The organism is Bradyrhizobium sp. IC3123 (genome assembly GCF_020193625.1).
In the GTDB taxonomy this organism is placed as follows: domain Bacteria; phylum Pseudomonadota; class Alphaproteobacteria; order Rhizobiales; family Xanthobacteraceae; genus Bradyrhizobium; species Bradyrhizobium yuanmingense.
Map to the genome: position 1 here is coordinate 1 of NZ_JADYVF010000013.1, position 57097 is coordinate 57097.

General features: G+C 60.5%; 51 protein-coding genes and 6 pseudogenes (1 of these 57 cut by a window edge). 34 read left to right on the plus strand and 23 right to left on the minus strand.

Annotated features, from left to right (window positions below; genetic code table 11):
* Positions 1 to 540, plus strand: a pseudogene (locus I6F20_RS30455) (hypothetical protein); the annotation flags it as partial.
* A 540-nt stretch (positions 541 to 1080) separates the two neighbouring features.
* Here I6F20_RS30455 and I6F20_RS30460 read toward each other — a convergent pair.
* A pseudogene (locus I6F20_RS30460) lies at positions 1081 to 1992 on the minus strand (UDP-glucuronic acid decarboxylase family protein).
* Positions 1993 to 2278: 286 nt separating this feature from the next.
* On the opposite strand from I6F20_RS30460, the gene I6F20_RS30465 reads away from it, so the two are divergent.
* Positions 2279 to 4183 (plus strand): polysaccharide biosynthesis protein, encoded by a 1905-nt coding sequence (locus tag I6F20_RS30465; protein WP_109143045.1) that lies wholly within the window; start codon positions 2279 to 2281, stop codon positions 4181 to 4183.
* A gap of 575 nt (positions 4184 to 4758) precedes the next feature.
* Positions 4759 to 5138 (plus strand): annotated as a pseudogene (locus tag I6F20_RS30470) (transposase); the annotation flags it as partial.
* Positions 5139 to 5358: 220 nt separating this feature from the next.
* On the opposite strand, the gene I6F20_RS30475 reads toward I6F20_RS30470, so the two are convergent.
* From I6F20_RS30475 to I6F20_RS30500, 6 genes are all read right to left on the minus strand, one after another.
* Positions 5359 to 6543, minus strand: coding sequence for a glycosyltransferase family 4 protein (locus tag I6F20_RS30475; RefSeq protein ID WP_109143046.1), 1185 nt, complete (start codon positions 6541 to 6543; stop codon positions 5359 to 5361).
* Between the two features lie 17 nt (positions 6544 to 6560).
* Positions 6561 to 7517 (minus strand): GDP-L-fucose synthase, encoded by a 957-nt coding sequence (gene fcl / locus I6F20_RS30480; protein ID WP_109143047.1) that lies wholly within the window; start codon positions 7515 to 7517, stop codon positions 6561 to 6563.
* A complete protein-coding gene (gmd, locus tag I6F20_RS30485) occupies positions 7498 to 8583 on the minus strand; it encodes a GDP-mannose 4,6-dehydratase (RefSeq protein ID WP_109143048.1) in 1086 nt (361 codons plus the stop codon). The genes fcl and gmd overlap by 20 nt, the downstream gene beginning before the upstream one ends.
* Positions 8584 to 8738: 155 nt before the next feature.
* Positions 8739 to 9710, minus strand: coding sequence for a hypothetical protein (locus tag I6F20_RS30490; RefSeq protein WP_225129264.1), 972 nt, complete (start codon positions 9708 to 9710; stop codon positions 8739 to 8741).
* The gene (locus tag I6F20_RS30495) at positions 9658 to 10605 is read right to left on the minus strand and encodes a hypothetical protein (protein WP_225129265.1); all 948 of its coding nucleotides are present in this window, start codon (positions 10603 to 10605) and stop codon (positions 9658 to 9660) included. The genes I6F20_RS30490 and I6F20_RS30495 overlap by 53 nt, the downstream gene beginning before the upstream one ends.
* Before the next feature lie 188 nt (positions 10606 to 10793).
* Positions 10794 to 11150 (minus strand): hypothetical protein, encoded by a 357-nt coding sequence (locus I6F20_RS30500; RefSeq protein WP_146207701.1) that lies wholly within the window; start codon positions 11148 to 11150, stop codon positions 10794 to 10796.
* 431 nt (positions 11151 to 11581) lie between these two features.
* Here I6F20_RS30500 and I6F20_RS30505 point away from each other — a divergent pair, with 431 nt between their 5' ends.
* The 17 genes and pseudogenes from I6F20_RS30505 (at position 11582) to I6F20_RS30585 (ending at position 27119) form a co-directional block, all read left to right on the plus strand.
* Positions 11582 to 12295, plus strand: coding sequence for a winged helix-turn-helix transcriptional regulator (locus I6F20_RS30505; RefSeq protein ID WP_225129267.1), 714 nt, complete (start codon positions 11582 to 11584; stop codon positions 12293 to 12295).
* Positions 12292 to 12807 (plus strand): transcription termination/antitermination protein NusG, encoded by a 516-nt coding sequence (gene nusG, locus I6F20_RS30510; RefSeq protein ID WP_225129268.1) that lies wholly within the window; start codon positions 12292 to 12294, stop codon positions 12805 to 12807. The genes I6F20_RS30505 and nusG overlap by 4 nt, the downstream gene beginning before the upstream one ends.
* Positions 12808 to 12925: 118 nt before the next feature.
* A pseudogene (locus I6F20_RS30515) lies at positions 12926 to 13039 on the plus strand (NAD-dependent epimerase/dehydratase family protein); the annotation flags it as partial.
* A gap of 293 nt (positions 13040 to 13332) precedes the next feature.
* Positions 13333 to 14196: an ABC transporter permease gene (locus I6F20_RS30520; RefSeq protein WP_109143055.1), complete on the plus strand. Its 864-nt coding sequence runs from the start codon at positions 13333 to 13335 to the stop codon at positions 14194 to 14196.
* A 5-nt stretch (positions 14197 to 14201) separates the two neighbouring features.
* On the plus strand, positions 14202 to 15548 hold the full coding sequence (locus I6F20_RS30525) for an ABC transporter ATP-binding protein (RefSeq protein ID WP_192893137.1): 1347 nt from the start codon (positions 14202 to 14204) through the stop codon (positions 15546 to 15548).
* A 21-nt stretch (positions 15549 to 15569) separates the two neighbouring features.
* The gene (gene rfbC / locus I6F20_RS30530; protein ID WP_109143057.1) at positions 15570 to 16115 is read left to right on the plus strand and encodes a dTDP-4-dehydrorhamnose 3,5-epimerase; all 546 of its coding nucleotides are present in this window, start codon (positions 15570 to 15572) and stop codon (positions 16113 to 16115) included.
* A gap of 5 nt (positions 16116 to 16120) precedes the next feature.
* Positions 16121 to 17263: a DegT/DnrJ/EryC1/StrS family aminotransferase gene (locus tag I6F20_RS30535; RefSeq protein ID WP_109143058.1), complete on the plus strand. Its 1143-nt coding sequence runs from the start codon at positions 16121 to 16123 to the stop codon at positions 17261 to 17263.
* A gap of 7 nt (positions 17264 to 17270) precedes the next feature.
* Positions 17271 to 18014: a formyltransferase family protein gene (locus I6F20_RS30540; RefSeq protein WP_109143059.1), complete on the plus strand. Its 744-nt coding sequence runs from the start codon at positions 17271 to 17273 to the stop codon at positions 18012 to 18014.
* Entirely contained in the window at positions 18011 to 18760 is a 750-nt protein-coding gene (locus I6F20_RS30545) for a cephalosporin hydroxylase family protein (RefSeq protein WP_109143060.1), read from the plus strand. Before I6F20_RS30540 ends, I6F20_RS30545 begins: the two co-directional genes overlap by 4 nt.
* Before the next feature lie 16 nt (positions 18761 to 18776).
* Complete coding sequence (locus tag I6F20_RS30550) at positions 18777 to 19727, plus strand: glycosyltransferase family 2 protein (protein ID WP_225129270.1); 951 nt, start codon at positions 18777 to 18779, stop codon at positions 19725 to 19727.
* Between the two features lie 6 nt (positions 19728 to 19733).
* Complete coding sequence (locus I6F20_RS30555; protein WP_109143062.1) at positions 19734 to 20822, plus strand: glycosyltransferase family 2 protein; 1089 nt, start codon at positions 19734 to 19736, stop codon at positions 20820 to 20822.
* Between the two features lie 11 nt (positions 20823 to 20833).
* A complete protein-coding gene (rfbF, locus tag I6F20_RS30560) occupies positions 20834 to 21607 on the plus strand; it encodes a glucose-1-phosphate cytidylyltransferase (RefSeq protein ID WP_109143063.1) in 774 nt (257 codons plus the stop codon).
* Between the two features lie 5 nt (positions 21608 to 21612).
* Positions 21613 to 22878 (plus strand): class I SAM-dependent methyltransferase, encoded by a 1266-nt coding sequence (locus I6F20_RS30565; RefSeq protein ID WP_109143064.1) that lies wholly within the window; start codon positions 21613 to 21615, stop codon positions 22876 to 22878.
* Positions 22871 to 23875: a glycosyltransferase family 2 protein gene (locus tag I6F20_RS30570; protein ID WP_109143065.1), complete on the plus strand. Its 1005-nt coding sequence runs from the start codon at positions 22871 to 22873 to the stop codon at positions 23873 to 23875. The genes I6F20_RS30565 and I6F20_RS30570 overlap by 8 nt, the downstream gene beginning before the upstream one ends.
* A gap of 102 nt (positions 23876 to 23977) precedes the next feature.
* The gene (locus tag I6F20_RS30575) at positions 23978 to 25546 is read left to right on the plus strand and encodes a glycosyltransferase family 4 protein (RefSeq protein WP_109143066.1); all 1569 of its coding nucleotides are present in this window, start codon (positions 23978 to 23980) and stop codon (positions 25544 to 25546) included.
* A complete protein-coding gene (locus tag I6F20_RS30580; RefSeq protein WP_109143067.1) occupies positions 25543 to 26244 on the plus strand; it encodes a nucleotidyltransferase family protein in 702 nt (233 codons plus the stop codon). Before I6F20_RS30575 ends, I6F20_RS30580 begins: the two co-directional genes overlap by 4 nt.
* Positions 26241 to 27119 (plus strand): NAD-dependent epimerase/dehydratase family protein, encoded by an 879-nt coding sequence (locus I6F20_RS30585; RefSeq protein ID WP_109143068.1) that lies wholly within the window; start codon positions 26241 to 26243, stop codon positions 27117 to 27119. Before I6F20_RS30580 ends, I6F20_RS30585 begins: the two co-directional genes overlap by 4 nt.
* Here I6F20_RS30585 and I6F20_RS30590 read toward each other — a convergent pair.
* Positions 27102 to 28355 carry a polysaccharide biosynthesis protein gene (locus I6F20_RS30590; RefSeq protein ID WP_225129272.1) on the minus strand — a complete coding sequence of 418 codons (1254 nt, stop codon included), beginning with the start codon at positions 28353 to 28355 and terminating at the stop codon, positions 27102 to 27104. The two genes, I6F20_RS30585 and I6F20_RS30590, sit on opposite strands and share 18 nt — an antisense overlap.
* A gap of 135 nt (positions 28356 to 28490) precedes the next feature.
* Between I6F20_RS30590 and rfbG the strand changes: the two genes are divergently transcribed.
* The 7 genes and pseudogenes from rfbG to I6F20_RS30625 all read left to right on the plus strand — a co-directional run bounded on the left by rfbG (position 28491) and on the right by I6F20_RS30625 (position 35285).
* A complete protein-coding gene (rfbG, locus tag I6F20_RS30595; protein ID WP_225129274.1) occupies positions 28491 to 29588 on the plus strand; it encodes a CDP-glucose 4,6-dehydratase in 1098 nt (365 codons plus the stop codon).
* Positions 29575 to 30516: an NAD-dependent epimerase/dehydratase family protein gene (locus tag I6F20_RS30600; protein ID WP_225129276.1), complete on the plus strand. Its 942-nt coding sequence runs from the start codon at positions 29575 to 29577 to the stop codon at positions 30514 to 30516. The genes rfbG and I6F20_RS30600 overlap by 14 nt, the downstream gene beginning before the upstream one ends.
* Positions 30461 to 31438: an alpha-1,2-fucosyltransferase gene (locus I6F20_RS30605; RefSeq protein ID WP_109143071.1), complete on the plus strand. Its 978-nt coding sequence runs from the start codon at positions 30461 to 30463 to the stop codon at positions 31436 to 31438. The genes I6F20_RS30600 and I6F20_RS30605 overlap by 56 nt, the downstream gene beginning before the upstream one ends.
* A gap of 42 nt (positions 31439 to 31480) precedes the next feature.
* Positions 31481 to 32272 (plus strand): class I SAM-dependent methyltransferase, encoded by a 792-nt coding sequence (locus I6F20_RS30610; RefSeq protein WP_146207704.1) that lies wholly within the window; start codon positions 31481 to 31483, stop codon positions 32270 to 32272.
* 64 nt (positions 32273 to 32336) lie between these two features.
* Positions 32337 to 33221, plus strand: coding sequence for a glycosyltransferase family 2 protein (locus tag I6F20_RS30615; protein WP_158284379.1), 885 nt, complete (start codon positions 32337 to 32339; stop codon positions 33219 to 33221).
* 296 nt (positions 33222 to 33517) lie between these two features.
* Positions 33518 to 33943, plus strand: a pseudogene (cpsB, locus tag I6F20_RS30620) (mannose-1-phosphate guanylyltransferase/mannose-6-phosphate isomerase); the annotation flags it as partial.
* A 208-nt stretch (positions 33944 to 34151) separates the two neighbouring features.
* Positions 34152 to 35285 (plus strand): acyltransferase family protein, encoded by a 1134-nt coding sequence (locus I6F20_RS30625; RefSeq protein ID WP_109143074.1) that lies wholly within the window; start codon positions 34152 to 34154, stop codon positions 35283 to 35285.
* Positions 35286 to 35505: 220 nt separating this feature from the next.
* On the opposite strand, the gene I6F20_RS30630 is transcribed toward I6F20_RS30625, so the two are convergent.
* The 3 genes and pseudogenes from I6F20_RS30630 to I6F20_RS30640 all read right to left on the minus strand — a co-directional run bounded on the left by I6F20_RS30630 (position 35506) and on the right by I6F20_RS30640 (position 37958).
* The gene (locus I6F20_RS30630) at positions 35506 to 36021 is read right to left on the minus strand and encodes a hypothetical protein (RefSeq protein WP_225129278.1); all 516 of its coding nucleotides are present in this window, start codon (positions 36019 to 36021) and stop codon (positions 35506 to 35508) included.
* The gene (locus I6F20_RS30635; RefSeq protein WP_225129280.1) at positions 36018 to 37193 is read right to left on the minus strand and encodes an ERF family protein; all 1176 of its coding nucleotides are present in this window, start codon (positions 37191 to 37193) and stop codon (positions 36018 to 36020) included. The genes I6F20_RS30630 and I6F20_RS30635 overlap by 4 nt, the downstream gene beginning before the upstream one ends.
* A pseudogene (locus I6F20_RS30640) lies at positions 37177 to 37958 on the minus strand (YqaJ viral recombinase family protein). Before I6F20_RS30640 ends, I6F20_RS30635 begins: the two are co-directional and overlap by 17 nt.
* Positions 37959 to 38427: 469 nt before the next feature.
* Here I6F20_RS30640 and I6F20_RS30645 point away from each other — a divergent pair.
* The gene (locus I6F20_RS30645) at positions 38428 to 38982 is read left to right on the plus strand and encodes a D-glycero-alpha-D-manno-heptose-1,7-bisphosphate 7-phosphatase (RefSeq protein ID WP_109143078.1); all 555 of its coding nucleotides are present in this window, start codon (positions 38428 to 38430) and stop codon (positions 38980 to 38982) included.
* An 815-nt stretch (positions 38983 to 39797) separates the two neighbouring features.
* On the plus strand, positions 39798 to 40007 hold the full coding sequence (locus I6F20_RS30650; protein ID WP_225129282.1) for a hypothetical protein: 210 nt from the start codon (positions 39798 to 39800) through the stop codon (positions 40005 to 40007).
* Between the two features lie 725 nt (positions 40008 to 40732).
* Here the strand turns inward: I6F20_RS30650 and I6F20_RS30655 are convergent.
* Positions 40733 to 41344, minus strand: a complete 612-nt coding sequence (locus I6F20_RS30655) for a helix-turn-helix domain-containing transcriptional regulator (RefSeq protein ID WP_225129284.1) — start codon at positions 41342 to 41344, stop codon at positions 40733 to 40735.
* A gap of 87 nt (positions 41345 to 41431) precedes the next feature.
* Here I6F20_RS30655 and I6F20_RS30660 point away from each other — a divergent pair, with 87 nt between their 5' ends.
* Entirely contained in the window at positions 41432 to 42217 is a 786-nt protein-coding gene (locus I6F20_RS30660; RefSeq protein WP_109143082.1) for an outer membrane protein, read from the plus strand.
* 653 nt (positions 42218 to 42870) lie between these two features.
* On the opposite strand, the gene I6F20_RS30665 is transcribed toward I6F20_RS30660, so the two are convergent.
* The 7 genes from I6F20_RS30665 to I6F20_RS30695 form a co-directional block, all read right to left on the minus strand.
* A complete protein-coding gene (locus I6F20_RS30665) occupies positions 42871 to 43077 on the minus strand; it encodes a hypothetical protein (RefSeq protein WP_109143083.1) in 207 nt (68 codons plus the stop codon).
* A 443-nt stretch (positions 43078 to 43520) separates the two neighbouring features.
* Positions 43521 to 43700 (minus strand): hypothetical protein, encoded by a 180-nt coding sequence (locus I6F20_RS30670; protein ID WP_109143084.1) that lies wholly within the window; start codon positions 43698 to 43700, stop codon positions 43521 to 43523.
* Positions 43701 to 43779: 79 nt separating this feature from the next.
* Positions 43780 to 45435 (minus strand): recombinase family protein, encoded by a 1656-nt coding sequence (locus I6F20_RS30675; RefSeq protein ID WP_225129286.1) that lies wholly within the window; start codon positions 45433 to 45435, stop codon positions 43780 to 43782.
* A 248-nt stretch (positions 45436 to 45683) separates the two neighbouring features.
* Positions 45684 to 46127: a hypothetical protein gene (locus I6F20_RS30680; protein ID WP_225129288.1), complete on the minus strand. Its 444-nt coding sequence runs from the start codon at positions 46125 to 46127 to the stop codon at positions 45684 to 45686.
* A gap of 132 nt (positions 46128 to 46259) precedes the next feature.
* Positions 46260 to 47414 carry an ERF family protein gene (locus tag I6F20_RS30685; protein ID WP_225129290.1) on the minus strand — a complete coding sequence of 385 codons (1155 nt, stop codon included), beginning with the start codon at positions 47412 to 47414 and terminating at the stop codon, positions 46260 to 46262.
* Positions 47398 to 48258, minus strand: a complete 861-nt coding sequence (locus I6F20_RS30690; protein WP_109145707.1) for a YqaJ viral recombinase family protein — start codon at positions 48256 to 48258, stop codon at positions 47398 to 47400. The genes I6F20_RS30685 and I6F20_RS30690 overlap by 17 nt, the downstream gene beginning before the upstream one ends.
* Before the next feature lie 699 nt (positions 48259 to 48957).
* Complete coding sequence (locus I6F20_RS30695; RefSeq protein WP_146207705.1) at positions 48958 to 49251, minus strand: hypothetical protein; 294 nt, start codon at positions 49249 to 49251, stop codon at positions 48958 to 48960.
* Positions 49252 to 49801: 550 nt separating this feature from the next.
* Between I6F20_RS30695 and I6F20_RS30700 the strand changes: the two genes are divergently transcribed.
* The 3 genes from I6F20_RS30700 to I6F20_RS30710 all read left to right on the plus strand — a co-directional run bounded on the left by I6F20_RS30700 (position 49802) and on the right by I6F20_RS30710 (position 52972).
* Positions 49802 to 51010 carry a GAF domain-containing sensor histidine kinase gene (locus tag I6F20_RS30700; RefSeq protein ID WP_225129292.1) on the plus strand — a complete coding sequence of 403 codons (1209 nt, stop codon included), beginning with the start codon at positions 49802 to 49804 and terminating at the stop codon, positions 51008 to 51010.
* A 325-nt stretch (positions 51011 to 51335) separates the two neighbouring features.
* Positions 51336 to 52091: a histidine phosphatase family protein gene (locus I6F20_RS30705; RefSeq protein ID WP_225129294.1), complete on the plus strand. Its 756-nt coding sequence runs from the start codon at positions 51336 to 51338 to the stop codon at positions 52089 to 52091.
* On the plus strand, positions 52088 to 52972 hold the full coding sequence (locus tag I6F20_RS30710; RefSeq protein WP_225129296.1) for an NAD(P)H-hydrate dehydratase: 885 nt from the start codon (positions 52088 to 52090) through the stop codon (positions 52970 to 52972). Before I6F20_RS30705 ends, I6F20_RS30710 begins: the two co-directional genes overlap by 4 nt.
* 59 nt (positions 52973 to 53031) lie before the next feature.
* Here I6F20_RS30710 and I6F20_RS30715 read toward each other — a convergent pair whose 3' ends face one another.
* Positions 53032 to 54135, minus strand: a complete 1104-nt coding sequence (locus I6F20_RS30715) for a DNA topoisomerase IB (protein ID WP_109143089.1) — start codon at positions 54133 to 54135, stop codon at positions 53032 to 53034.
* A 258-nt stretch (positions 54136 to 54393) separates the two neighbouring features.
* On the opposite strand from I6F20_RS30715, the gene rnhB reads away from it, so the two are divergent.
* Positions 54394 to 55188: a ribonuclease HII gene (gene rnhB, locus I6F20_RS30720; protein ID WP_225129298.1), complete on the plus strand. Its 795-nt coding sequence runs from the start codon at positions 54394 to 54396 to the stop codon at positions 55186 to 55188.
* 59 nt (positions 55189 to 55247) lie between these two features.
* Here the strand turns inward: rnhB and ligD are convergent, their stop codons facing one another.
* The 3 genes in view from ligD to I6F20_RS30735 are tightly spaced (at most 12 nt apart) and all read right to left on the minus strand, a layout consistent with a single transcriptional unit that may run on beyond the window.
* Positions 55248 to 56195: a non-homologous end-joining DNA ligase gene (ligD, locus tag I6F20_RS30725; RefSeq protein WP_109143091.1), complete on the minus strand. Its 948-nt coding sequence runs from the start codon at positions 56193 to 56195 to the stop codon at positions 55248 to 55250.
* A gap of 12 nt (positions 56196 to 56207) precedes the next feature.
* The gene (locus tag I6F20_RS30730; RefSeq protein ID WP_225129299.1) at positions 56208 to 56771 is read right to left on the minus strand and encodes an MOSC domain-containing protein; all 564 of its coding nucleotides are present in this window, start codon (positions 56769 to 56771) and stop codon (positions 56208 to 56210) included.
* Positions 56771 to 57097, minus strand: the final stretch of a protein-coding gene (locus tag I6F20_RS30735) for a DNA polymerase/3'-5' exonuclease PolX (RefSeq protein ID WP_109143093.1). Its footprint extends 1353 nt past the window's final position; only the last 327 of its 1680 coding nucleotides appear in the window; its start codon lies off the right edge, out of view; it ends in the stop codon at positions 56771 to 56773. The genes I6F20_RS30730 and I6F20_RS30735 overlap by 1 nt, the downstream gene beginning before the upstream one ends.

The following is a 57097-nucleotide window of genomic DNA, read 5'->3' on the forward strand; positions in this document are numbered from 1 at the left end:
GTGGCGGGCGGAGTAGGGCCCAGGCTCACGTTTTCGGGCGCGCCGGTCGCGGTCGATATGTGGACAGGCTGGGCGCCGATCGGGGCAGAGCAGAGCGGTACTGGCTATGATGTGGCCTGGAAGAATGAGAGCACAGGCCAATACAACATCTGGAGCACCGACTCGAATGGCAGTTATGTCGCTAACCTTCTCAGTTTCGTTTCCGGGAGGAGCGCGGCGCTACAATCGTATGAGACCACGTTCCATCAGGATTTAAATAGCGATGGTGTTGTTGCGATAGCTGCTGGCAGTTCATCAATTGCAATGGCCGCAGACGACACCTTTGTGTTCCATTCTATCTTCGCCGAATCCAACAACTTTGAGTACGTTCCTACGGCGCTCCTAGGTTTGAATGCAGACAGCAATGGTGCAAGGGCCTCGCTCGGCCCATCCAATCCCGTGCTAGAAGCCGTGACGCAGATCGACGCAAATGTCGCCGATCTGCTTTCGGGCCACTTCAATCATCTGGCAGGTTTCGCGGCGCACGATCTGCTCGCCTGACGTATGCGAGCGAGGATAAAACGCAGGCATCGAGCCTGGCAGACGAGAGTGTCGAGAAGCTGCGTCGCCTGGCGAGGGATGCAGGCGTGGTCCAGATTTTGATATCTGAAGGTCTCTCGCAGATGCTGATCGATGTGTCTCTTTACCCGGTGCACTTGCGGCGCTAATTGCGGCGCAAAACAAGACCGCGCTCGCATTATTCGGACAAGCTTCTGCGGGAGCTTGAGGCGAAGAAGGCAGAGAAGCGGCAGCCGACTCCGCTACAAATCAAAATTGAGGAATTCCGAAAAATGCAAGGACGACGGTAACTGACGCGTCGTAACTGAATGTTACGAAGGGGATTCCGAGCCCATCTTGGTCTCGCGCCAGTTGGCGTGGAAGAAGGCGCCGGTTGCGTCGGGCAGGGACGCCCATCCGCCTGGCCAAGCCGCTACCGTTGAAGGGAATAAATCGCCCGCCCCCATGCTGCTTCGCCGGCCTGGGGCAGTTGCTGATACCGCTTTCAGACGCGTGGAAGATGGCACCCCGGCAACTTGCCCGTCACTCGGCTAAGTTCACCCCTTCCTTGAAATAAGCGATCGTCTTCTGCACCCCTTCGTCCAGTGCGACTTTCGGCTGCCAGTCCAGCAGCGCTTTGCCGTCGAAAGATCCGGCCGGCGGTGTCGCGGATCGTCTTGCGGCAGCGGCTTGAAGATGAGTTTGGAGCATGAATTGGTGAACTTGATCACCTTCTCGGCCGAATTCCGAGTTGCGGCCGAGATTGACGGCCCCCCGTGCACCCGTCAGGAGACAACATACCCGAATGGTCGCCTCGACGAGATCGTCGACATAACAAAACGACTGGTTTGGCCACCGTCGGCGAAGATGGTGATGGGATCGACCTTGAGCGCCTGCACGATGAACGACGAAACGATGCGGCCGTCGCTCGGCTGCATTCGCGGACCGTATGTGTTGAAGATGCGGCCAACAACCTTGATCGGCAACCGATGCTGGCGCCAATAGTCGAAGAACAGGGTTTCGGCGCAGCGCTCGCCTTCATCGTAGCAGGAACGGAGATCGGATTGACGTTGCCCCAATATTTTTGAGTCTGCGGATGGATCAGCGGCTCTCCATAAACTTCGCTCGTAAAAGCCTGGAAGATCCGCGCCTTGAGACGCTTGGCTAGATCCCATCATGTTGATGGCGCCGTGGACGCTGGTCTTAGTCGTTTGTACGGGATCGCGCTGGTAATGGATCGGCGAGGCCGGGCAGGCGAGATTGAAGTCGCGTCGACCTCGACATAGTGCGGAAAGGTTACGTCGCGCCTGACCGCTCGAACCACGGGTTCTGCAAGAGATGAGCGATGTTGCGCCGGCTGCCGGTGAAGCTTGTCGACCGAGAGGACCTCCGCCCCTTCGGCAAGCGGCCGTTCACACGAGTGGGAACCTATTAAGCCGGCCCGCCGGTCACCAGGATTCGGCCGTTGTGGTAACGCTCAAGGGCATCGGCTCCAGTCGCTTGGGTTCGGCTGACTAGGGCTCGAGCGCGACTTCTATTGGCGGCGCGGCTGATAGCCAATCCTTAATGTTATAGGTATTCTTATACCGTGGTCGCAATTTGCGCAAAGACCGGTCGCTGCATTGTCCGCTGTCCCGAGGCGTTGGCGCTTCCCGTCATTTTTTCTCGATAGAAAAGCGATGCTGCGCACGGTAAGACCCCCTAGGCGGGTTCGCGGCAGCGCCAAGGCAGGACTTCCACTGTGACGCCAATTTCCAGTCTCACCTATCGCAATTATCTGATTGCGCTGCATGACGCTATTGCGACAGCTCTGGCGGTCCTTGTCAGCTTCTGTCTTCGTTTCGAAGGCGATCTTCTATTCGAGCGATTACCTCTGCTACTTCGCCTGCTGCCGTTCTTTGTCGGGTTCAGCGTCGTCGTTTGCTACGTTTTCAATCTAACCACCACGAAATGGCGGTTCATATCTCTGCCTGACGCGCTCAACATTCTGCGCGTCGCGTCTGTTCTCACGGCCGCATTGGTTGTGGCCGACTACATTTTTGTATCTCCGAACGTCTTTGGTGCATTTTTCTTAGGAAAGATTACTATCGTTCTGTACTGGTTCTTTGAAGTATTCTTCCTTAGCGCATCGCGGTTTGCCTATCGGTATTTCAGATATAGCCGCACTCTTCGTCATGTTCGCGAGCAGAATGCGCCTCCAACGCTCATTGTCGGTAGGGCTGCCGACATGGAGGTCCTTTTGCGCGCGATCGAGAACGGCTTGGTCAAGGGAATTTTCCCGATAGGGCTCATTTCGCCTTCGCGAGCGGACCGAGGGCAGCTGGTTCGCAATATTCCCGTGCTTGGCGGCTTGGACGATTTCGAAAACGTCATTCGCGATTTTGCCAATCGCAAGCGACCGATAGCGCGGCTTGTGATGGGGCCGTCGAGCTTTGAGCCCGATGCGCATCCTGAGTCAATCCTTGTGCGGGCCAGAAATCTGGGCATGGTCGTAAGCCAACTACCCTCGCTGGAGAGCGGGGAGACGCCGAAGCTGAAGCCGGTCGCCGTAGAAGATCTCCTGTTGCGGCCGATCCATACCATCGACCATCGGCGGCTCGAAGATCTGGTCGAGGGAAAGGCGGTGGTGGTCACCGGAGGAGCGGGATCGATCGGCTCCGAAATCTGTGATCGTGTACTTCGTCACGGCGCGGCCAGACTACTCGTGATCGATAACTCTGAGCCCGCGTTGTACCGTTTGATGGAGACGATCTCCGTCACTAATCCGGCTGCGAAGCTGGAAGCCAGGATCGCGGACGTGCGAGACCGAAACCGGATCTTTCGGTTGTTGGCGGAATTCAAACCTCAAATCGTGTTTCACGCTGCGGCGCTTAAACACGTTCCCATTCTTGAGCAGGACTGGGGCGAGGGCGTGAAGACGAACGTGTTCGGCTCGATCAACGTTGCCGATGCGGCCGTCTTGTGCGGCGCTGATGCGATGGTCATGATTTCAACCGATAAGGCTATCGAGCCGGTCTCGATGCTTGGCCTCACTAAGCGGTTCGCAGAGATGTATTGCCAAGCCCTTGATTCCGAGATTGGAACGGGCCTCACGGCGGACCGGACGCGACTGATTTCCGTCCGCTTCGGTAACGTCCTTGCCTCTAATGGTTCCGTCGTTCCAAAATTCAAGGCGCAGATCGAGGCAGGCGGCCCGGTCACGGTTACGCATCCTGATATGGTTCGCTATTTCATGACGATCAGAGAAGCTTGCGAACTGGTCATGACCGCGGCGTCTCACGCGTTGTGGGCAGATCAACGAGACGTGTCCGTTTATGTTCTCGACATGGGCCGCCCGGTGAAGATTGTGGATCTAGCAGAGCGCATGATCAAACTTTCCGGCCTCGAGCCGGGCCGTGACATCGATATTACTTTCATCGGCATTCGGCCGGGCGAAAGGCTGAACGAAATCCTGTTCGCGAGCGAAGAGCCAAAGGTCGATATCGGAGTTGCCGGCGTAATGGCCGCGAAGCCCAACGAAGCTTCGATGTGGAAGATGAGGAGCTGGGTAAAAGCACTGAAAGAGGCCAGTGAGAAAGTGGACAGAGAGGCAATTCAAGCGATTCTGCAGGAGGCCGTGCCGGAGTTCCGGAACGATGCGGCTTAGGCAGACGATCTTCTTTTTCTTCTTTTTTTGTGAGCGACGCAAAAGCCCGCTCAGCGCTATGCGGCCGCGCAAGCACCACCACCATGATTTCGATCGCGACGGACCTCTGTTCGCCGCGGTCGGGCTTTGAGCAAGGAAGACGCGCTGCTGCAGCGAGCGCTTGCGGCCCCCAGCGGCAGCGTACCCAGCTTTAATCTCGTAAATCCGATCTGTGCTGCAACGAACCGGTCGCGTCATCGTTCTCCAGACACGGGCCTGGCCAAGGGCAAGAACGCGTGGGCGACGGGACAAGTCTAATCTTGTTGCACGACTCACTTCATGCTTTTCTCAAGCGGTCGTTAGCTGGGGGAGTCGAATGAGCCCTTTGGTTCGAGCAACTGCCTTAGCAGGCTGTCTGGCCTCGCTTTTTGGTTGCGCCACTCCAAACCAAACGCCCTCGCAGTCCTCCAATCTATCAGGAGCGCCGTGGGCACGCGATCTTATGAACCACCGCCGCATCGGGAGCAGCCCTCTGGCCTGCCGCTAAGTATTTCCTCGAGACGGAGTTAGAGTCCGGCCCGAAGAAGGACGGACAGATGAAGCGAGCACGGTTCACGAAAGAGCAGATTATTGCGGTGCTGAAGGAGCATGAGGGGGGCGAAGACGGCCGATTGGGCTCGCAAGCACGGGGTCTCCGAGGCGACGATCTACAATTGGAAGGCCAAATTCGGCGGCATGGAGTTTCCGAGGCGAAGCGGTTGCGGGCCCTGGAGGAGGAGAACGGGAAGCTGAAGAAGCTTCTGGCCGAGCAGATGCTCGTTGCAGCCGCACTTCGCGAGCTCCTTTCAAAAAAATGGTAGGGCCCGCCGCCAAGCGCGCTGCTGTCGCGCATCTGCAGGCCGTCATGAGCCTGTCGGAACGGCGGGCCTGCTCGATCGTGGGTGCGGATCGGAAGATGATCCGCTATCGCTCCAGCGATTTCGATTCGACGTTGGTTGATGCCGAGCCGCATTGTAACTAGTTCGCGGACTTCGCCGCGCCGCGTGGCGGTCAGTCGCAGGGGAATGTGAATGGCCAGACGGCTGGGATGGACCGGATTGGCCGCGCTGCGGATCATCCCTGCCTTGGGTGCAGGGGCGACGATGGCGGCGACCTCGTCCCGACAGCACGTTCATGGCTGTTTGCTGCGCGGCACTTCAACGTGCGGGTGGAGAGAAGGCCGCGGACAGCGCGGCTCGCTTTTCGTTACTGAGCTTGTTGTACAGCTCGACGATGGATCGGCCGACGATGCGCGCCGAGAGCTTGTCGTCGACCAGTTTCCGCGCGGCAGCGCCAAAGCGTGCGCGCAACTCCCGCGACTGCGCAAGCGTCAGGATAGCGCTGGCGAGCGCCGGCGGATCTTCGATTGGGACCAATAGCCCGGTCTGATTGGCGATGCAGATCTCGCGGCAGCCGGCCGCATCGGTGGCAACCAGCGGCCGGCCACAAGCCGCCGCTTCCATCAGTGCGACCGGCAGGCCCTCGCGATGCGAGGGCAGCACTGCGATATGCGCCGTGCGCCACAGCGTGGCGATATTATCGACATAGCCGAGCCGGGCAACGCCGGGACGCCTGATCCAGGATTCGACCTCGTCGGGCGACACGGACGCCGGATTCGCCGGATCCGGATCGCCCCTGATAATCAGATTGATATTGTGCCCCTGAGTCCGCAACAGATCATGGGCCGCGACCAGCGCGCGGATGCCCTTGTCGACCAGGAGTCGTCCGACAAAGCCGATGGTGATCGGGCCATCAGGCTCGGGCAGCGGCTGCAGCCTGTCAGCATCGACGCCGGAGCCCGGGATCAGCGTGATCCGCTCGGGCCTCGCGCCAAGTGCCAGCAGTGCGTCGCGGTCATCAGGATTTTCCACCAGAATGTTGCTGTGCCTGCGGTTGAGTAGCCACGGCAAAAGCAAGACCATGCCCTGTTTCAACAGGCGCGCTAGAAGACCCGGCGAGGTGAAGATGTAGCCGAGCCCGGTGATGGCATTCACGATCGGAAAATCGCGGTCGAGTGCGGCAAGCGAGCCCAACACGCAGCATTGCAGAGCGGAGTGATGCACGACCGCAGGACCGATCGCGTTCTCGATCTTGCGGATCGCAAGCACCGCACGCATGGCCGCAAGCGGCGACAGGCCGCCGCGCTTGAAGGGAATCGGGTGGAGCACAAAGCCTTCCGCCTCGATCGCGGCCCGGCCTTCGTTCACATTGCTCGCGACATGGACCTCGAAACCTGCGTCGCGGGCGGCGCGCGCCATCGGTAGGCGGCTGAGCAGGAAGGCCCAATCCTCGACCACGACATAGAGGAGGCGCGACGGTCGATTGATCGCGCCTGAGGTCATCGGATGAGGGCCGTCGGTCACTCCGTCGCCTGCTTGTTCTCGCTGAGATAGGCGCGGTAGGCCAGCGCAATGCCGTCCTCCAGCGAAGTACGGGCGCGCCAGCCGAGTGCGGCGAGGCGGCTAACGTCGAGCAGCTTGCGGGGCGTGCCGTCGGGACGCGAGGTGTCGTAGCTGATCGCGCCCGTATAGCCGACGGTGCGCGCCACGACATTCGCAAATTCGGCAATCGAGATGTCCTCGCCGGTGCCAATATTGACCAAGTCGCTCGACGAATGCACTTTCATCAGGTGCACGCAGGCATCTGCCATATCGTCGACATATAGGAACTCCCGCCGCGGCGTACCGGTGCCCCAGACCACCACGTTTGCAGCTCCGGACAGCTTCGCCTCATGGAACCGACGAATCAGCGCGGCCACCACGTGACTGTATTCGGGATGGTAATTGTCGCCGGGGCCATAGAGGTTGGTTGGCATCACGCTGATGAAATCACAGCCATACTGGCTGCGATAGGCTTCCGCCATCTTGATTCCGGCGATCTTGGCGATCGCATAAGGCTCGTTAGTCGGCTCCAGCGGACCGGTCAGCATGGTATCTTCGCGCAAGGGCTGCGGTGCGAGCTTTGGATAGATGCAGGACGAGCCGAGGAACATCAGCTTCTCGGAGCTGTTCATCTGGGCAGCCTGGATCACGTTCGCCGCGATCGCGATATTGTCGTAGATGAACTCGGCGCGCAGCGTGTTGTTGGCAACGATGCCACCAACCTTGGCTGCGGCGAGGAAGGTCACCTGGGGCCGCGCGCGCGCGAACCAGTCGAACACTTGGGCCTGGTTGCAGAGATCGACCTCGCGCCGGTCCACGGTGACGAGCTTGACCTCTTCCCGTACCAGCCGGCGTACAATCGCACTGCCGACCATGCCGCGATGGCCGGCCACGAAGACCGTCTTGCCCTTCAGCTCAAACGGCGTGCTTGCCATTGGCGACCTCCAGCCGGGCCTCGCTAAGATCGCCCGCCACCATTTCCTTCACCAGCTGAGCAAAACTCGTCTTCGGCTTCCAGCCGAGCTTGGCCCGCGCCTTGCTGGAGTCGCCGATCAGGAGATCGACCTCGGTGGGGCGGAAATAGATGGGATCGATCCGCACCACGGTCTTGCCGGTCTTACTTTCGACGCCGGTCTCCTCGACGCCTTCGCCGCGCCATTCAACGTTGCGGCCGACCTCGGCAAAAGCAAGCTCCACGAACTCTCGCACCGAGCGCGTCTCGCCGGTCGACAGCACGAAGTCGTCAGGGCTATCCGCCTGCAAGATCGCGTGCATGCCCTCGACATAGTCCCGCGCATGGCCCCAGTCGCGCTTGGCCTCGAGATTGCCGAGATAGAGCGTCTCCTCCAGCCCCATCTCGATGCGGGCGACCCCGCGCGTGATCTTGCGGGTCACAAAGGTCTCGCCGCGGATCGGGCTCTCATGGTTGAACAGGATGCCGTTGCTGGCAAACATCCCATAGGCCTCGCGGTAGTTCACCGTTATCCAGTAGCCATAGAGCTTTGCCACGCCGTAGGGCGAGCGCGGATAGAACGGCGTGGTCTCCTTCTGCGGGATCTCCTGCACCAGGCCATAAAGCTCGGAGGTCGAGGCCTGGTAGAAGCGGGTCTCTTTCTCCATGCTGAGGATGCGGATGGCTTCCAACAGGCGCAGCACGCCGATCGCGTCCGCATTGGCGGTGTATTCGGGGCTCTCGAAGCTGACGCCGACGTGGCTTTGCGCAGCGAGATTGTAGATCTCGGTCGGGCGGATCTGCTGCACCAGGCGGATCAGGTTGGTCGAATCCGTCATGTCACCATAGTGCATCAAAAACGGCACGTTGCCGACATGGGGGTCCTGGTAGAGATGATCGACGCGGGCGGTGTTGAAGGAGGACGAGCGTCGCTTGATGCCATGCACGGCGTAGCCGAGGCCGAGTAGATATTCAGCGAGGTACGCGCCGTCCTGACCGGTCACGCCGGTAATTAGCGCCACGCGCCGCTTGTTGTCCTGTGCCTGCATCTCTTCTCCACCAAACGCGGTCGCCACTCGTCTCCGGCGTCAGCCAAGATCACGTCGGCCGTGCCCCCGCTCATAGTCCGGCACTGGCCCGAAAACCCCTGTTCATTGACACGGGAAGCGAGGAGCGCAATGAGCCGCCTCAACGGCGCATGGCCTTAGCATCTCGGCTTTTCAAAGTCTAATGGCAAGACGGGCCGAAAACGGAACGAAAAGTCCCGGCTCGCAACAGTCGCCTGTGCGGTCGGCGTGGCAGCGACGACAACGTTCCGCATGCCGTCGTCGGCGAAGTGGAAGCTGTCCTGCAAAGACTGTCCCAGGAATTGCAGCGACGCCGCATTCGCGCCGTTGCTCAGCGAAAGGGTGCCGGAAGCGCCGTCGAAGCTCGAATGCAGTGTATTGAAGTCGAAGCCACGCAGATCAACCTGGTCGGAGCCGGCAAGTGTGGTGTCGCCGCCAAAGCCCAGGAGCTGCCCGCTAAAAGTGGAGGGTGCGTCGAGCGTCAGCGCTTCTCCATTGAACGTGGTCTGCATTGCAGAAGCTGCGGGCGCCGTTGCGGGCATGCCGATCGTGCCGTCGCCGTTGAAGCCCTGCTGGAAGGTGGTTTCGTACGACTCGGCCGCGGTGCTCGTCGCTGCCGCGAAGCTGAGCGGGTTGGTGATGTAGTGTCCAGTGCTGTCGGTGCTCCAGATGTTGAACTGGCCGGTGCCGGCGTTCTTCCAGGCCACATCGTAACCGCCAAAAGTCTGCACTGCGCCGATCGGCGCCCAGCCGGCCCACATTCCGGCAGTGACGGGCGCTCCGCTGAAATAAAGCTCTGGGCCGGTGCCGCCGACTGGATTGAGAAAATAGTTCGGTCCGGCTTGAACCAAGCTGGTTGATCCGTCGGTCTGGATGACCACGGTCGGGATGCCGATCGTTCCGTCGCCATTGAAGTCCTGCTGGAACGTGGTTTCGTACGATTCGAGCGCGGTGCTCGTTGCGCTGGCGAAACTGAGCAGGTTGGTGATGTAGTGCCCGCTGCTATCGGTGCTCCAGATGTTGAACTGGCCGGTACCGGTGTTTTTCCAGGCCACATCATACCCGCCTGACGCCTGCACCGCGCCGATCGGCGCCCAGCCAGCCCACATTCCGGCCGTGACCGGCGCGCCTGCAAAGTAGAGCTCCGGCCCGCTGCCGCCAGAGCTCGGGACCGGTCCAGCTGCCGGCGGCCTCGAGAAAATAGTTCCCTCCGGATTGGACCAACCTCGTAGTGAGGTCCGTTTCAAGGATGACAACTTGGATCCCGATCGCGCCATCGCCATTCAGATCCTGATGGAATGTGCTCTCGTAGGATTCCAGCGCGGGATTGCTCCCGGAAACGAAGCTCAAGAGATTTGTGCTGTAGTGGGCGCTGGCGTCGGTGCTCCAGATGTTGAACTGGCCGCTGCTGGCGTTCTTCCGTGCAATGTCGTAGCCGCTGACCGTCTGTGAGCCCATCCCGCCCTCATCCTGGCGGTGACGGGCGCACTGCCATATGGAGTTCGGGGCCGGTTCCGCCGCCGACCGGATTGAGAAAGTAGTTTGACCCGTTCTGGACAAGGCTTGTGTTCCGTCGGTCTGGATCACCACGGTTTCTTGCGCGGCCAGGTGGAATCCCAGCGTGTCCAGCTGCTTGAGGTCGATTGCGGTCAGCTGCTGCAGCGTGCCGGACGAGTAATATTCGTTGAAGGGATCAGTCGCGCCCTGAACGCCGCTGTTCAGAAAGTCGCTGGGATCCGAGTTCTGGCCATAGTCCGCGATCTTGGTATTGCCGCCATCCAGGGAAAAATAGGAGGCGCTCGCGGGGATGTTGTCGGTGAGCAGCCTGGCGCCCTGGCTCGTGAAGCGGTAGAGACCGAAAACGTCCGGCTGGGGCCCATAGGGCACGCGGCCCATCGCATGGGTCAGCTCGTGCAGCGCCACCCCGACCAGGAGATTCGGATCGATGTCGGTCGCGAAGGTCGCGGTGCCGTCGTCGGTTGTGGTGTCGTTGGCGCCAACCAATCCCCAGAGCTAGAGCTGTGCATTCCAGACCGCGACGCTCGACTGGCCCTGGATGGTCGATCCTGTCGGCAACGCGTTCAAATGGGGTGTCGCCGGGCGAGGCATTGTTGACGAGATCGGCTCTCACCGTCGAATAGGTGGCCCATTGGCCGCTATCGGGCCGGCTGCCGCGCCGCCGCCTGTCCCAGTTAGTCGATGTTGAAGTTCAACGTGACCTTGTCGGAGATCGCGGAGCTCAGAATCGCGGCCGCCTGCTCGATGCCGGCGCGGAAGCTCGCAGGCGCGGCCATCGCGGCCGCGTCGAAAATGAGATTGATGATCAGACCGCCGGAGGTTTCGGCGACCACGGAGCCAGGACCGCCAGGGCCGGAGGCGCTGACTGCCGCCTGGGCTTCGTACGTCTCGGCGGGAAGGACGACGGGTGTCGGCGGCGCGCCGGACGACTGCCCCTGTTGCAACAGCAACTGAAACGCCGATCCGCTGGAAAAGCTGTCCGACGGATCCGAAGCGTCTAGCGGATCGTGGAGGGTGGAACTCAAGCTCATCGCGGATTTCCAGAACCGGCAGACATGTCCAGCGCGCTGGCTTTGACCGATGCAACGAAGGATCACGCAACAAACGATTCGCGCACGGAATCCTGTGCGCGATTTCGTAGGACGGGCGTCGAGCCTTGATTTTGCGTTGTACCAGCCCCGCAGTGGAATCGAGATGCGACCTTGGATCGCAACTGCCGGCGGCGCGTCAACCCGTTCGTCTACGGCCGATGCTTTTCAGTTGCCGTAATCATTTGGCGTCAAAGCAAATGGTATCATGGGGCAGCTGACGCAATGATGAAGCTCGAAGCTTGTCGCCGTCGACGGCATCTTGCCCTGCTATATGCGCTCCGGTCGCGCCGCTCCCGATATCCTCCCGCCAACCCCATCTTATCTCGGAGAAAAAAGGTATTTGATTTCAATACATTATATGTGTTCACGTCTTGAACGTTCCGCTTGACGTTCACGGCTTGAACGCAGTAATAGCCTTCGCTGCGGCTGGAGACTTGAGAGGTGAGCGCTTGCTAAACGCAGACCATGAGAACGAGCGAATCGTTCTTGGCCTGTTGAGTTCGGTGGAAAGCGATGGTGCGCGCTCGCAGCGCCACATCGCCACCGAGCTCGGCATCGCGCTCGGCTTGGTCAACGCCTACCTCAAACGCTGCATCAAGAAGGGGCTGGTCAAGGTGAGTGATGCGCCCGCGCGCCGCTACGCTTATTACCTGACGCCGCAGGGCTTCGCCGAGAAATCCCGCCTCACGGTTCAATATCTGTCCAACTCATTTTCCTTCTTCCGGCTGGCCAAGAGCGATTGCGCGCGCGTGCTCGACGAGGCCAAGGCGAGAGGCTTTTCCCGCGTGGTGCTTGCGGGCCAATCGGACCTGGCCGAAGTTGCGATCCTCTGTACGGTCGAGGCGGGCGTTGCGGTCGTGGCGGTCGTCGATCCCGCAACCGAGGTTGCACGCTTTGTCGGCGTCAATGTTTTCAGGTCCTATGACGAGGTGAAGGAGGCGTTCGACGCCGTCATCGTCACCGACGTCGCGCACGCCGGCGCGTTCTATGACGCGGCCGCCGCGGTGTGCGGCGCGGAGCGGGTGCTCGCGCCGGGTCTGCTGGGCTTGCGCGAGCGAAACGGAAAAGCGGAAGGTGCACCATGAGCGAGGCGGTCGAGGCGCGCTGGTATGTGGTGCAGACCCAGGTGAACGGCGAGGCCAAGGCCGCGCAGAACCTGTCGCGCCAGGGCTACGAGATCTATCTGCCGCGCTATCTGAAGCGCCGGCGCCATGCGCGCAAAGTCGATTTCGTCGCAAGAGCGCTGTTTCCGCGTTACATGTTCGTGGCCATCGACATGGCGACGCAGCGTTGGCGCGCGATCCAGTCGACCCAGGGCGTGTCGCATCTCGTCTGCAACGGCGAAGAGCCGGCCGCGGTGCCGAGGGGCGTGCTCGGTGCGTTGAGGGCGCGCGAGGACGAGCGCGGCTTTGTGAGCATGGAAGCCAAGCCGGCGTTCGCGCGTGGTGACAAGGTGCGGGTGCGTGCAGGCGCCTTCATGGACAATGCCGGGCTATTCGACGGAATGGGGGACCATGACCGGGTCGCCATTCTGCTCGATATGCTCGGCCGCAAGGTCCGCGTTCACCTCGACGTGGATCTGGTCGCCACCGCCTAAGTGCGAGTACTCGCGCGGCGCGGTCTTGAGGGCGCCGTGCTTCGTGTCTGCTCCTTTCGGGAGCCTCCGGGTGGAGAGCGTTTCACCCGGAGTGCGGTAGCATGGAAATTTTCGGCGAATGACGATTCTGGTAACGGGCGGCGCAGGCTACATCGGCAGCCACATCGTGCTTGGATTGGTCGATCGAAACGAGCGCGTGACCGTGCTCAACAACCTGTCGTCGGGCTTCCGGGACGAGGCGTGCCGGCGATCCGGCCGCCATCGTCGCTGACAGTCGGCGGCTGCAGCGAGTGTTGTCGTGGGCGCCCGCCTATGACGACCGTGAGTCCATCGTAAAGCACGCGCTCGCTTGGGAGCGGAAGCTCAACCTCCAATGAAAGCCATGACAGCCAAAATCATCATCTCGCACGGTCGCGTATCGACCGCACATCGTCTTGTGTGTCGCGGAATCGACTGCTTTTGTTTGGCCGGCGAGAGAGACCAACATTCGGCCTCACAACCTGACGGCGCGACGCGGAGCCGAGTATGACGATTGTTCTGACGCCTGTTGAAGATGAGATTGGCGGTATCAAAGATACCGACGTCAGCCTGCGCTCGCTGGAGATCAGTGCAGCCGAAGATTTGTGGCTTGGGCTCTTCAGGCGCGAGCTGTGGGGCCGGCTCGGCTGGCTCGATGTGAAAAGGCGTTATCGACGGACGACGATTGGTCCGTTTTGGACATCGATTACGCTTGCAATCTATACGTTCAGCGTCGGCTTCGTCGGCGCGGCGCTCTGGCACCAGGACATCTTTGAGTACTTGCCGTTTCTGGTCAGCGGCATGGTCGTTTGGATGCTGGTTTCATCCATTGCGATGGAATCGTGCAACATGTTCATTGCCGGACAGGCGCTGTTCCGCAACATCAGGTTCCAGTACTCGATCCTCGCCTATGCGCTGGTCTGGCGAAATTTTCTTGTGCTCTTGCACAACTTCGTTGTCTATTTCCTGGTCGTCGTGGCGCTGAAGCCGTCACTTCTCAGTTTCACACTCCTGCTGGTATTCCCGGGACTTGCGCTCGTCATCTTGAACGGCGTTTGGATATCGCTGTTTCTTGGGCTGGTCTGCCTGCGATTTCGCGACGTGCCACAATTGGTCTCCAGTGCCATACAGATTTCGATGTTGATCACGCCGTTGTTCTGGCCGGCCGACACGTTGACGGGAGTGCGACGTATCCTGTTTGTGGAATCGAATCCTCTCTATCACGTGATCGATGTGGTTCGCGGGCCGCTGGTCGGCAGGGTGCCGGGCGCGATCAGCTATGTGGTCATGATCGTCATGTGCATCGGCGGATGGTGGCTGACATATGCCATGTTCAAGCGCTTCCGCAGGCGCATCGCCTATTGGAGTTGAGCAAAGTGGCGACCGTCATTCTTGAAAATGTGAATGCGCATTTCCCGATTTATGGGGCTCAGCAGCAGAGCCTGCGCAAGGCGCTGTTCCAGCGTGCCACCGGCGGTTCGATCGAGCGCGAGGGCAAGAACAATGATCGCATCACCGTCAAAGCCCTGAGCGACATCTCGCTCGCGCTGCGCGACGGTGATCGTGTCGGCTTGGTCGGCCACAACGGAGCCGGCAAGTCGACGCTCCTCAAGCTGATGGCCGGCATCTATCCGCCGGTCTCCGGCACCGTCAGGGTCGAGGGACGCGTGACGCCGCTGTTTGACGCTATGCCCGGGCTCGACGGCGAGGACACCGGCTATGAGAATATCATCACGTCCGGAATGCTAATCGGGATGACGCGGCGGGAAATTGAGGCGAAAATTCCCGAGATCGAGGAATTCTGCGAACTCGGCGAGTATCTAAGCCTCCCGGTGCGCACCTACTCGACGGGCATGACAATGCGCCTGGGCTTTGCGCTAGTGACGTCGCTCGACCCCGGTGTGATCCTGATGGACGAAGGTTTCGGCACCGGCGACCTCCGCTTCGCCGAGCGCGCGGAGGCGCGAATGAAGGAGTTCATCGGACGAAGCCCCATCATGGTCCTGGCAAGTCACTCGGACAAGATCATCAGGACGATGTGCAACAAGGCTGTCCTGATGGAGTCCGGCCGGATCGTTGCGTTCGGTCCTGCGGACGAGATCTGTGACCAGTATTACGAGAGCGTCCATGCGGCGGCCGCGGCGGCCGAGCGTGCGAGGCAGATGGAACGGGCGGCGGCCGTCGCCGAGGCAGCCGCGGCAAATGATGGTGAAGCCGCCCAGGATTCCGAGGGCGGGTCCGCCGGCGAGCGTCGCGGGATGTTTCCCAGGTCTTCGTTGAATTTCCCCCTGGAAGCGCTGAGACCGGGCGATGATGTCGCGAAACTTCATGGCGCGCGATTGCTGGTGGGTGATCTCGACGGACTCGAAACCATCGACAGGAACGAACTGATCAGCATCGAAATGAAATTCGAAGTGCTGAAGCCTGGCCACACGATGATGCCGAACTTTCACGTGTTCCTGGGTGATCAGTATGTGTTCGTGAGTTCTCCGTCGCAGAATTCCGAGCTGGAGCCCGGTATCTACACCACCCGGATGTCAATCCCGCAAGGATTTCTCAATGTGGGGTTCTTCGTCGTCGGCGTAGCGCTCACCTCGGTCAATCCGCAGCGGATCCATTTCTATCTCCAGCAAGCACTGCGCTTCAGCATTACGGAGCGAGTGTTCGATGGAATCCCTGGGCCTGTCAGACCATCGATGACTTGGGACGTCGCCCGTGCGTGAGCGGCGGAGCGGAGCAGTCCGGTGATTTTCCACGCGCTTAAGTTTGCCGGTGCGTATCGTATCGAGCCGCAGTGGATCACCGATCAGCGTGGCAGCTTCGCGCGGCGGTTCTGCGCCGAGACCTTTGGTGCGCGCGGACTTGAAACCGACTTCATCCAGAGATCGATCTCCTCAAACAGACGTGCAGGAACCCTGCGCGGCATGCACTTCCAGGCCGCTCCGCATCTTGAGACCAAGCTCGTGCGATGCACGCGCGGGGCGATATTCGACGTGATGGTCGATTTGCGGCGGGAGTCGGCGACTTTCGGTCAATGGTACGGTGAAACCCTGACCGCCGACAACGGCATCATTCTCTATATTCCGAAGGGCTTCGCGCACGGCTTCCAGGCCTTGGTCGACGCCAGCGATGTCGACTACGAGATCACACCGGCTTACGTACCTGGTGCCGAAAGGGGCTTCCGCTTCGATGATCCCGCGTTGGCCATCGACTGGCCGCTCGCGGACTTTATCATCTCGGAACGGGACCGCGCGCTGCCGCCATCGTTTCTCGAAGCATCACTTGGGTGAATTGCATGCCAGATCGAACTCCGACGGCTTCGTCGACACCGTCTCGCATACTCTATACCAAGCCGTCCATTACGGAGCTCGAGACGCGCTATGCGGCGGATGCCGCGGCCAACGGCTGGGGCGCACGCTGCTACGACTATATCAATCGCTTCGAGGCTGCCTTCAGGGATCATCTCGGAGTGTCCCACGCAATAGCCACGTCAAGCTGCACCGGCGCGCTGCACATGGGAATGGCGGCGCTCGGTATTGGTCCGGGTGACGAGGTCATCATGGCCGATACCAACTGGATCGCCTCGGCGGCGCCAATCACCCACCTCGGGGCGACCCCCGTCTTTGTCGATATTCGTTCCGACAGTTGGTGCATCGACCCCGATCTGGTGGAGGCCGCGGTCACACCGCGGACTAAGGCTATCCTTGCCGTTCACCTGTACGGCAATCTGTGCGACATGGACCGCTTGTTGGCGATCGGCGAACGGCATGGCATTCCGGTGATCGAGGATGCCGCGGAGGCGATCGGTTCCGAGTATTTCGGCAGACGTGCCGGAAGCATGGGGCGCTTCGGGGCCTTCTCGTTTCATGGAACCAAGACCGTCACCACGGGCGAGGGCGGGATGTTCGTGACCAACGATCCATCCCTTTACGAGCGCGTACTGACGCTCTCGAACCACGGCCGATCGCGAACGCAGCACAAGCAGTTCTGGCCGGACGAGGTGGGCTTCAAATACAAGATGTCTAACCTCCAGGCGGCTCTCGGCTGTGCGCAAATGGATCGAGTTGCCGATCTGATCGGCCGCAAGCGGCAGATCTTCCACTACTACCGCGACCGCTTGCGTGATCTGCCGGGGGTGCGAATGAACCCGGAACCAAGCAACATCGTCAACGGTGCCTGGATGCCCACGGTTGTCTTCGACGAAGCAACTGGCGTGTCGCGCGAAAAGCTCGCGGCCGCGTTCGCAGCCGACAATATCGATGCCCGGGTTTTTTTCTATCCGCTATCGGGATTGTCGATGTTCGAGGCCGTGCCGGGCAACCGGCTGGCGTGGTCGATTCCCGAACGCGCGATCAATCTGCCCAGCTATCACGATATGACGCAGGAAGAGCAAGATCGCGTGATCGCCGTCGTGCGCCGATTTCTGTCGGACAATTGACACTGCAATGAAGCTTCTCCTGTTTGCGGACGGTCACATCGGCTTCGAAGTCGCTCGCTGGCTGCTTGGAAATTATCCGGACGATCTCGGCCTGGTGGTGAGTACGGCCGACAATGAGATCGCCGCGATGGCGGGTTGCGCGGGTGTGCCGTCGCTCGTCTTTCAGTCGTCCAGCCAGATCTCGGATTTCGCCGCGAGCGAGCGCCTTTCTTTCGACCTCGGCATTCTGGCGTGGTGGCCGAAGATCATCCGGCCGCCACTGCTCGGCCTTCCTCGCCGCGGGTTCGTCAACACCCATCCGAGTCTGCTGCCCTACGGCCGCGGCAAACACTACAATTTCTGGTCGATTGTCGATCGGGTGCCCTTTGGGGTGACCCTGCATATGGTCGACGAAGGGGTCGATACCGGCGATATCGTCGCCCAGGCCGAGCTTCCCTATGACTGGGAGGATACCGGCGAATCGCTCTACCAACGGGCGAGGGAGGCCATGCTAAAGCTGTTTCAAGAGGCGTATCCGAGACTTCGGAGCCTCGACTTCGAGACCCGGCCGCAGCATCCCGGAGCCGGGACCTTTCACCGCGCCTCCGAACTCGAGCCGGCCAGTGCGATCGACATCGAGAGGACGTATTTGGCGCGCGATCTGCTGAATTTGCTGCGTGCACGCACCTTTTCAGGCTATCCCGCCTGTTCGTTCTCGGATGGCGATGACGTGTATGAGGTTCGCGTTGAGATCAAGAGGAAGCCGCGATGAGTGAGTATGAGAAATTCAAGCGCGAATGCGCGACCGAGATCGCGCAGATGGGCGATGATGGCGAACTCGCTCTTGCCACGCGCGCCTGGATGGATCGCGCCAATCGCGCGAAATACTCCTACCATTTCGAGTGGATGGGCCGTCCAATAATCCAATATCCTCAGGATATACTCGCTGTTCAGGAGATCATCTGGTCGGTGAAGCCTGACCTCATCATCGAGACCGGCATCGCGCACGGAGGATCGCTGATCTTCTCCGCTTCAATGCTGGAATTGAACGCGATTTCCGGCGGCGCGAAGGATGCCGAAGTGCTGGGAATCGATATCGACATCCGCGCCCACAACCGCGCCGCGGTCGAAGCGCATCCGATGGCCCGGCGGATCTCCATGATCGAGGGGTCCAGTGTCGCTCCGGAGGTGGTTGCCGCGGTCAGGGCCAAGGCTGCCGGCAAACGCAGCGTTCTCGTCATGCTGGACAGCAACCATACCCACGATCACGTCCTCGCGGAGCTGGACGCCTTCGCCCATCTGGCGACCGTCGGGAGCTATTGCATCGTGTTCGACACCGTGATCGAGGATATGCCCGCTGACGCTTTCACAGATCGACCCTGGAGCCGGGGCAACAATGCCAAGACTGCCGTATGCGAGTTCCTCGAGCGGCACCCGGAATTCGAGATCGACAAGAGCATCCAGCACAAGCTGTTGGTCACGGTGGCCCCGGACGGTTACCTCAAGCGTCTCAAGTAAGGGTTCGGGTAGCCAAATGACTGAGCCGCTCGTCACCATCGGAATACCGACGTTCGACCGACCGGAGGGGTTGCGGCGGACGCTTGGCAACCTTTGCGCGCAGACCTATCGTCACATCGAAATCGTCGTTTCTGACAACGCGTCTCCAGGCTCGGCTGTTCGAGACGTCGCCGACGAGTTCGCCGCAAACGATGCGCGGGTCAGCTACCAACGGCATCCGGAAAATATCGGAGCCATGCGCAATTTTTCGTCCCTGGTGCTCAGGGCGCGCGGCGAGTTCTTCATGTGGGCCGCGGATGATGATCGCTGGGAGCCGTTCTTTGTCGAGCGCTGCGTCCAACGGCTCGTGGCAGATCCCGGGCTCGCGGTGTGCCAGATGGAAGCCCAATACGAAGTCGACGGGAAGATCTTGTTTCCGTTCTTTTTCGAGGGCTCGCCGTTCAACAGCTATTCCTCACGCTCGCCAGTCGACCGGGTGAAACATCTGCTCCGTCACGTCTACGGCAATCTGGTCTACGGCGTCTTCAGGCGGGAAGCTCTGTTCCACGATGGGAAGCCGGTTACCGAGTGGATTGGCCGGACGCTCAACGAGATCCCGATGCAGATCCTGCTGGCATCGTGGGGAAATATCCGGGTTATTCCGGAAATTGGCCTCTACAAGTCGGCGCCGCGAACCGTTTGCGAGCAGGCGCAATGGGAGCAGGTCGGCGGTCGGCTGCCCTATTGGCGGGGCTGGCGGAATTATCTTACGGATTGTCGGTCGCTGCACCAGTATCACAAGATGGTCATGCATGAGAATTTCGCGGCAATTGACGCCCTCGGGCTCGATTCCCGGACGGCCGGACGGCTACGCACCTTCGCCGCATATTGTCTCTTCAAGCATGAATGTCTCCTCGCATTGCGGTGGAAGCCTGTCGGCCCGGAAGCACCGCGGCCCACCGCAGCGAAGCCAGTAGCACAGAATTGATCCTAGATGAGCGACCGCGTACCCCGTGTTTCGGTTGGTCTGCCGACCTACAATCGCCCCGAACTTCTCGCGCTGGTGCTCGATATCTTTCAGCGGCAGACATTCGCCGATTTCGAACTCATCATTTCCGACAACGCCTCCACCAACCCCGAGGTGAGGCAAGTATGCGAGCGCTACGCCAGCGAGGATCCGCGCTTCCGGTACGTACGTCAGCCGGTCAACCGGGGCGCCGAGAGTAATTTCTGGTTCGTCTATGACCAGGCGCGAGCGCCTTTGTTTCTCTGGGCGGCCGATGACGATTTGTGGCCGACCGACTTCCTGGAAAGAGGTGTCGCCGCGCTTGATCGGAATCCGCGTGCCTCGGCCTGGTTTTGCCAGGTCGTCAACATCAACATGAACGGCGACGTCGTCAGGGCCTATCCGAGCTTCAAACGTTTCCAGTCGAGCGCGTTCAAATTCCTCGATCTGGCGCGATTTCTCTGGGAGCCCGAAATCATGGGCAAGGCCAACCTGATCTATTCCATCTTCCGGCGGCAGGAACTGGCGCGGGTGATCGATCTGTTTCGTGATCGTCCGTCGACTTGGGGGAACGACATGAACCTGGTCTATGCCTATTTGTGTCGCTCCAACCTGGTCGTCGACGATGAACTTGTGCTGCAGAAGCGCGTCCCTACGGACATCGTCGATTCAGTGGTCAGCCCGCGCTCGCAGATCTATCCACGCGATGAGCGATCGACCTATTTCGAGAACTATCGCCGGGCAGCGGAGGGCAGCTACTATTGGCCGCTGACGGTGGCCGTACTGGCCGTGAGATCCCCGTACGACTATGTCGCATCCGGCAGAGCCGCATGGGACTACGAACATTCGGAGTTCAAGCGCGACCTCGATGAACGGATGAACGATTTCGAGAAGTGGAAGACGACAAAATCGCAAGAGATCCAGACGTGGAAGGCGCACGCTTCCGGTTTTATCGCGCGGAATGCCGCCAGAACCGGCGCGCTGTTCGCGCGAAAACTTGCGCGAGCCTCCCGACTTCTCACGCGGAATCTCGCACGTATTAGAGCACGAATCCCTGGATTAGGGGGCGGCAGGTAGGGAGTAATGAAATGAAAGCAGTCATACTCGCAGGCGGCATGGGTACGCGCATATCCGAGGAATCATTGGTGCGGCCGAAGCCCATGATCGAAATCGGCGGCCGTCCGATCCTCTGGCACATCATGAAGCTCTATGCGTATCATGGGATCACGGATTTTGTGATCTGCCTCGGCTATAAGGGGTACATGATCAAGGAATACTTCATGAATTTCGTGCTGCATCATTCCGATGTCACCATCGATGCCAAGAAGAACAGTGTCACCTACCATCAGAGCAGCGTCGAGCCTTGGCGGATCACCCTGGTGGATACGGGCGAGACCACGCTGACGGGCGGCCGGCTCAAGCGGGTGCGCAATTATCTCGATCCGCAGGAGCCGTTCTGCTTCACTTACGGCGATGGCCTGTCCGATATCGATATTGCCGCCAGCATCAAGTTTCACCGCAGCCACGGCAAACAGGCAACCGTGACGGCGGTGCGACCGCCGGGCCGGTATGGCGCGCTGGAAATCGATGACACGTCGGTAAAATCCTTCGTCGAGAAGCCGCCCGGCGACAACGCCTATATCAACGGAGGCTTTTTCGTGCTCAACCCGGCGGTGATCGACCGGATCGACGGTGACAAGACCTCCTGGGAATCGACGCCGCTGGAGGCGCTCGCCCGCGATGCGCAACTCGCCGCCTATCGGCACTACGGTTTCTGGCAGCCGATGGACACGCTGCGCGACAAGATGATGCTCGAGGAACTCTGGCAGTCCGGTCGCGCACCCTGGCGGCATTGGGGCTAGGCGCGATGGCCATTGGCTCTCCGATGTGCCGGTCCTGCGGCGCGCCGCTCACGGCCGTGCTGGTCGATCTCGGCATGACGCCGATTTCGAATGCGTTTGTCCGTGCCGAACATGCCTCGCTCAGCGAGCGGTTCTATCCGCTCAAGAGCTTTGTCTGCGACCATTGCTGGCTGGTGCAGCTGGAGGATTTCGAGACGCCGGAGACGCACTTCCATGCGGACTACGTCTATTTCTCGTCCTTCTCGGATAGCTGGCTCGCCCATGCGAGGATGTTTGCGGAAAAGGCCGCGGCGCGGCTTGGTCTCGGTGCCCGCTCGCGGGTCGTGGAGGTCGGCAGCAACGACGGCTATTTGCTGCAATATTTCGTTCAGCGCGGCATCCCCTGCCTCGGGGTCGACCCGGCGGCCAACTGCGCCAAGGCAGCCTGGGAGCTGCGGCGTGTACCGACCGAGGTCGCCTTCTTCGGGTCAAAGGCGGCAACGCGGCTGCGCGAGCAGGGCGGCACTGCCAATCTGATCATTGCCAACAATGTGCTCGCGCATGTGCCCGACATCAACGATTTCGTTGCCGGCTTCAAGATACTGCTCGGCGAGCGGGGCGTTGCGACCTTCGAATTTCCGCATGTTTTGGAAATGATCCGCAATGTCGAATTCGATACCATCTATCACGAGCATTATTCCTATTTGTCGTTGCTGGCCCTGGAGCCGCTGTTCGCTCGCCACGGTTTGCGGGTGATCGATGTCGAACGCCTTTCGACTCATGGCGGCTCGCTCCGACTCCATGTTGCGCATGACGACCGCACCGACGTTCTTGATAGCGTCAAGCAGCTCAGGCGCGAGGAGGCCCAAGCCGGCCTGGACCGGCTCGCGACCTACGAGACTTTCGGGCATCGGGTCCGGCAATTGAAACGATCGCTGCTGCGCCTTCTGATCGAGCTCATAGAGGCCGGGAAATCGGTCGCCGCCTACGGCGCGCCTGCAAAAGGCAATACGCTGCTCAATTACTGCGGAATCGGCCGCGACTTCATCTCGTTCACGGCGGATCGCAACGTGCACAAGCAGGGCTTGCTGCTGCCGGGCACCAGGATTCCAGTCCTCGCCCCGGATGAGATCGCGCGCAGGCGACCCGACTATGTTCTCATCTTGCCCTGGAACTTGCGGCAGGAGATCGTGCAGCAGATCAGCCAGATTCCCGATTGGACAGGCCAGTTCATCATTCCGGTGCCTGAGCCCGTCATTCTGGACAGCCGTGGGAATTCAGACAATGACTGAACAGGATCGCGCCCCCACCGTCAGCGTCGTGCTGTCGGTGCGGAACGGCGGCGTTGATTTGCCCAAGGCGCTTGAAACGATCCTCACGCAGTCGTTTACCGATTTCGAACTGATCGCGATCAACAACGGCTCGACCGACGGCACGCGCGAGTTCCTCGACCAGATCGCTGATCCCAGGGTTCGCGTGTATCATCAGGAGGACCAGGGCCTCGCTGCGGCTCTCAATCGCGGCATTTCGCTCGCACGGGGACGCTACATCGCGCGGCAGGATCACGATGACTGGGCGCTGCCGACCCGCATTGCGCAGCAGGTGGCGTTCCTCGATGCCAATCCCGATCACGCGCTGGTCGGAACCAGGGCCGAGGTCTGGGTCGGCAACAATCCGACCGGCCGGTTTCACGACCACCCCACCGAAGACGGGGACCTGCGCTTTGCGCTGCTGTTCAACAATTACTTCGTCCATTCCTCGGTTATGATGCGCAAGACGGCGCTCGACCAGGTTGGCGCCTACACCACCGACCGCTCGCGCCAGCCGCCCGAGGATTACGAGCTCTGGTCCCGCATCGCCCGACAGTTTCGTGTCGCTAACCTTCCGGAGCGCTTGACGATCTATCGCGAGGTGCCGACCAGCATGTCGCGCGACGGCGTCAACCCTTTCATGGAGAAGTTGATCCTGATATCGGCTGAAAACCTTGCGGCTGCGTCGACCGGCGTGCCGGAGCCTCAGCCCGTTCATCGCGACATTGCGTGTCTGGCTCATGGCCAGCCAGACAAGATGTCACGAGACGCCGATATCGAAGCCATGTGTGCTGCAATTGTCATGGCTGGAAAATCAATCTTCGGCGATCGCAGCTTTGATCCGAATAGCGATCCCGTCGCGTTCTGGTGCCGGAACCTGCGACATCACTTCGCCATTCGTCGCTATAGGCTCAAGGGTGCGCAGACCGTCGCGCGCAGCGTGAGAACGGCGTTGCGTCGGTTTGGCCTTTCGATTTGAGGTTGCTTGCGTTCGAGCGACAAATCGTCGTTGCGCATAATGAAGGAACATTGATTGCGCCTCCTGCTTTGCTGTGAATCCTATCCGCCACACCGAGGCGGCGTGCAGGAGGTCATGCGGCAGATCGCCGAACGCATGGCCGCACGGGGCCATGACGTCACGGTGGCCACAAGTATGCATCCGGACAGGCGATCGAAGGTCGTCAACGGCGTCAGGATTCGCGCGTTCGTCGCCGGCGGAAAGTCCGTCTATGGCCTAAGCGGCGAGATCGAGGCGTATCGCGAGTTCGTCAGGACGTTCCCCATGGACGCGATCCTGATCATGGCCGCGCAGCAATGGAGCTTTGATGCGCTGTGGCCCGTGTTGGACGACATTAAGGCGCGCAAGGTGTTCATTCCTTGCGGCTTTTCGGGTCTTTACGAGCCCGATTTCGCGGACTATTTCAGAGCGCTTCCGGACATCCTCAGGAAGTTCGATCATCTCGTCTTCAACGCCGAAAGATATCGCGACATCGATTTCGTCCGAAGGATCGGCCTGACCAATTTCACGGTGCTGCCCAACGGTATCAGCGAGGCCGATTTCGAGCGGGAAGCAGATCCCGAGTTTCGGCAGCGGATGGCGATACCGGAAGATGCGTTCCTCTTCCTGACCGTCGGCAATCCGATCGAGGCCAAGGGCCATCGCGACGTCGTCGAGGCGTTCCTGCACCTGGATACAGGCGGACGATCGGCGGTTTTGCTGTCGATCGCGGGATGGCCCGCCATTGAGTCCGGATATCTTCGGCACGTGAAGGCCGCCGTTCGCTTTGCCATGACCCTTGCTGCGCGTGCGGTCGCCGTGATCAGGCGCGAAGGCTGGTCCGGGTTGCAACGGCTAGTCCGGCGGGCGCTGGAAAGATTGCGCCACGCTATCGTCATCCGTCTGGTCAACTCGCGGCTGGGTTATGTCGCCCGCTTTGTCGATGCTGCCGTCCGGCGCGTCAGTCATATCGCGCAGGTCGAAGGATGGCCTGGCATCAAGCGACTTGTTCTGCGCAAGCTTGGCAGGCGCGCGCCCGTCGGCGTGGCCCCTTGTTCCGATATGCAGCCCAAAATGCAACCTGACGGCACGCACACAGCCGCCATGGGCGCGCCGCCGCCACCTGCGCCCCTCGCGAGCATCGAGAGCATCGCCAAGAGGGCCTCCGCGCAGCCGCTCAAGCGTGCGATCCTGACCGATCTGACGCGCTTGGAGTTGATTCAGGCCTACATGGCTGCCGATCTCTTCGTGTTCGCTTCGCGAATCGAATATTCACCGCTGGTGCTGTACGAAGCGGCCGCGGCCGGAACGCCATTCCTGACGGTTCCAGTCGGCAATGCCGACGAGATCGTACGCTGGACTGGGAGCGGGTTACTTTGTGAAGCCACCAAGGATACTCTCGGTTATACGCGCGTCGATCCGCGAAACCTCGCCAAGGCGATGGCAGATTGCATGCGCAAACCGGACGTGCTTGCCCGCTTGGGGACGACGGGACGGGAGCGGTGGCGCAAGCACTTCACCTGGCAGGTCGTTGCCGGGTACTATGAGGACATTCTTTCGGGCAAGCCGCCCGATGTCCGTATCACTGACCTGCAGTCCCCGGATCAGCCATCGCTGGATCCGCCGGGGCAGCCAATCTCGAGCGTAGCATGAAACACGCAGTTATCCTGGCCGGCGGTCGGGGCACCCGCCTCCGGCCGTATACCCTGACGCTTCCGAAGCCGCTGGTCCCGCTGGTGGACACGCCGATCGTGGAGATCGTGATTCGCAAACTGGCGAATGCCGGCTACGATGGCGCGACGCTTGCAATCAATCACATGGGCGATCTGATCAAGGCCTATTTCGGAACCGGCGAGCGATGGGGGCTGAAGCTTCGCTATTCGCTGGAAAATGAGCCTTTGGGTACGATCGCGCCGCTCCGACTGATCAGTGATCTTCCGGACAATTTTCTAGTCATCAACGCCGACGTGTTGAGCGATCTGAACCTGTCGACATTTCTTGCAGATCACGTCGCATCCGGCGCGATCTTCACCATCGGCGCCTCCCGTCGAGACCAGGTCCTGGACTATGGCGTTCTTGGCGTCGAGGGTGAACGCCTGGTGGAATTCAGGGAGAAACCGAAGCTGCCCCAACTCGTCAGCATGGGCATCTATGGCGTCAACCGGCGCGTGCTTGATCATATCCCGCCGACCGGCCCCTTCGGGTTCGATCAACTGATGCTCAAACTCATCGTGACCGGCGAGCCCGTCAATGTCAAAAGACATGACGGCTACTGGCTCGATATCGGCCGACCGGACGACTACGAACGCGCCACCATCGAGTTCGAAAAGGACCGGAAGCGCTTCCTATGACCGACCGTGTGCTGGTGACGGGCGGCAGCGGCTTCGTCGGCCGCAGCCTCGTTCGGTTCCTGAAAGACGCGGGCGTCGACGTATTGGCACCGGGACGCGAGATCCTTGATGTGGCGGCCGGATCTTTTCCCGACGTCTCGGTTGATTGGGTCATTCACCTCGCGGGCCGAACCTATGTGCCGGCGTCATGGAGCGAGCCGGCGGATTTTTACCGTGTCAACGCGCTCGGGACGGTCAACGTTCTGGAATATTGCCGTCGAACTCAGGCCAAGCTGATCCATGTGAGCGGCTATTGCTACGGCATTCCGGAAAGCCTGCCGATATCGGAAACCGCGCCGTTGAAGCCGAACAATCCATATGCATTATCGAAGTGCGCTGCCGAAGAAGCCTGCCGTTTCTTTTTCGAATGCCTGCAGATGCCCGTGATGATCGTGCGTCCTTTCAATATTTACGGCCCGGGACAATCGGCGAGTTTTCTCATTCCGCACATTGTGGAGCAGGCGATCGATCCGGACGTCGCCGCCATCGTGGTGGAGGACGATACGCCGAGGCGAGACTATGTTCATCTCGACGACGTCATCGGCGCGATCGAAAGCCTACGCAGGAGCCCCAAACTCGGGGGCACCTTCAATATCGGCTCGGGGGAATCCTATTCGGTTGCGGAAGTGGCGGAGATGGTGCGCAGCGCCGCCAATGTCAGCAAGCCCTTCGTCAGTCGCGGCAACCGGCGTGTCAACGACATACCGGACGTGATCGCCGATATCACCGCGATTCGGGATGCAGCCGGTTGGTCGCCGTCGATCACGCTCCGGGACGGGCTCCGTGACGTGGTTACTCACGCGAAAGCTCGTGGCGGTTCAGGTGCGGTCGTCTAGGCTGCGACCGGTTTCGATGTGTTTGAAGCCGGGTACGACCGACGCGACGTGGCGCGCGATCTCCGATTTCTCCAACTTCATGCTGGCGTCCGCTGCGATCTCGTCGAGAAACGCTAGGGCCGGCTCAAGGGGAACCGGGGCGGGCACATATCGCAACGCGCTCAGCGCCGCGAATTTGGTCGGTGCCGGCGTCTCGTCGACCGCCACGAATTCTTCATACGACTTCTCACCGCTGGTATCGAGCGGCGTCAGCAGAACGGGATAGGAGCCGCGTTTCAGCTCGGCCTCCGTTGCAGCGCATGCTTCCGCTTCGTGCTCGTAGAACGCAGGCTGCAAACCGAGTTCCTGGAGTAAGGACACGGCGATGTCGACCAGCGGCCGCAAATGCTCGTTCGGATCGAGGCGGGGAAAGGTGATGTGTCCAGCTTCGGCGGCGCCGGCGGTCAACAGACAAATCTCTGCCGCTTCCCTAGGGCTGACAAAGTAACGGCGTACCTCGCGAGGCACGGCCAACGGTTGGCGGCGAGCCAGTCGGTAGAGAAAGCCCTGCAGCAGGCTGCCGTTGGAAAAGGCGACATTGGCAAACCGCGTCGAGGTGACCGAGGAGCTATTGGCGCCGATCGAAAACAGCACGTGCTCCATGAGACGCTTGCTGGCGCCCATCAGGCTTGTCGGATTTGCTGCCTTGTCGGTGGACACCGCAAAATAGCGCTTTCCGTGGCCGTACTTCTGCAGCCATTTGGTGAAACGATGCATCTTGATCACGTTTGTATCGAGCATCTGAATGACGGATGGAACGTCCTTCTCGGAGCGAACATGCTTGTGGGCGGCAAAGTGCAGAACGAGATCGTAAGCCGGCTCCGACTGCAGCAGCCGCTCGGTCGCGGCGCTGCCATAGTCGATCGGCAGCAGGCGGAATTCGCCGCTGACCAGCGACTGCGGGCGCGAGCGGAAGTCGCGGACCAGTTCGACAAGGCCGTTTTCGGCAAGGTCGATGACATGAACGGCGGCAGGGCCGTAAGGGAACAGCAGCTCGAGCGTGGCACTGCCGATGCTTCCGGCGCCGCCGGTGACCAGGATGCGTCGGTCGGCGATCGCCGCCCTCAGCTGGGCATCGCGCGCTTTGACGTCCTCGGCAAAAAGCGAGGTCGTCCGACCTGTCGTCAGACGGCTCAGAGCGGGATCAAAGAACAGGGATCCCATGTCCATCAAACCGTTGCCTGAGAAGGCTTTCATAGCATATCCCATTCTTGCTAAAGGGGGGCAGGTCGGAATCCCGGCTCGGGCAATCTCCCATTCGCAACTTTTTCGTCATCCCGTGCTCTCTTTAAGGTGATCGGTGTCCATTCTGCAAGGTCGTAAATGAGTGCCATGAGCCCTGAATCCCCTCTGCTTGACTTCGAGCTCGTATTGCGGGGAGCGCGTGTATTCGTGACCGGACACAGCGGCTTCACCGGCGGCTGGCTCGTCAGCTGGCTGAAGCGCATCGGCTGCGATGTCGCGGGGCTTGCGCTTGAACCTGCGACCGAGCCCAGCCTGTTCGTGGCGGCAAACATCGCAGACGGGATCTCTTCGACCATCGGCGATATCCGCGATTTCGCCACGGTGCGCGACGCGATTGCACGGCATCGGCCGCAGGTCGTCATTCACCTCGCGGCGCAGCCGCTGGTCTCGAAATCCTTTGCGGACCCGATCGAGGCTTTCGCCACCAACGCGCTCGGCACCGCGCATGTGCTAGAGGCGGCGCGACTCACGCCGGACGTCAAGTGCGTCGTTTGCATCACCACCGACAAGGTCTATCGCGACCAGGACTGGGTGTGGGGCTATCGCGAGCAGGATCCGCTCGGCGGCAAGGATCCCTACAGCGCCTCCAAGGCCTGCGCCGAGCTGGTTGCAGCCTCCTACCGCGCGACGCTGGCCGAGCGCGGCAATGGCGTGCTCATCGCTAACGCCCGCGGCGGCAATATCATCGGCGGCGGCGATTGGTCGGCCAACCGGATCGTTCCGGACTTCGTTCGCGCCGTGACGAAGCGCCAGCCGATCTCGCTGCGCAACCCGGAGGCGGTGCGTCCGTGGCAGCATGTGATGGCGCTGGTCCATGGCTATCTGGTGCTCGCGGCTCGGCTGTTGGGCGGCGACCGCTTGGCCGCGGACAACTGGAACTTCGGTCCGAGCGATGAGGCCGCCCGGACAGTTCGGGATTTGGTCGAACAGCTCAGTGCTAGCTGGACAGCGCCGGAAATTGCCTACGCGCCCGGCAGTTTCCCCGAAACACGCTTCCTCCATCTCGACAGCACCAAGGCTCGAAGCCTGCTGGGTTGGGCGCCCCCTTTATCCTTTAAGGATACGATCGAACTCACCGCTGGCTGGTATCGCGATTTTACAGCCAATCCAGCAGACGCTGCGCAAATCACCGATCGGCAAATCGAACACTATCGTAACGCCTTGAGGAATCATGCCGACCGTTAACGTCCTCGTCACTGGCGCCTCGGGCTTTATTGGGGCTCATCTCGTCGCTCGCCTGCTGTCGGAAGGCAGGCGCGTCACGGTTTTGGCGAGATCATCGAGCGCGCTGCCGCCGGAATGGGACGACCGGATCAGCGTCATTGCCTGCGACGATTTCACCGAGAGGGGCTTGCGGCGGCTGCTTCATGCGCCCTTCGACACGGTCTTCCATCTTGCGGCTTATGGTGTCCGACCGAACCACCGCGACATCGATGAGATGATTCGTATCAATGTGGAGCTACCGGCGACCCTAGTACGGCTTTGTACGGAATGGCGTGCGCGGATGATCATGGCGGGCACCTTTTCGGAGTATCGAAGTCCATCGACCCAGGAACCGCTTACGGAAGATTCGCCCCTAGAGCAGGGCAAGCTCTATGGTTCATCGAAGGCGGCCGGCGGACTCATGGCAAGCGCGATCGCCAAAAGCAACGGCACCGATTTCCGGCTGTTACGTCTCTTCAAGGTCTATGGTGCGGGTGAAGCACCTCATAGGCTTCTGCCGGCGCTCGTTAGCGGCCTGACGAAACGCGAGCGGGTTGCCATATCGGCCGGCACGCAGATCCTCGACTTCGTGTACATTGACGACGTTATCGAGGCCATGCTTCGGGCCGATTCGCATTGTCGCGACAAAGGTGGCATCGCGACCTGGAACGTTTCTACTGGTCGCGCCCATTCGGTGCGAGATTTCGCCGAGCGCGTCGCGGCGGCGATGGGCGCGGATGCGTCCCTGCTTGGTTTCGGTGCAATCAACATGCGTAGGGACGACGAGCCTTGGCTCGTCGGCTCGCCAGATTTGCTTCGTTCGGAACTCGGCTGGCAGCCTTCGGTCGGGCTTGATGAAGGCGTACGTGCTGCGGTCGCCGTGCTTTGCCGCGCCCAGTCAGCGGAATAGGTGCCAAGTGATTAGTGTATCTCTCATCGGCGGGCTGGGTAACCAGATGTTCCAATATGCGGCCGGCAAGGCGCTTGCGGAGCGTCATGGCGTCCCTCTTGCCCTCGACCTTAGCGGATTCCGCAATTATGCGCTCCGCTCGTTTCTGCTGGACCGCCTGCTTGTGCCGGAGGCTGTCGCCTCGTCGGCGCAAGCCGAAATTATGCCGCAGCCCGATAAAAATTTTACGCGCGTCAAATGGAAGGGGCGGATCGATCGGCTGCTCGGGCGGGCCGGCCTGCCGAAGCTTGCGCCGTTGCCGCATGAATATCGCGAGCCGCATTTCCACTACGACTCTGCGTTCGAGGCGCTCGGGCCGCAGACCTCGCTGTTCGGCTATTTCCAGAGCGAGCGCTATTTTGGCTCGATCACGAAGAGCTTGCGTGGCTGGTATTCTCCCCGCGAGCCGTTCGGCGGCGCAGCCGCCGACGTGCTTTCGCGCATCGAAGCCAGCCGGCTGCCGATATCGGTGCATGTCCGGCGCGGCGATTATCTCAATCCTGGTACGGCCGAATTCCACGGCATTCTGGGGGAGCCCTACTACAGCGAGGCGCTCGGCCGCCTCGAAGGAGAGATCGGCGGGGGGACGGAGCTTTTCGTATTCTCCGATGATCCTGTCGCGGCGGAACAGATCCTGAATTTCGTACCGAAATCGCGCGTCGTTCACGTCCGCGGCGATCCGGAGCGGCCCTGGGAAGACATGGCGCTGATGGCACGTTGCCGGCATCATATCATAGCAAACAGCTCCTTCAGTTGGTGGGGCGCCTGGCTCAACGACGCGCAGGACAAGGTCGTCATTGCGCCGCGGGCGTGGTTCGCGCCAAATGAATTGAGGAAAGTCAATACGGCTGATCTTTACCCGGTCGGCTGGATATTGGTCTGATCATTTGCGAGGGAAGCCAGCAAACTCTACAAGGAGATTATCGTGCAACTGACAGCTCGCTCGATCATCCGCAGCCTGGGTCGGAAAGACAAGAAAGCGGCCAATGCAACAGCGGAGCTGGAGCCCGCGTTGCGGGCTTCTGTTCCGGGTCGGACTGCAACAACTGAAATCGCGCCCTCCTGGCCCGATCCGGTCCGCAATTCCACGGCGTCCGAATTCGAGGTCGATCTCTGGACGCTCTCGAGCTTTCTTTTGGAGAAGATCGTACCAGTGGTTGGCACGCACCCGTACCCTCTAAATGAATTGCTGCTCATGACGGCCGCGGCATGCCGCCTCAAACCGTCGGTGGTGTTCGACTGGGGAACACACATCGGGGTCTCCGCCCGGATCTTCTATGAATGCGATCAGGCTTTCGAGCTGGGCTATGAAATTCATTCCATCGATCTGCCGCCTGATGTCGCGCATGTCGAGCATCCCGGTCAGGAACACGGCCGCCTGGTCCGAGGCATCGACAAGGTTCATCTGCATCGCGGCAACGGCGTAAAGGTGGCGCTCGATCAGTGGGAGAGGCTCGGCCGGCCGCGGCGACCCCTGTTCTTCGTCGACGGCGATCACGCCTATGAATCCGTTCGTGACGAGCTCAACGAGATATTTTCGGCCGTACCTGATGCGAGCGCGCTGGCGCATGACACATTCTTTCAATCCGCCGAATCGAACTACAATATCGGGCCAGCACGCGCCGTCGAGGAGATCATGGAAAGATTCCCCTCGCGCTTCCGCGTCATCAAATCAGGCCTCGGGCTGCCGGGCATGACGCTGTTGGCCACGATGTGATGCCAGCGCAAAAACTGCTGCGATCGCCTGCCTAAATATGAGCAGCCTGGATCGGCCGCCTCTCGTGTCCGTCATCATGTCGATGTGCAACAGCGCCGCGACCGTGGGGGCGGCCGTGCGCTCGGTGCTACAGCAGACGCTTGCGGATTTCGAGCTGATCGTGATCGACAACGGTTCCTCCGATCAGAGCGGCGCCATCGTCGCCGGCTTCAACGATCCGCGCATTCGGTTGGTCCGTGAGGCGAGCAGGTCGTGCCTTGCGGTCCGACTGAATCAGGCGGTCACACTCAGCCGCGGCGAGTTCATTGCTCGGATGGACGCTGACGATATCTGCTTCCCGGATCGTCTGTCCCGGCAGGCTGCGAGGTTGCGCGAGGATCCCAGGCTCGATCTTATCAGCTGCGGCGCCGTGGTCTTCACCAGCGCGGGTGAGCTCGTCGGCGAGTTGCCGGTCGGTCGTGTTCATCAGGACATCGTGGCGCGGCCTTTTGCCGGCTTTCCGTTTCCGCACCCTACCTGGTGCGGGCGCGCGACCTGGTTCAGAGACAACCCATACGATTCCAGCATTGGCTATGCGGAAGACCAGGATCTCCTGCTACGCAGCTTCCGACACTCCAGGCTAGGCGCCGTCGATGCCGTGCTGCTCGCCTATCGCCAGGATCATCTCATGCTGAGCAAACTGATTACCGGCCGTCTGACCTTAATGGGATCGCTCTGGCGCCATGGGCTTGCGACCCGCGAAGTCCTGCCGGTGCTCGCAGGAATGACAAACCACATCGTTAAGGCGGCGGTCGATATTGCGACCGTAAGCACCGGCCTGAACCGATCCATGCAACTTCGTCGGTTGAGGCCGATTTCGCCGGCGATTGCGCCTCAGTGGCGTGAGCTGCGACAGGTGCTCCTGGTGCCCACGAACCTCGCCGGAAATCCCGGTCCATGCGCGGCATAGCGGGTCGACCTACGTCGGCGCGCGATCAGTCCTCTACGGCGTGAGCTACCTCGATATGGCCTGACGCTTTCTCTGCGCTGAAGTCCAGACCAGCCGCGGTGATCGGGTTCGAATCGATGCCGCAAGGGTCCGGGAACTTCAGGCGAGGCAGCACCGGACCGTTAAGTCGAGGCTTCCGACCTTACGCGCGACGTTGGTTTGACTAGCGACAACGCCAAGCTCCCGCTTGCCGACTTTTTCATCATCACGGTCCCGAATCCGATCGATGCTGCCAACAGGCCCGATTTGAACGCCATGTTCGAGTGGCGACCCCGGACGCCGCGCTGGTTTCGCGGCAGAGGGACGCCAACGGCCTGAAGCGGCTTGTGGCAAAACTCAAGAGCGTGGCGCCGCGCGTCACCGTCGATCATCTCAAGGTGCACCGGCCCTGAAGCAGCTACCAGTCGGTCGACAACGAGCACGCCATCAGGTCAAGCGCATCATCGTCGAGCCGGGCCAGCGGCTGTCGCTGCAGAAGCACTATCATCGCTCCGGGCACTGGATCGTGGTGTGGGCGCTGCGCGTGTCACCGTCAACGAGCAAAACCGTGCACGAGAACGAATCGATCTATACCCCGATGGGCGCCGCGCATCGTTCCTTGCAAGATCATGCTGGAACTGATCGAGGTCCAGACCGGCAGCTATCTCGGCGAGGACGACAGCATCCGCATCGAGGACGACTACGCCGCTCGGGAAGTGGGATTCGCGGGTCGTTATCTTGGAATACCGTTCGCTGGCCCAAAGCCGACGAAATCGAATCAAGGAGGCGAAGAAAGTGCTTTGAACCTCCATCGCGCTTTGGGTCTTTTGTCCGGCTTGCTCCTTTTGGAAACCCGCAGCATACTTTTCCGAATGTTGCTGTTATGCTGCGCTTGGTTTCCAAAGAGGCTGCATGTCCGATAGATTGCCGCAACCCGCGGTTCGCGATGGATTTCTCGACTGCCTGAAGGGTTTTGCGATCCTCACCGTAGTGGCCGGTCATACGTTCCAAGGCGCGACGCCGGATTTTGACGACTACTGGCCGTTCAAATTCATCTACGCATTCCACATGCCCATGTTCATGTTCGCGTCGGGCATGACGGCAGCGTTTTTCTTCAAGCGGCAAGTCCTCGAACGGCACGGCACCGCGCAAATCGATGTTTCCGTCTTTGGCCTTGACCTCTGGAAGAAGGCGCAGCGTCTTCTCATTCCGTTCTTCACCTGGGCTGTTGTCAGCTACGCGCTGAATCCTTCGGGTGACTTTGTCTCCTACATGGTCAAGGTCATCCAATATCCGGACAATGGGCTGTGGTTTCTGCCGGCTCTTTTCCAATGCAGCATTGGCTTGACGGCGGCAGGCCTGCTCGTGGTTGCGTTCCGTCGCTTGTGTCCGGAAAACTGGTCCATCTCCTGGGACGACCATAGGACCCAGGCTCTTGCCTTCATCGTTGCAACTGTCCTTGTGAACTACGCCAGCCGTTGTCTTCCCAGCGGGCTTGGTCTTTATCTTGCGCGGCTGCACTTTCCCTACGTTGCCGCCGGCCTCGTTTACCAGATCGGGCTTTCGCGCGGTTTGCGGGCTGTTCTTCGTCCGCTTCCCTACGTGATTTTCCTGGCGCTTGTTCCCTTCTGGCACCGCACCGACGTGTCATCGCTCGTCGCTTATTTCCCGCCTTCCTGGGGGCATCCGCGGTCGATCAATAGCATCTACCTCATGATCGTCGCCATGGCCGGTACTCTGGCATTCGTCGATCTTGCAGGAATTATCTATCACCGCTTGCCAGCCTTCCTGGAGCGCTCGCTGGTGTTTCTTGGCCAGCGATCCCTGGATATCTATGCCATCCATTTTCATTTTCTCGGAACGTGGCCTCCGATCATCGCTCCGACATTGTACAGCCTGGCGGTCTCGACGGTGCTGAGACTGAATTCATGGACCGCCTGGATCTTCTTTGGCCAGCGGCAAAGCCTATTGTCGCAAGGTTCGCGTCTTGCCGATCATGCTCCCGTCGCGGTTGATGCGAGGCCGATTGGGCGTGCTGCGCCGTGAAGAAAGCCGACCGGCGGTCAGCATGCTCCATCGCCAAGAGCCGCGACCTCTCATGTCCGTGATGAATACCTGCTTGTCTGCTCCCGCGCGAGTCCATGCAAGTCCACTTACCAAGAGCTGTTCGCGGAGGTCAATCCGCGTCGCGGACCATTGGGCCGAGCAGCATTGGCAATGTCTGGTGTTTGCGAACGCCGTATGTTGTTCATCTCCCTCAGCAACATCAGTCGAGACGAAGCTGTGCTCCGTTCAGGAGCGATTCAAACAGGGCGAGGACCTCTCGCGCCTGAACGTAGACCTCCATGCTGATAGCGTGTTGATCGAAGCCGTACGATCGGAGACGCGCCTCGATATCGAGCGCCGCGGAAGCATCCAGTTGCCAGTCCAGGGCATTACCGATGGTGTAGATTTCGGCTACATCCTGGAAATCCGGGGCAATGCCTGCCACATCAATGCGGCGAAGGGTCATCTCGATTGCCTTTTGGCGATAGGTGCTCAGGAGCCTATGCCGCAGAATCCGGTAGCGTTGCATCTCCCAGGAGAGTTCTGCGATGTCGATCGCGAGCAGCCACTCGATGGCAGATCGAGGATCGAGGTCGCGGAAGATGACGGCTTGAAGAGCCAGGTAGTGGTCGATGTTCTCTCCAGGCAGAAGTTGCGGCGTAGGACACAGCGCCGCGAACTGAGGGGGCAAGAGGCTGGCCGACTGTGGTTGAGGAAGGTTGACAGGACCATTCATTGACCTAGCGCCTCTGAAAGCGGGCGCGGAGGCGGCGCAGCAACTGGTGCTCCGTTCGCCAGATGGACGGGACTGCCATCCCAAAGCTGCTTTTCGATCGGCAACGGCGAAATTTGCAGGTTGGTCCACCAGGCTCTTTCGTCTCCGTGTCGGTGTAGGGACTGATGATGCCATCGGCAAAGTGGCACCGTGAACTCGTCGCTGACTTTGCGACCCAAGGTGCGCGGCTGAGCGAACTTCAGGTGATGAGCATCAGCAGGTGTCTTCTGACAGACCAGACAGCCCTGGCTGCGAATAAAAGCGAGGTGATCCTTGCTCCGTCGCCGAGGCGGCTCCTTCGGGAAGGCAAGACCGGTCTGCTCTCCGGGACAGGCAGGTGCGTCAGTGTCGCCGGAGATCTGCGAAGGATGTTCCTCAAGTGGAAGTCGTCCAGCCTCTGACATAGGATGCTGATTTGCCAAATTGATATTGGGAAGGGCGGCTCGCTCGAACCTCTTCTGGTAGGCGGCCTCAAGCAAGCGACCGTCTGCCTCCAGGAGGGTGTTCTTGAGCGGGAGGCTGATCTTGGCCCAGGCAAGCAGCTCCTCGCCGCCCTCCTGAAGAGCAAGCTCGCCCAAGAGCCGATCGAGAAGTTCCGCGGAGCGTTCGGGAGCCAACATCGGCGGCCGGTTCAGGACGCGTCCAGGTGGCTTTCCTTTCGGTCCTGGCAGGGTCTCAGGGTCGCGCGCCGCCGGAGACCCCGTCATGACATCAGGCGCATCCAAATCGTCCTCCCCGGCGATCCCGACCAAGGCGAACAGGGCATACCGGCGGGCATATGTCAGTGCTGCGCCCATCCGGTGCGGTGCTTCAACATCCTTTGAGGCGCAGACCGGAAGGTCTGAGGAGATCCATTCTCCGGAGGCGTGGGCGAGCAGGGTGGTGAGATGGATCTGACCGGTGATCTGCTCGATCCGGGTGGTCTGCATGGTCGCGATTTCCTGCTGACTTAACGTCTTGCGGACGATATCCAGGCCGGAGGCCAGGGAAGCATACCGGAAGCTTCGATCATCCTTACGCGGGAAGGGCGACCGGATCACGGCGGTCAGGGTCTTCTCGGGGTTCGTCAGCTCGGCCTGGGCCCGCGCCAGGGCGGCGGCGATAGTCCCAATGCGCTCACTGGACCGATGCATGGGGTCCCTCCGCCGGCTGGGCTTCGAAGCTGACCGCGCCGGACTTAGAGCGCTTGGCCTTGATGCCGTGACGGGTCGCTTCCTTGGCGTCCTCCGGCATGAGGATCTTCAACTCGGCCTTGGCTGACTCATGTTGTCCGTGCGCGTCTCGGGTTCTTAAGTAAGTGGCCGCCAGCTCTGCCCATTGGTTGGAGGTGGACATGTCGACCACTCTGACAGCCTCCAGCCGCGGGCGGGCGTCTCGATGTTGAACAGAGCGGGCGGCTCCCCGCTCTGGACGCAGCGCCAGAACTTCTTCTCGGCGGTCAGCAGAAGATGTTGATACAGCGGATCGGCGTGGACTTTGATCTCCACCCACTTGCCGCCGCCGGTGATGATCGAGAGGACTGCGTTGCGGCTGGCTGTGACCCACATGTTGTGCTGCAGCTGGGCCATGTGCTTCTCGGCTGCAGCTTCCTCGGTAAAGGCCCAGGGCAGCATGAACTTGGCTTCGAAGACCGCGCCGGTCTGCTCGACGGTCCCGTCCAGCGTTGCCGCCATCCATTTGTGCACGGGGTGACGGACGCGCTTTTGGATGTCTTTGACGGTGTGACCGCTTGCGCGCTGATACCAGGCGCGGTTCAGGACCTCTGTCACGGTGCCGAGCTGAACGATCAAGTTGTCTGAGAGGTCCTCAGGCTCTGCTTCGCCGCGCTTTTCGCGCCAAAGGCGGATGAGGCTCTCTTGGTCATCCCCCATGATGATGCGGGCGTCTGAACCGCCGATGAATTGGCGTCAGTCGTTCGGGTTGAACCTAATGATATGATTTGGCGCATCTGCACCATTCGTTTGAACCGTTGTCACCAGTATCTCCTACGCAAGAACAAGCGGCTGTACCTGCCGCACTGCCTGAAGCCCCGCGTCCGCGAGGCGAGATACCGGCGCTATAATCGGCGTTGCCGCCCGGCCGACTCAGTAACGCTCCAATTGCACGAGAATGCCAGTCCTTTCAGCAGCAACATTGTTGCTTCCTTTAGGGGCAAGAATGGCTCTCGTTCTCACGCGTTTGGGGCGGGTGACGGGAGGCGGAGCAGCATCAAAGCGACAAAACGAAGCCAATCTACGCTTCAACAGCGAACAGCTGAATGCAAGGCGCGGGGCGCAGAGGAGCGTCTTGTCCGCCCGGGACTTGTTGAAATGGAGCAGTGATTGTCGGAAGATCGGCAGTATTGCTCCAGACGTGGGTGAATGAGCTTTGAAACGTCCAGCAGTTTTCTTTGATCGTGATGGCGTCCTCAACGAGGACGACGGCTATGCGTTTGATCCGGATAAGATCCGGTGGGTCGAAGGAGCCCAACAAGCCGTGAAAGCAGTCAATGAGGCAGGGTACTTTGCCTTTGTCGTAACGAACCAATCAGGAGTTGCGAGAGGCCTTTACGAGGAGCGGCATGTTCGCAACCTGCACGAATGGATGTCGCGTGAGCTTGCTGTTGTTGGTGCGCATATCGATGCGTTCGAGTTCTGCCCACATCACCCCGATGGACTGATTGAGAGATACCGTGTCCTCTGCAACTGTCGCAAGCCGCAACCGGGGATGATTAGAGCCCTGCTTGAACGGTACCCAGTGGATCTCGATGCAAGCTTCATGGTCGGGGACAAGCAGAGCGACCTCGCCGCAGCGGGGGCGGCTGGCATCGCGGCCTATCTGTTTGATGGGCCTAACCTCCATACCTTTATCGCGCCGCTGTTGACGGCTTGGTCCCGCGATCTTCCTCATCAACATCGTGGCGTCCCGGGAACGGAGGATTAGCGCCGTCGATTAGCGATCGAGATCGGTCGATCGCTAATTCTCGAAATCAAGGAGGGAAGGTGGCGACAAGGAGACAAATCGAAGCCAATCGCGCAAACGCGACGAAGAGTACCGGCCCGCAAACAAGTTGTGGGAAGGCAATATCGAGCCGCAACGCCTATCGGCATGGTCTTTCTCGTTGGGACGATTCCGAAGGTTCTAGTTTCGCCGGGTTCGATGCACTTCTTGCGGAGGAGTTCAAGGGCGCCGGTATGGAGCTCGCACTTCAAGATTTGGCTCAGGCCAGGAATCGACAGGAGCGGCTGCGAATGCTTCGGTTAGGTCTGATCTTAGCCGTTATAGAGAGCGCTGAACCAAAGCAGATGAGACTTCTGTCGAGCTTGGAGCGTTACGAGAAGGCCGCCCTGTCGCGGCAGCGGCGAGGGCTCAAACGAATGAAGTGGAGCAACGGATGAGGACCTCAAGCTGGCTAGGTCCATAGAAGCGAGGCTCGACGGGCAGGTAGTACGTCGGCGAACATCGCCCCCATCGACGGTGCATCGCTGCTGGATTTATTTCGACGTCATGGAGGCGGCATAAACTACCATTGGGCCCTCGCCATCGGGCGGTCGATCCCGGCCGGTCGATAAGGTCCTCGCTGGATCGATTCAAGTCCGAGCTGTCGAGTGAGCTAGTTGCGTACGGATCGGCGAAGGGCTGAAAAAGACCCCAATGGCCGTCTCGCTAAGCATACCGAAAAACAGAAATGGAACTTGCGTCGTCGGGCAAAACAGTGGTTCATAGGGTGCTGGTCCAGCGCAAATGGAGCCCAGCCAATGGCCGACGAATGCAAGTCTTTGTCCGATCTGCCGGAAGTAGCCAAGCTTAACGGAGAATTCCGAAAGAATTACGGAATGGTTCTCGGAGCGTTCCTGTACCTGCGCTCAATCAGCGCCGCCCGTGGGCGTTCCTGGTTTTGGACTGCATTGCTTTCGGCCGCTTGCTCGACGGCGCTGGCTTGGCTTGGGAAGCGAATGCTGCTGTGAGCAGCCAGGTTATAGCTTCCCAAAAAAAGGCTATTGCCCGTCGGGAAACGATAAGGGCCCTCGATCTCGTGGGCAACGGGGGAGGCGACCCCTAGAAGAGCCGCCTAGACCATACCGCCAAAGTCGATGTGTTCCTTGGCAAGCTCCTCGGCTTCCTAGGCGAAAGCGGCGGGCTTAGTATCGAGGTAGGGATGCTCAGAGGCTGGCATGATGGTTCGGATGTTTTAACCATCCGCACGTGTGATGCGGGCAACACAGAGGTTGTGGCCGTGCTCAAACCGCTGGATGTAATACTGCTTGTACGTAATCAAGAAGCTCGAACGCAACTGACGCTGGCACAGGCTCTATCTACTTGCCCCGCCCTGCCGCATAACGGGTGTTGATGGGTAGTTAATGTCCGCGAGTCTGAACCGACCCGGAACGACGCAACGGTCGTTGATAGCTGCGCCGTCGTCCGTAAGCTAAAGGGTTGCGAGGAGCACTAGTTTGAGACATTGCTGCAGGGTCAGCACTTGGCGATCCCCGATCTGATTAGCCAGCCCGGCTTGGATCATCTCAATTCCCATGTCGTCTGGCCAGCACGGATCAGGGCTCTGCGAAAACACAGCGCGTCACCAATTCCGCAGCGGAAGCCGTCGTTCCTAACTGAGTCGAGCAGCCCTCCCGTGCAGGTCAAACCAAGTTTAAACCAAGTTTAATGAGCTTCTCTCTCGTTACTCATCGATTCACGGCGCTTGCACTTTTGGTGGGCGACCTCGCTTTGGGCGATTCGGCCTGATCTTTGGTGGTGTCGCAGGTTCGACTGCCAATCTGACTTGCAAAGCTCCGAACAGGTTTAGGACACGTTTCAGTTGCGGATCGACGGTTCCTCCGAAAGTTTTGTACACTGTCGTCCGCATGACCCCCAGTTTAAGGGCCAAAGCGCTCACGTTTTGGGATTTGACGACTTCGCTCAATCCAAGGATGGCCTCGGCAGGGTCCTCTCGACCGAAAGCTTCTGTCAAGCGCGCCGCAATCGCCTCGGAGCCGCCTGGTGCGGGTGCCACTCTGGGTACCACGTTCATGGCCGCTAGGAGCTTGAGAACCCGGCTCAATTGAGGGTCGATTCGGCCCCCAAATGTTTTGTAAAGAGCATCCCGCCTTAGTCCGGCGTCCCGCGCCAGCATCTGCACATTTTGGGCGACAAAAACCACATAAAGAGCTGCCCGCGCTCGTCCTGGGTCGTTTTCTCCAAAGTTTTCAGTTAGATAAGAGGATATTCCCGCTGGGTTGTCGCGGAGCAATTCGTTTAAATCTGGGCTATCATCCTCCAGCATCACCGGGCCTTTGTCCGTCACTGTGGCCGCCGAGCTACAGCAATTCTGGCGAATGCGTCTAGATTACCTCAATCGGACATTGACCGCTTGCACTTTGGGGACCTGAAAATGAAGAAGACTTTGCTCGCGCTGGCCGCCGTTGCGGCGATGACCGGTTCGGCCTCAGCGGCTGACCTCGCGGCCCGTCCTTATGCGAAGGCTCCGATGCCGGCGCCCGTCGCCAACTGGACCGGCTTCTACGTCTTCGGCGGTGGCGGCGGCGGCATCTGGGACGCCGATACGTATTCTCAAGTTGCAGCAACGGGTGCAGCACTTAGCCTGCACCAAAATCAGGGCGGCGACGGCTGGTTTGGCACGGTCGGCGCCGGTTACGACTGGCAGTTCAGCGGCACCTGGGTCGCCGGTGTGTTCGCCGACGGTCAGTTCGGCAGTTTGAGGGGCAACGTTCAGGATCCCTTCAACGCCGTGACCGGCAAGCTCAAGATGGAAACTGCTTGGGCCGCTGGTGTCCGTGTTGGTTATTTGATTGCTCCGAACGTTCTCTCTTACGTCAATGGCGGTTACAGCGGATCGCATTGGTCCGGCTCGACCTTGCTCGGCAGTTTCACTGGCCTTCCGACTGGTTTCCACACCGACTCGTTCAACCGGCATGGCTGGTTCGTAGGTGGTGGCGTGGAGAACAATTTGAACATCTTCGGCATCCAGTCGCCCGGTTGGTTCATGAAGACGGAGTATCGCGCCGCTTACTATGATCGGAAGAGCATCGATGCGCTGTCGGACGTCGGCAACGTGCCGGCGGCGACTAACCTTTCGTTCAAGCCGTGGGTTCAGACTATCAGCACCTCGCTGGTCTATCGATTCAACTGGACCGGTCCGGTCGTCGCGAAGTACTGATCTGATCCCACGATCAAGCGTCAAAGCCCCGGCATCGCCGGGGCTTTTTTTTTTGGTGGCGCCCCTGCTTCGAGGTGGCCTCCGGGAAAATTACGCTGCACAGCGGTGACGGAAATGCACGTTAAAGGGGGCAGGTCGTGTCCGCGCTGAGGGTTTTCACGCCGTGTGCCGCCTTCAACGGTGGATACACCCCGCGCTGACGGGGTGGTCGGCGTGATTTCGCAGGCTGCATTCGCTGCAATGATTGCGGTTCTCGCAAGGAGCGTCCATTGCACTGCCGGCCGCCCGTATGTGCTTTATTGTCGACCATGCCCGGGACTCGATGCCGGCTTCTAGTTGCTCGGGTCTACAGAGCCGCGGGTCTCGATCCCTGGTCCATGTGCAACAGAAAACGAGCGATTCGCGGCTCGTAAGGCGAGCATCGAAGCCTTTAGATCCTCGCCCATGTTTGGCGGAGGACACACACGACGCAGAAACGAGTGCCGCATCTGCTAAGCGGCATTTCGCTCGAGGCTATCGTGGCGGCCTAACCCAATCCCGAGCGATCGAGCCTTCTGCCGAAGTGACCCTTCAGTTCTCTTCATGGCTCTAGCATTTTTTAAAGGGGCCCTCGATCTCGCGTGCAGTTGTTAGGCGAACTCTAGCAGAGTTGCCTAAACCATACCGCCAAAGTCGATGCCCTCCTTGGCAAGTTCCTCGGCTTCCTCGGCGGAGGCGGTCGGCTTCGTATCAAGGTACGGGTGCTCAGCGGCCGGTAAGATGGTGCGGATGTTCTGACCATCTGCCCGGCTAACGCGGGCAATCCAACGCGCGTTGCCGTGCTCAAATCGCTGGATGTGGTACTGCTTGTACGTAATCATGACTCTTAAACGCAACTGACGCGGACACAGGCCGTGTCTACATGACCCGGCGCCCCTGTACAACGGGTATTAAAACCAAGTTAATGTCGCAATCTGAACTGGCGTCTCTCGTCGCCCTTAAGGCCCATAGAAAAACCCCGCCGGCTAGGTAGCCGACGGGAGTTAACTGAGATTGCGACCACGTTCGTAGTCGCCCCTCAGCATAGCACAGCGATAGCCGACGTTAACGGGAGTACTTGCCCTTTTTTAGCTTGCCCGTGCCCCGTCTACGGCTCGAGACCAGCAGCAGCCAGCCCCTGCAACGCCGTTCTTTGGTCTCTGGCGTGATCTCCATGCCGACTGACCAACGAGGGGTCGGGCCGGCTCAAGTCGCCTCAATTCTTGCCAGGCTGCTCGTGGCTCTTGCCAGGCTGGCAGTAGCACCTCGCGAAAGCACGAGAAGGCTAGTCGCGATCGCGGCTCATGGAGGCGAAGTCACGAGCTTCAAGCTCCAATTCAAGGTCAATGATCCGCTCGAAGATGTGAGCCGCGATCCTCTCAGACTCCTGGACCGTCAGAGACCGGATGCCCAGGGACGTGAGTTCGTCTCTTAGGATTTTCGCGACAATCGCCTTAACGCTCATAATAGCACATCCTAAATGCGCGCATCAAAGCTCACGCCGAGGGTGAGCACAAGGTCTCAAAATAACGGTCTGTCGGGTATCAGCGTCGTCGGTGAATCTTTCTAGTTCTAGATTGCATCGCTTTCGGTCGCCGGCGCCCCCGCGTTCGGAGCGTGTGGGTAGTAGGATCAGCTTTTGTCAATCGCCTCGTGATGGCTTGAACGAGGCCATTGGCCGTCTTAAAGCGCGCAATTCCTCGGCGCGCTCGCGCTGCCTCCGAAAAGCGGATCGTGCGTTTCACTTTGCCATCGGTCGGCAACAATACGTAGTCGAGCACCGTCTGATTGTGCTCGGCGAGGCGGATAGCTGCGATCCAGCCATCGGGGAGGCACGCCTCGCGCTCGATGCTCCAGTACGGTGCATGGGTCGGCTTTTGGCCACGGGACCAACGAGCAGCCCTAACGGAAACACAGACCGACCCGCTCACGCGCAGGCAATGACTCCAGCCGCCTGAACTGACGCGTCCGCCGGCCGCCTTGATCGCAGCCGCGGCCTGTTCGATGAGCTTTGCCCTGAGCTCGGACCAGAAAGGACGGGCGTCGAGAAATTCGTAATTCCGCTTCGGGGTGTAGCCGAGCAGCCGATAGAGATTCCGAAAATTGCCAAAATGGGTCTGGCAGGTCGCAGCGCAGGGCAATCCCGGAGTTCGATCGATAATGGCCGGCGTCAAGCGGCCTTCTTTGAGAAGAGTTTTGCGCAACCGAACCAGCATCTCCTGCTCAGAAAGATCCACGCGCCGGTTCTCCATAATGCTTCTGGCGGTGAAGAAGACCTCGCGATCGATGATGGGCTCGATACAGCCCTCGGATCTGATCCATTGCTCAGGCGGATTCCTCACCGCGGCCTGTCGGAGCTTTTGGGATTTCCGGTTGAAGATGAGGTTTCCGATATAGCTCTCGTTTCTGAGAACAGTACCAACCGCGGCGCGGGTCCACGCCGCGCCGGTACTCGAGACGAGCCTTTTTTGGTTGAGTTCCCAAGCGATGACCGTCTCCGACTTAACCTCCAAGAACCGTTGGAATATCCACTTCACGACCGCGATTTCCATGGGGTCGCCCGGTCTGATACGAATGTGGTCGGTCAGGATGTACTTCCGCTCGCCCTTCTTCATCACTCGTCTGGTTTGCATCTTCTCGTCGACGAGCTCCCGCACAAGCGCATAGCCGGCACGTCCGCATGGCTTGTAGCCCAGCCGCGCAAAGCGGCATTGACCGGCGTAGACCTTCGCGGACAGCTCGCGGCTATACTCGGCAGCCATCACGCGCTTGATGTTTTTGACGATGCTCGCGAGCATGCTTCCATCGTTCTCGAATTGCTCAGCGCAATATGCGACCTTGATGCCCGCGCGCCGACAAACGAACTCATAGTGCGCGCTTTCATCAACGTCCTGGAAACGGCCCCATCGACTTACGTCATAGACCAGAAGGTGACCAAAGTCGGCCTGGTTTCTCTCGACATCCTCAAGCAATTGGAGGAGCCCGGTCCTGTTCTTGATAAGCAGGCCGCTCTCGCCCTCGTCCTTGTAGGTTCGGACCAGCGTCAGATGATGGGCGTGGGCGTAGGCGGCGATGACGGCAGCCTGATTTTGGATCGAGTAGTGCTGCCGGTCGGTTGACATACGGACATATTGCGCTGCCCGTACGCTGAGGAGCGATTTTGGCAGATGAGCTTTGTGAACGATGAGCGCATTACTCATTTTCACCTCATCCGGACGCGAGCCACCAATACATAGAACAGCTTGCTCTGTCGCTCTTCAAGAATCCAAACACTTGTACGAGTTGGATTGCTGCGCTTGCGAATGGCATTTGTGGCTCTGGCCCGCGTGATCAACCGGTCAAGACACAGCCGGTCCGCCTCGCACTGCCAACGCGCCATGCGCAGCGCTTCCCGAACTGCTTACTTCTACCGCGGTTTCAGTGGGTTGACGATCTAGCTCGATCTGCTTTAGAGGCACGGTCGTCGCATCGGTGCGCTGACGAAGCGCTGATGCCTGATCTCGCGCAGCAGCAACGTGCGCTTGGTTTGTGGAGCGTTGAGCAAGCCTTCGAACAGCACCAGGACCTCGCGCGCCTGGATGTAGACTTCGGTGGTGACGGCGTCTTGATCGCAGCCGTAGGCGGCAAGGCGCGCCTCGATCTCGGTCGCAGCGATCGGGTCAGTGCGCCAGCTCAGCGCATTTTGCTGGGTGTAGTATTCGGCCTGGGGCTCGAAGTGGGGATCGATCCCGACCAGGTCGATGCGCCGCAGCGCCGCTTCCGATCGCCTTTTGGCGATAGGTCTCGAGCAATCGGTGCCGCAACATGCGGTAGCGTAGGATTTCCCAGGACAGTTCGGCCACGTCGATGGCGAGCAGCCATTCGATGGCGGACCGGGGCGCAAGGTCCGCAAAGATGGCCTGTCGCAGCGCATGGTAATGGTCGAGCTGTTCGCCGGGCAGCAGCAGGGGCGGCGGCGCCAAGGCGGCAAACTCCGCCGGGAGCGCAGTGGCGGTCAGCTCGGGCGCGGTTTGGAAGGGGCCGTTCATCGGGATGCGGTCTCCGCGCCCAGGCTGGCGAGGACGGCTGCGCTGCCGCCCGCCGTCTCGGTCGGACCCTGCACCGGGCTCGTTGCCCACAGCTCCTGCGCGACCGGCAGTGGGGCGATCTGCAGGTTCGCCCACCACGCCCGTTCGTTGCCGTGCCGATGCAGCTCCTCATGATGGGCGCGGCACAGCGGCACCGTGAACTCATCGCTGACCTTGCGCCCGAGCGCCCGCGGCTGGGCGAACGTCAGATGATGGGCATCGCACGGCGTTTGCCGGCACACCAGGCAGGGTTGCTCCCGGACAAACAGCAGGTGCGCCTTGCTGCGCTTGCGCGGCGGCTCCTTGGGATGAGCGAGCCCGGCCTCGGCGAGCGCGGGCTGCAGCGCGGCCTCGGCGTCCGCAGGAGCCGCCGCTGGTGGGCTCGGGGCGCTGTCCAGGACGGCCGGTTGGTCGGTCTGGCTTTCGGCGGGACGCGCGGCGTTCTCAAGCTTGGCCTGATAGGCGGCCTCGACGCGCCGGGCATCCGGCTCCTGCAAGCTGTTCTTGAGCGGGAGGCTCGTCATGGCCCAGCCGAGCAGATCGGTGCTGGCGGGCAGCGCTTCGAGCTGGCGCAACAGCTGCTCCCTGAGTGCGGCGGACTCGCCCGGCCGCAGCACCGGGGCACGGTTGAGCGCGCCCTTGCCGGGCGAGGCCTTGAGGGTGGGCGCTGCGGGAGGACCGGCGGCCGCATCCGGGGCGTCGAGATCATCCTCGCCGGCAATTCCGACCAGCGCGAACAGGGCGTAGCGCCGGGCGTAGGTCAACGCCGCACCCATGCGATGCGGCGCCTCGATGTCCCGTGCGGCGCAGACCGGCCAGTCCGAGGAGATCCACTCGCCGGAAGAATGGGCGAGCAGGGTGGTGAGGTGGATGTGGCCACTGGTTTCTTCGACCCGGGTGGTCTGGATGGTGGCGATCTCCTGCTGGCTCAAGGTCTTGCGCACGATGTCGAGACCGCTCGCCAGCGAGGCGTAGCGAAAGGTGCGGTCGTCATCGCGCAGGAACGGCGAGCGGATCTGAGCGGTCAGGGTCTTCTCTGGGTTGGTCAGTTCGGCTTGCGCGCGGGCCAGCGCCGCCGCGATCGCGCCGATATGCTCACTGGCCTGGTGCATGGACGGGCTCCATCTCAACCGGATCAAAGCTGATCGCGCCGGCTTTGGAGCGCTTGGCGCGAACGCCGTGGCCAAACGCCTCCTTGGCATCCTCCGGCAGCAGCTTTTTGAGCTCGGCCTTGGCCAGCTCGTGCTCGGCATGGGCCTCGCGGGTGCGCAGATAGATCGCCGCACATTCGGCCCAGACATTGGACGCGGTCATGTCGACGACCTTGACGGCGGCAAGCCGCGGCCGTGGGGTCTCGATCCCGAACAGCAGCGGTGGCTCACCGCTCTGCACGCAGCGCCAAAACTTCTTCTCCGCAGTCAGCAGCAGGTGCTGGTAGAGCGGGTCGGCATGCACGGTGATTTCGATCCATTTGCCACCGCCGGTGATGATGGAGAGAACGCCGCTGCGCGATGCGGTGACCCACATGTTGTGCTGCAGCTGCGCCATGTGCTTCTCCGCTGCGGCCTCTTCGGTAAAGCCCCAGGGCAGCATGAACTTGGCCTCGAACACCGCGCCGGTTGGGGCGACGATGCCGTCCAGCGTGGCCGCCATCCAGGAATGGACGGAATGCCGCACCCGCTTCTGGATGTCGGTGATCGCGTGCCCGGTGGCGTGTTGGTACCAGGCGCGGTTGAGCGCCTCGGTGGCAACGCCGAGCTGCACGACCAGGTTGCGGGACAAATCTGGCGGCGCGATCTCGCCGCGCTTTTCGCGCCACAGGCGCGTGAGACTCTCCTGGTCATCACCCATGATGATGCGCGCATCCGAGCCGCCAATGAAGGCGCGGCGGTCGTGGCGGTTCAAATTGATGACGGAGCGGGGCGCCGCGGCGCCGTCGGTTGCAATCGTAGTCACCGGTCTCTCCTGGGTTGACGCGGCTTGCCGCCGCACCGCCAAAACCCCCGCCGCTGCGAGGGGAAAGACCGGAGCCAAGGGCCGTAAGGCCGGTCCGGTGATTAACGCTCCTTTTGCGCGGGAATGCCAGTCCTTTCTGCAGCAATTTTGCGGTTCGTTGGCGCGAAAAGCCTTGAGCTTTCAGGGGGGTGGAGCGAGCCTTCGGGTGCCGCAACCCGCCCCAACCGGCGCGCTCCCACATGACGTCAGTTCGACGAATCGAAGCCAATCGCAGCAACGCCAAAAGCAGCACCGGGCCCAAGCGCTTGGCTGAAAAGCCGCCTCGAGCCGGCAAGCGGGACAGGGCTAGTTCAACTTGTGCGGTTGTTCGCTTCGGCCTGGGCCGTGAAGTTGGGACGGACGCGGCAGCTGCCGTCGCCCAGCCCAAGTGCGACCTTTGGTGCGTGCGAATGGCTCGCGACGAATCTCTTAGCCAAAATTCCTCCCGGCATTCGCCAGATCTAGTCCGATGCAATCATTGTAAGCTCAGAAATCTACACCAAGCTTGGAACTCTTGATGCTTCAATCCTGACTGCTAGGAGTTAGTCCGGGGGAGGGGCTGAGTTTTGTTCATCCAGATCGAACCTGCGCGCCGGAGTGCCGCTGGAGGTCCAGAACGCCTTAAAGATCAACCTGAATGGTACGCATTGGTCGGGAAACTCAATCAAATGTGATCGCGATCCGATAATTGAGCAAGTTCAACAAGTACTGCAACAACATTGAGCTCAACACGCTTCTGTCACGACAGCCGGCCAGAGCTGGATCGGGAGCGACCCACCGTATCCGTTTGAGATGGCGTCTGTCGGCGCTGGATTGCGGCAGAGTCACCTCATAAGATGAAGAGGTCGACGCGGAAGCTTTAGCCTGCTGGCAATTTTTCTGACGGCTTGTGGCGTTCTTCCAAGGCGTCGCGAGACTGCATGCAAGCTCTTTTCTTCCAAGATGAGCAGCCATGCCGACCCTTCCTTTGATTTCCCTACGGCAGCGAGAAGGTCGCGACGACCGGCCGATGGTCCGAATAACCTTGAGTCTCGCGGTCGCAGTAAGCGGCGGTGCGAAAGAGGATCTCAACGCTTACGGCTGAAGGCCCGATATGCCGAGCAAGAATGCGCGGGCTTCATCATGGTTCCAGTAGCTGTCCACTCCCTCAGGGCAGCTCGATGGACACTAAAGTCCGCTATGGGTCCACGGGCGGCTGTGGAGGCCAGCAGCCCAGCTCCTCTCAACAGCAGACGCAGCGGCCGTCACGCGAGAGGGCAGCTAGGGGCGGCGCGGAAGTGAAGGTCGGCTGAAGTGAATGAGGCCGCTAAGTGAGGCGGCCTTAGTTCAACTTACTCCGGAGCTTCTGGATGATCTTCCGCAGCTCGGCGGCATACTCCTCGATGATGCGCCGAGCCTCGTTCAGCCGTAATGGCTTGGCTTCCTTACCCTGGAGACAGGTAATTACAGTTAGTCTAAAAGGGCCGTTCAGACCGGGATAGAGAGTTCCGGCTGCGGGGGTCGAATGGAATTCGCACGCGACATCGCCAAAATCAGCGGAATTGCCGCCGTACCGACCATACTTGACGTGGTAAGTCGGACCACGGGCATGGGGTTCACCGCGGTTGCCCGTGTCACCGAGGACAGATGGATCACCTGTGCATCGCGAGACGACCTTGCCTTTGGGCTGAAACCGGGTGACGAGCTGAAGGTCGAGAGCACGATTTGCCACGAAATTCGCCAGAGCCGCGAGGCCGTGGTTATCGACCATGTCAGCGAGGCTGCAGAATACTGCAATCACCACACTCCGGCCCAGTACGGCTTTCAGAGCTATATCTCGGTGCCGATTATTCTTCCCGATGGTTCATTCTTCGGGACGCTCTGCGCGATCGACCCGAAACCGCGCAAGCTAAATACCCCTGAAGTCGTCGGTATGTTCAAGCTGTTTGCTGAGCTGATCGCGGCTCATCTCGACGCTGCCGAACGGGTGGAGTTGACCGAGAGCAAGCTTGCCGCGGAACGGAAGAACGCGGAGCTTCGTGAGCAATTCATCGCCGTCCTCGGCCATGATCTCAGAAATCCGCTTGCCTCGATCCAGGGCGGCTTGCGGCTCCTGAACAAGAAGGTCGATCAGGAAGGCAAGAATTGGATTGCTCTCTTGCAGGGCAGCGTGAATCGGATGGCGGTCTTGATAGACAATGTCATGGATTTCGCCCGCTTCCGCATGGGCGCCGGGATGCAACTGAGCTCCAGACGCCAGCACTTGGAACCCATCATCAAGCAGATCGTATCCGAGTTCGAAAGCGTTCACTCCGAGCGCCGCATTCTGTCGGATGTTGACGCACCGGCGACGATAGACGTCGACGCGGGCCGATTGGGTCAAATGTTGTCCAATCTGATCGGGAACGCGATTACCTATGGCGCGCCGGATGAGCCCATCATAGTCGTTGCAAGATCCAGCGACGCGGGGTTTGAGATCCAGGTGATCAACAAAGGACCGCCGATCCCCGCGCAGGCGCTGCCCCATCTTTTCACCGCGTTTCAGCGAGGTGACGTTGTCCCTAACCAAAAGGGGCTGGGGCTAGGGCTCTACATCGCACAGGAAATTGCAAGGGCGCATGGCGGACGGATCTTTGCCACGTCGACCGAAGACAGCACGATCTTCACCGCAGCCTTTGCCGCGCCGGCCGACAGAAGCGATGTAAGTCCAGCCGTTCTCGTTTCAGAACAGTGAGCGTTCATCAGACATTTCCGCTTCGGGTCAAAAGCCGCGTAGGCTCCAAGTGCGTCGGCGTCCCCATTTTCCCTGAAAACCGACATGCCACAACGCGGCTCTCGTTAGCAACGGCCGCTGTAGGGCGACAGCCTACTAGGTGAAATGAGTTGACGCAGGACTGTTGGAACGACCTCCGCTCCCGCGGTTTGAGCAAGGTCTCGCTTGGGAAACTGCTCATGCAAAGTCTCGACTCCTTTCGTCGCTCACCAAAGCGCGGCGAGCGTCTCTCGATTGCTGCCCGGCTGATTGCCGGAAATCCACAGCCCCAAACTGGGGAATAGCCATGGCGCAGCACTGGCCTTCTCGGTTGTGGATCGTCCGGCACGGTGAGAGCGCCGGCAACGTGGCACGCGATACGGCTCATGCGCTTGGCGGTGAGGACATCGCGATCGAGGCACGTGACGTCGATGTTCCGCTCAGCGCCTTGGGCGAGCAACAGGCCGCAGCGCTCGGGCGTTGGTTCGCATCTCTCCCGAGCGAAGAAAGGCCGGAAGTGATTTTAAGTTCTCCGTATCTGCGCGCCAGAAGTACCGCTGCCGCGGTCCATGCGGCATCCGCTCCGTCGATTGACATCGTCGCTGACGAGAGGCTGCGGGAAAGGGAATTCGGAATACTGGATCGGCTGACGAAGCTCGGCATAGAACGCCGCCATCCCGAACTCGCGCAATCTCGCCTGCTCATGGGGAAGTTTTACTTTCGGCCTCCCGGAGGCGAGAGCTGGTGCGATGTTATCTTGCGGCTTCGGAGCGTGCTGGAGAGTGTCAGCCTCCACTATCCGGACAAGCGCGTGCTGATCGTCGGACATCAGGTCGTGGTTCTCTGCTTTCGCTATCTCATCGAAAAGCTCGATGAGATAGCCATTCTGGACATCGATGCGGCGGCAGATGTCGCCAATTGCTCCGTGACGGAATATCGGCTGGACCAGCGTAATGAGTGCGGAGCGACCCTGAAGTTAATGAGATACAACTTCCTCGCGCCGCTCGAGGCTGAGGGAGCGCCGGTTACGACCGCCCCTGACGCCAAGGTAGCAGCCCGATGATCGTTAAGCCGCTTGACGAAGCATATCTGCGGTCGCATCCGTTGCCGAAGCATTCCGGGGGCGACAAGCACAGCAGAGGCCGCGTGCTCGTCATCGCCGGAAATATCGAGCTACCGGGCGCGGCTATATTGGCTGGACTGGGGGCGCTCCGGGCTGGCGCCGGCGTGCTTCGCATCGCGGCCTGCCAAACCAACGCTCCTCATATCGGGGCGGCTATGCCTGAAGCCATGGTAATCAGATGCTCGGAGGATGGGCACGGAGAGATCGGGATCGGAAATGGCCCACGTTTGGTCGAGCTTGCGAAGGGTTCGGATAGCGTTCTCATAGGATCCGGTATGGTCGATGAAGGCTCGGTCGGACGACTATGTGCGCTGCTTCTCAACGAGGCGATCGGGCCTATTTTCGTGGTCGATGCGTCGGCCTTCACCTCTCTGCGCCACTTCGATATTCGGCAAGAACAGCGGGGCAGGCTAGTCTGCACGCCTCATTTCGGAGAAATGGCCAAGTTTTTAGGCCGAGAACGCGAAGAGATCGAGAGCCGGGCCCTGCGATCGGCAACGGAAGCCGCTCGTTCTGTCCATGCCGTGGTCGCCCTAAAGGGGGCCAGCACCCATGTTGTCGGTTTATCTGACGAGGCACTACTGAACGAGCAGGGGACCGTAGGCCTAGCCACGTCCGGATCTGGCGATACTCTGGCCGGCATCGTGGCCGGCTTGGCCGCTCGAGGAACCTCGCCTTTATTAGCGGCGGCTTGGGGCGTCTATCTTCATGCCGTGGCTGGTCGTTTGGTGGCGGATCGTCTTGGTGCCATTGGATTGCTCGCACGCGAACTGCCGGAGGAAATTCCCCCGATCATGCGGGACCTGGAGAGTCGAACCTGAAGAAAGCTGCCCAGCAGCGGTGCAAAGGGAAGTGTAGGAAACGCATGCTTTCGAGGCGCCTAGACCGGGCCCTTCAGAGAATCGAGACGCTTGCGCAGAAATGCCAGCACCATGATCTCGTCGGAAGTGAGCTTAGCGTACTGGCGCTTGAACTTCTGCGCGATCTTGGCTTCGATCATCTTCACGAGATCACCTGACATGTAGGCGTTCAAGACTTCCGGGTGAACATAACACTTCCGGCAGACGGCCGGCGTGTTCCCGAGCTGCTTCGATACGTTCTCAATCGCGGCGACAACATTGCGCTTCGCCTCGGCCTGGCTGTCATACTTCTTGAACTCGGCTAAGGCCAACGCTGCCAAAACCGTTCCCGCCCAAGTGCGGAAATCCTTGGCACTAAAATCCTCGCGAGTGATGTCTTTGATGTAGGCATTGACGTCGCCGGAATCGACGGTACGCGGCTGCCCGTCGTCGTCGAGGTACTTGAAGAGCTCATGTCCTGGGATCTCCGCGCAGCGCTTCACGATGGCGGCAATCCGCTTGTCCTCGACGCGAAGTTTCCACTGTTTGCCCGACTTGCCCGTGAAGTCGAACCGAAGGACGCCGCGGCCCACCGCAACGTGCTTTCGTCGCATCGTGGTAAGCCCGTATGATTTGTTTGTCTCGGCATACTCGGCGTTGCCGACCCGGATCAAAGTCTTCTCCAGAAGGCTGACGATCGTGGCCAGAACCTTCTCCCGAGGTAGCCCTTCCAGCTTCATGTCGGCCGCGACACGGTCGCGCAGCGCGGGCAGCGCGGCTGCGAACTGGACGATGTGTTCGTACTTGTTCTGGTCGCGCAGCTCGCGCCATTTCGCGTGGTAGCGATACTGCTTGCGGCCCCGCGCATCGAGCCCGGTCGCCTGGATGTGGCCGTTCGCCGAGGGGCAGATCCAGACGGATTCATAGGCCGGCGGGATACCGATGGACTTGATGCGTCGGATAACGGCGGCGTCGGTGATGCGCTTGCCGTCCTTGTCGTAGTAGCTGAAGGTAGTCCCCGTCCGCTTGCGGGTGTAACCGGGCGCGGAGTCGCTGACATAGCGAAGGCCTTCTTCCGCAATGGTTGCTGCGACCTCGACGGTGCGGTCCAGGATTTGGTCTTCGTTGCGAGTCTCTCGGAGCATGGGCCTGTCCCTCGGAAGCACCCTGGGGTCGAGGCTCCACTCCTTCTAAAGGAATGAAGGCAGCGGTTGGTTCCGTTCGGGGACCGGCGGCTCGTAGATGCAGTTCAGTAGCCGCGCAGAATACCTGCCCCAGCTAAATCCGGCCGTTCCACTCGACGGGGCGCTGCGCAGACTGATGATGGCGGCAAGACCTAACTTCAGACAATCGCCACAAAGTTTACGGACACGCTTCCCCAATTAGTCTGTCAGAAGGCCGCTATGTCCCAGTTTTCGCTCGATGTGTTGCGTCAGCGCTATGTCGTCGAGAAACGACCACTCGAGGCCAGCGTCGAGCAGATCTTGCGGGCTGACGGCCGCGCGGGAGCACGTGCCATCCTGGCCTCGATCGATAAAAGGCGTTTCGAAAACAGATCCGAAGGGCAGCGCCTCCGCAAGATGCTGCGCTTCGAGACCTCTCTATGGGACAGCGGCCAGCGTGCCGTGGCAGGCGTGGATGAGGCCGGAATGAGCCCTCTCGCGGGGCCAGTGTCCGCTGGCGCGGTGATCCTGAAACCTGGCACGCGGATAGTCGGGATCGACGACTCGAAGAAACTCGACGCCGCGGCTCGCGAAGAACTCGCGAAGGAGATCAAGGCAAAGGCAGAGAGTTGGTCCGTGGCGTTCGTAGAGGTCGAGGAGATCGACGCGATCAATATCTACTGGGCCGGTATCCAGGCCATGCAGCGTGCGGTCCGGGGGCTGGGATCGACGCCGCAGCATCTGCTGATCGACGCGAAGCGGTTGAAGGAAATCGACCTCCCTCAGCAGGCCATCATCAAGGGGGACGCCAAGTCCGCCAGCATCGCTGCTGCGTCGATCCTGGCGAAGGTCGAGCGCGACACGGTCATGCGGACGCTCGACGTCCGCTACCCCGGCTACGGCTTCGCGGATCACAAGGGCTACCCGGTGCCGGCTCACTACGAAGCTCTTGCCAGGCTTGGTGCATGCGCAGCTCACCGCAGGTCATTCGGACCTGTGCGCAAGGCTCTCGGGTTGCCGCCCCTGCAGCCGTGACTTTCTGCATCCGAGCGAGCCGCCGGCTGAACAGGCCGGACGTCTCTTCTTGGCTGCGCCTATTTTCGCGACCAACTCTTTTCGCGAACGACGTCCTTGGCCTTTTTGTCGGACCGCAGGCCGAGATAGACCGGCTGGCGCAGCTCTCCCTTGCTGGTCCACTCCGCGAACTTCACTTCTGCGACCAACGTAGGACGCACCCAGGTCGTGACCTGCTCATCCTTAACCTTGGCGGGAAAGGGCGACTTGGCCGTCTTAAGCTTCAGGAGCTTGCCGTGAAGCTCTCCCAGAACCTGGTGGCTGAAGCCGGTGCCGACGTGGCCGATGTACCTCCAGGCTTCGCCTTCGCGTACCGCCAGCACCAGGGCGCCGAAGAAGGGCCGGGTCCGCCTCGGTGCCGTGAACCCGGCGATGACGACCTCCTGCCGCTGCGCGGTCTTCACCTTCAGCCAATCGGCTGTCCGGCGTCCGGACGCATACGGGCTGTCGGCGCGCTTGGCCATGATGCCTTCGAGATGCCTTCGCTCGGCTTCTGCGAAGAACTTCGTCCCCTTGCCTTTGCGATGCTTGCTGAACGCGATCAGGTTGTGGCGCGGCAGGATGGCCTTCAGCCGCTTCTTGCGCTCGAGGAGAGGCAGCGCGCGCAGATCCTCGCCTTCCGCGAACATGAGGTCGAACGCGCAGTACAAGAGCTTGGCCTCATGGCGCAAGGCATTCTGGAGCAATTGGAAATGGGATGCGCCATCCCTGCCGATCGCGACGAGCTCGCCATCGAGCACAGCATCCGCCTTCACGCCTTCAAGTGCTTTCGCCACCTCGACATAGGAGTGGCTGATGATCTTCCCATTACGACTGTAGAGCGCGACCCGACCGCGCCGGATTTCCGCGACCATGCGGAAACCATCGAACTTGTCCTCGAAGACCCAATCGGGATCGTCGAAGGGCGCATCCGTCAGTGTGGCCAGCATGGGCTGCAGGCGATGAGGCAGGGTCGATTTTCGGGCCATGGCAGGGGCTCCCTATAGCGCCGGCAGAGGCCGATACGAGGAGGATGGAAGGTGAACCCGCGCACTATCGCCAGCCACGACCGGTCCCCCGGCTCGGACCACGCCGAGCACCCCGGATTTGAACGCAGGGCCCGTTTCCGCCGACGAGAGCACCTGCCGCTTGAGACCGGCTCGGAAGCGGTCGATCAGGACGCAGGGCGTCCGGAGGCCCGTCAGCTCGACGACCGCGGACGGCCCGAGCTCGATCAAGGTCCCGAGCGGCATCCGTTCGAGATTCAATCCGGCGGTGGTGACGTTCTCGCCGAGGTCGCCAGCGCCAACTTCGAAGCCAACTTCGAGGAGAGACGGGAAGAGTTCGGATGGGATCAGGTGGACCTGCCGAAGATTGGGCAGAAGGGGCCGGCGGCGTGCCAAATACCGGTGCCGGACGAACGGACCGGCGTGGGCGTCGCCTTCGACGCCGTGGCCTTCCACCAGGATTATGCTGTCCCGAGTTGGTTTGCTGAAGTGATGCCCTCGATCGGCCGCGACCGCCACCACCCTTCCCTGCAGCGAGAAATCCTGCTTCTGCGGCATTAGGCGGCGCGGGCGATCGAGCGCCGCTTCTGGCGGAAGTAGCGCGTGATCTCCGCAAGCGTCATCGCGTTCAAAACCCGGTCGGCAGGGACACCGCCCTTGCGGGCCATCAAAACGCCCCAGTGCATGTGGTCGAGCTCGGGGATCGAGTGCGCGTCCGGATTGATGCTCATCATGCATCCGAACTCGAGCGCCGCCTGGTGCCAGCGCCAGTCCAGGTCGAGTCGCCATGGGTGGGCGTTAATCTCGACTACAACGTCGTGCTTGGCGCACGCCCGCAACACCTTCTCGACGTCGATTTCGTAGCCAGGCCGCCGCTGGAGCTG

Coding starts and splice junctions, on each gene's coding strand:
- fcl (WP_109143047.1), bottom strand. CDS start 7,517: ATGGCAAGCACGCCGTTTGAGCTGAAGGGCAAGACGGTCTTCGTGGCC.
- rnhB (WP_225129298.1), top strand. CDS start 54,394: ATGTCCCAGTTTTCGCTCGATGTGTTGCGTCAGCGCTATGTCGTCGAG.
- I6F20_RS30730 (WP_225129299.1), bottom strand. CDS start 56,771: ATGCCGCAGAAGCAGGATTTCTCGCTGCAGGGAAGGGTGGTGGCGGTC.
- I6F20_RS30635 (WP_225129280.1), bottom strand. CDS start 37,193: ATGCATCGGTCCAGTGAGCGCATTGGGACTATCGCCGCCGCCCTGGCG.
- I6F20_RS30700 (WP_225129292.1), top strand. CDS start 49,802: ATGGAATTCGCACGCGACATCGCCAAAATCAGCGGAATTGCCGCCGTA.
- I6F20_RS30715 (WP_109143089.1), bottom strand. CDS start 54,135: ATGCTCCGAGAGACTCGCAACGAAGACCAAATCCTGGACCGCACCGTC.
- I6F20_RS30565 (WP_109143064.1), top strand. CDS start 21,613: ATGGCCATTGGCTCTCCGATGTGCCGGTCCTGCGGCGCGCCGCTCACG.
- I6F20_RS30580 (WP_109143067.1), top strand. CDS start 25,543: ATGAAACACGCAGTTATCCTGGCCGGCGGTCGGGGCACCCGCCTCCGG.
- I6F20_RS30475 (WP_109143046.1), bottom strand. CDS start 6,543: ATGACCTCAGGCGCGATCAATCGACCGTCGCGCCTCCTCTATGTCGTG.
- I6F20_RS30585 (WP_109143068.1), top strand. CDS start 26,241: ATGACCGACCGTGTGCTGGTGACGGGCGGCAGCGGCTTCGTCGGCCGC.
- gmd (WP_109143048.1), bottom strand. CDS start 8,583: ATGCAGGCACAGGACAACAAGCGGCGCGTGGCGCTAATTACCGGCGTG.
- I6F20_RS30555 (WP_109143062.1), top strand. CDS start 19,734: ATGAGCGACCGCGTACCCCGTGTTTCGGTTGGTCTGCCGACCTACAAT.
- I6F20_RS30520 (WP_109143055.1), top strand. CDS start 13,333: ATGACGATTGTTCTGACGCCTGTTGAAGATGAGATTGGCGGTATCAAA.
- I6F20_RS30660 (WP_109143082.1), top strand. CDS start 41,432: ATGAAGAAGACTTTGCTCGCGCTGGCCGCCGTTGCGGCGATGACCGGT.
- I6F20_RS30550 (WP_225129270.1), top strand. CDS start 18,777: ATGACTGAGCCGCTCGTCACCATCGGAATACCGACGTTCGACCGACCG.
- I6F20_RS30670 (WP_109143084.1), bottom strand. CDS start 43,700: ATGAGCGTTAAGGCGATTGTCGCGAAAATCCTAAGAGACGAACTCACG.
- rfbF (WP_109143063.1), top strand. CDS start 20,834: ATGAAAGCAGTCATACTCGCAGGCGGCATGGGTACGCGCATATCCGAG.
- rfbG (WP_225129274.1), top strand. CDS start 28,491: ATGAGCCCTGAATCCCCTCTGCTTGACTTCGAGCTCGTATTGCGGGGA.
- I6F20_RS30695 (WP_146207705.1), bottom strand. CDS start 49,251: ATGGCTGCTCATCTTGGAAGAAAAGAGCTTGCATGCAGTCTCGCGACG.
- I6F20_RS30625 (WP_109143074.1), top strand. CDS start 34,152: ATGTCCGATAGATTGCCGCAACCCGCGGTTCGCGATGGATTTCTCGAC.
- I6F20_RS30535 (WP_109143058.1), top strand. CDS start 16,121: ATGCCAGATCGAACTCCGACGGCTTCGTCGACACCGTCTCGCATACTC.
- I6F20_RS30650 (WP_225129282.1), top strand. CDS start 39,798: ATGGCCGACGAATGCAAGTCTTTGTCCGATCTGCCGGAAGTAGCCAAG.
- I6F20_RS30685 (WP_225129290.1), bottom strand. CDS start 47,414: ATGCACCAGGCCAGTGAGCATATCGGCGCGATCGCGGCGGCGCTGGCC.
- ligD (WP_109143091.1), bottom strand. CDS start 56,195: ATGGCCCGAAAATCGACCCTGCCTCATCGCCTGCAGCCCATGCTGGCC.
- I6F20_RS30545 (WP_109143060.1), top strand. CDS start 18,011: ATGAGTGAGTATGAGAAATTCAAGCGCGAATGCGCGACCGAGATCGCG.
- I6F20_RS30665 (WP_109143083.1), bottom strand. CDS start 43,077: ATGATTACGTACAAGCAGTACCACATCCAGCGATTTGAGCACGGCAAC.
- I6F20_RS30590 (WP_225129272.1), bottom strand. CDS start 28,355: ATGAAAGCCTTCTCAGGCAACGGTTTGATGGACATGGGATCCCTGTTC.
- I6F20_RS30710 (WP_225129296.1), top strand. CDS start 52,088: ATGATCGTTAAGCCGCTTGACGAAGCATATCTGCGGTCGCATCCGTTG.
- I6F20_RS30600 (WP_225129276.1), top strand. CDS start 29,575: ATGCCGACCGTTAACGTCCTCGTCACTGGCGCCTCGGGCTTTATTGGG.
- I6F20_RS30490 (WP_225129264.1), bottom strand. CDS start 9,710: ATGTGGGCTGGCTGGGCGCCGATCGGCGCGGTGCAGGCGTCAGGCGGG.
- I6F20_RS30675 (WP_225129286.1), bottom strand. CDS start 45,435: ATGAGTAATGCGCTCATCGTTCACAAAGCTCATCTGCCAAAATCGCTC.
- I6F20_RS30540 (WP_109143059.1), top strand. CDS start 17,271: ATGAAGCTTCTCCTGTTTGCGGACGGTCACATCGGCTTCGAAGTCGCT.
- I6F20_RS30630 (WP_225129278.1), bottom strand. CDS start 36,021: ATGAATGGTCCTGTCAACCTTCCTCAACCACAGTCGGCCAGCCTCTTG.
- I6F20_RS30605 (WP_109143071.1), top strand. CDS start 30,461: ATGAAGGCGTACGTGCTGCGGTCGCCGTGCTTTGCCGCGCCCAGTCAG.
- I6F20_RS30705 (WP_225129294.1), top strand. CDS start 51,336: ATGGCGCAGCACTGGCCTTCTCGGTTGTGGATCGTCCGGCACGGTGAG.
- I6F20_RS30500 (WP_146207701.1), bottom strand. CDS start 11,150: ATGAGCTTGAGTTCCACCCTCCACGATCCGCTAGACGCTTCGGATCCG.
- nusG (WP_225129268.1), top strand. CDS start 12,292: ATGAGCGAGGCGGTCGAGGCGCGCTGGTATGTGGTGCAGACCCAGGTG.
- I6F20_RS30570 (WP_109143065.1), top strand. CDS start 22,871: ATGACTGAACAGGATCGCGCCCCCACCGTCAGCGTCGTGCTGTCGGTG.